The sequence below is a fragment of the Thiomonas sp. FB-6 genome, from assembly GCF_000377645.1.
Lineage (GTDB): Bacteria > Pseudomonadota > Gammaproteobacteria > Burkholderiales > Burkholderiaceae_C > Thiomonas_A.
Genome location: NZ_KB898471.1, coordinates 221,003 through 276,032 on the forward strand (window position 1 = coordinate 221,003; position 55,030 = coordinate 276,032).

Genomic DNA, 55,030 nt, shown 5'->3' on the forward strand with positions numbered 1-55,030 from the left:
CTGCTGGTGCATGCGCTGCACGCCGCGCAGGCGCAGTGCCTGCGGAACCACCAGCCCGACGAAACCGATGGCCCCGGCCTGCGAGACGGCCGCCGCCGTGGCCAGCGCCGCCGCCAGCACCAGGCCCAGGCGCAGGCGCTGCAGCGGCTCGCCCAGCAGCCAGGCCTGCTCGCCGCCCAGCGCCACGCGGTCCAGGCGCCGCGCGCCCGCGCGCAGCAGTAGCGCCAGCAGGGCGGCCAGCATGCACAGGTAAGCTCCACGCGTGGCCCCCGACAGGTCGCCCACCAGCCAGAACACGGCGCCGCGCAGACTGTGCTCGGGCACCAGCGCGAGGGTCAGCGTCGAGCAGGCGCCGAACACCGCCGACAGCATGGCACCGATCAGGATCAGTTGCGCCGGCGCCTGCTCGTCGGTGGCGGCCAGCGCGCGCCGGCCGAGCAGCAGCAACAGCCCCAGCGCGGCCAGCGCGCCGAGCAGGCTGCCCAGGCCCAGCAGGCCGCCAAAGCTCACCAGCATGAGCAGCGCGCCCAGTCCGGCGCCGCCGGAGGCGCCCAGCACGTAGGGGTCGGCCAGCGGATTGCGCAGCAGCAGTTGCATCACCAGGCCGGCCTGCGCCAGCAGCGCGCCCACCCCCGCCGCGGCCAGGGCGCGCGGCAGGCGCAGCTCGCGCACCAGCGGCCACGACCAGCCGGCAGCCCCCACCCCGAGCTCCAGCGCCAGCATGGCCAGCAGCAGCAGGCCCAGCAGCAGCGCCAGCGCCGCGCTGCGCGCGGGGCGCGGTGCGACCTCGTGCGGACCGGGAAAGGCGGCGGGCAGCTTCATGGGGTGGTGGCGCAGGGTTCGGCGGGGAGTTCAACGGAATCGGGCAGGCGGCGGACCCGCATCCGGGGAACGCTTTGCGCCGCGCCCCACACTATAGAATCGGCGCCATGAACCCTGCCGCCGATTGGAGCGCACAGCTCGACGACATCCAGGCCAAGGTCGAACGCCTGGCGCTGCGCCATGCCGAAGCCGGGCGCACGCACGCGCTGCTGCAGCAGCGCGTGCAGCAACTGGAGACCGAGCGCGACAGCCTGCGCCAGCGCCTGAGCGAGGCCCGCGTGCGGGTGGACCAGTTGCTGGCGCGCCTGCAGGGCCCGCAGGACGGCCAGGCCGCGGAGGGCCGCTGATGGGCGCGCCGACCACCACCACGCTGGAAGTCAGCATCATGGGCCAGAGCTACGTGCTGGCCTGCCACGACGGCGAGCAGGAGGCCTTGCGCCAGGCCGTGGCCGAGGTGGACCGCGAGATGTGCAGCATCCGCGACCTCGGGCGCATCCGCGCGCGCGAACGCATCGCCGTGCTGGCGGCGCTGAACCTCGCGCACGCCAAGCTCACGGGGGGCACGGCGCAGCCGGGTGCCGCGCCCGCGCCGGCCGAGCTCGGCGCCCGCCTGCAGCGCCTGCAGCAGCGCCTGGACGCCGCGCTGGACGAGGACGGCCAGCTGTTGTGAGCGAAGCACGGGGGCCGCACCCGCGAAGCCCCGGGCCGCTACAATAGCCACTGTCTGCCTGGCTGCGCCGATCAGGCATTTCTTGAACCGATGCGCTGTGCCTCGGGCCTGGAAGATTCCACGTGGGCGCGAAGTGTCTCGCGCAGACGCTCCCGAAGCGTGGTGACCTAGCCCACCTGTCCCGGAAGGGTTCAGGGATCCACGGTCGGCGCGGTTCGGGCAGACGCCCCCTTCCCGCGAGCGCCCTTGCGGCGGCGCCGCCTCACCGCGGCGTCATCGCCGTTTGTCCGCACCTGGTCCGCCGGTTCGCAGCACGGACCGGCACCGCCCTGCCCCACCCTACGCCATGCCCGTCGCCTTCCTGCTCGAACTCATGCTGCTGGGTTCCTTCACCGGTTGTTTCGCGGGCATGCTCGGGCTGGGCGGCGGCATGCTGCTGGTGCCGTTCCTCACCTTCATGTTCACCTACCAGCGCTTCCCGCCCGAGCTGGTCGTGCACATGGCCATCGCGACCTCGCTGACCACCATCGTGTTCACCGCCTCGTCCAGCGTGCGCATGCACCACAAGCGCGGCGCGGTGCAATGGCGCACCGTGCGCTGGCTGGGCCTGGGCGCGCTGCTGGGCACCTTCATTGGCGCGCATGTGGCCAGCCGGCTGCACGCCAGCTGGCTGGCGCTGTTCTTCGGCGGCTTCGTCGGGCTGTCGGCTGTGCGCATGTTCCGCGGCGCCAGGCCGGACGCCGCGCAGGCGCCCGAACAGCGCCTGCCCTCGGCCTCGCTGGTGCTGGCGGCCGGCGGCGGCATCGGTGCCATCTCCTCGGTGCTGGGCGCCGGCGGCGGCTTCCTGACCGTGCCCTTCCTGCGCTGGAGGGGCGTGCCCATGCGCACCGCCGTGGGCACCAGCGCCGCCACCGGGCTGCTGATCGCCATCGGCGGGCTTCTGGGCTACGTTTCGGCCGGACTGGGCGCGCAGGGCCTGCCGCCCTACTCCATGGGCTACGTGTACGTGCCGGCGCTGCTGGCCTGTTCGGCCACCAGCGTGATCTCGGCCCCGCTGGGGGCCAGCCTCACCCACCGCCTGCCGGTGCACGTGCTGCAACGCGTGTTCTCGCTGCTGCTGCTGGGCCTGGCCAGCTACATGTTCTACAAGGGACTGCAGCAGATGGGCTGGGTGCCGGTGCGGGCCTGAGCGCCATGACCCCGGCCTGCACGCAGGCGCCGGGCGGCACCCTGCACTGGGTGCTGGACACCAACGTGGTGCTCGACTGGCTGGTGTTCGCCGACGCCCACATGGAGGCGGCCGCCGCCTGGCTGCACGAGGGGCGCGCGCGCTGGCTGCACACCCCGGCCATGCTCGAGGAACTGTTCGACGTGGTGTCGCGCGAGCAGGTGCTGCGCCGCGCCGGCGCCGATGCCGCCGCGCTGGGCCGCCGCGTGCGCCAGGCCGCGCAGGACCACGGCCTGCTGCTGCCCGAGGCGCCGGCCTGCGCGTGGCGCTGCGCCGACCCCGACGACCAGATGTTCATCGACCTCGCCGCGCATGCGCGGGCGCAATGCCTGCTCACGCGCGACAAGGCCCTGCTGGCGCTGGCCCCGCGCTGCTCGGCGCCGGGCCTGCGCATCCTGCGCCCGGCCGAGCTCGGCCCGTTGCAGGCATGACGGGCCGCGCGCTCGCTGCGCGCGTCCTCGCCCGCCGCAAGCCTCAGGCGCCGGCCGGCATGGGCTGGCGCAGAGACCACACGATCAGCCCGATGCCGAGCAGGATCAGCGGAATCGACAACAACTGGCCCATGGTGGCGCCGAACCACAGGTAGCCGAGAAAGGCGTCGGGCTGGCGGAAGAATTCGGCGGTGAACCGCGCCAGGCCGTAGCCCAGCGCGAACCAGCCGGCGATGAAACCGCGCGGACGCGGCCTGGAACGCAGCCACCACAGCAGCGCGAACAGCACCACGCCTTCCAGGGCCAGCTCGTAGAGCTCGGAGGGGTAGCGCGGCACCAGCGAGCCCGACTCCGGATAGATCATCGCACCGGGCCACCAGGCAGGCGCCGCGCGCCCCCACAGCTCGCCGTTGATGAAATTGCCCATGCGCCCGAAGGCGATGCCGGGCGGGATCATCGGCGCGATGAAATCCACCAGTTCCAGCCAGCCCACGCGGCGCTTGCGCGCGAACCACCAGGCGGCCACCAGCACGCCCAGCAAGCCGCCGTGGAAGGACATGCCGCCGTCCCAGACCGCGGCGATCTGCGAGGGATGGGAAAAATAGTAGGCGGGCTGGTAGAACAGCACGTAGCCCAGGCGTCCGCCGAGGATCACCCCCAGCACGCCGGCGAACAGCATGTCCTCGATGTCGCGGGTGGTCCAGCCGTAGGCGGCGTAGGGCGGGTCCTTCAGGCGCAGCCGGGCCAGCAGCCAGAAGCTGATGAAGCCCAGCAGGTACATGATGCCGTACCAGTGCACCTGCAGGGGACCGACACGAAAGGCGATGGGATTGAAATCGGGATGGACGAGCATGGCAGGGAGTGTACGGCCGAGCCGCCGCCGCCCCCCGCGCCTGACGGCGTGAAGCCAGGCTATTCGAATCGCTCGGGCAGCAACTGCCCGTCGCGGCCGAGCCGGTAGGCCCGGATGGTGTTCGAAAGGTAGTCCAGGCTGTAGAACAGGTCGGTGCCGGGCATCGCCTTGATCTGGATGGGCCCGGGCCCGGTGGCCACGCTCGGCGGCGACAGCGGGCTGAGCACCCCGCAGGCATCGACGCGGTACATCGAGACGTCGTTGCTCTGGTAGTTCGCCTCGAAGGCGTGGGCCTTGTCCTCGCTCAGCGCCAGGAAGGTGTTGGGCATCACGCCGGTGGGCACCGGCGCGGCGCACTGCTCGAGCCGGGCATGGCCGGCGTCGACCCGCAGCCTGAGCTGAAAAATGGCGTTCACGCCCCCGGCAAGGGCGTAGAAAAGCTCCCTGCCGGGAAAGGGCTGCGCGAAGAAGGGCTCGATCAGCCCGGGGGCCTCGAAATTCTGCACCAGGCTCAGTTCGCCGCTGCCCTGCTGCGCCTCGAACAGTTGCAGGCGATTCGCGGCCTGGTTGTTGACCACCGCGTAGTGCCCCTCGGAGTCGAAAAACAGACCCACCGGCATCGGCCCGGTCTCGACCATGGAGCGAAAATCCAGCCGGCCGGTTTCGGCCTCGATCTCGAACACCAGGACCCGGCTCGAACGGTACATCGTGACATAGGCGCGGATATTCTCCGGGCCGAGGGTAATGACATAGGGATACAGACCGGCGCCGGGAATGCCGGACAAATCGACGGTATCCACCCAGCGCAACCCGCCGGTGGCGGGCTCGAAGGCGAATTGCGCGATGGAGTTGCTCGCGGCATTCGGCAGGTACAGCATGCGTCCGGACGCGTCGAAGGACGCTCCGAAGGTCGGCTGCCTGCCCTCGCTGGACACGGAGCCGAAGCTGAGCATGCGGCCGTCGCGGGGATCGGTACGGTACAGGATGATGTCGTTGGCATGCCGCGCCGGCACGTAGGCGTAGGGGGCCTGGGGGTGGAACACCAGGGCCGCCGGGGCTGCCGGGGTGGTGATCACGTTGGTGCCGGGGATCGGGCCGTACTGCGGTGCATGGGCCGGGCCCGCCGGCGTCTGCGCGGCCGACCCCGCCGCGCCCGGCCAGGCGGCCATGCCGAGCATGCCGCAGGCCCCTCGAAGCCAGGCACGGCGCCGCGCATCGGGGCGATTCGGATCGGAGCGGACAGAAAATGCTCCACGGGCTGATGTTCGAGGGTCCGGAAACATGGCGGATTCTCGGTCTTGAAAGCCGCCAATATAAGCATTCGTCTGGACCATGAACCCGTCATGGTCGGCACATGGATTCACCGAAACGAAGCCGCACGAAAAATCCGAGAAAAATCACAGTCGAGGCGGTTTTCAGCTTGTTCCGATAATGCTTGCCCGGACCGACGGCCGACCCACGAGCTTCGAGCGTGCGCTCCGGGCCCCTTCCTGCACTCCGAGACCCATCCCCATGCGCCGCCCATCCGACTCCCCATCCGTCATCACCACGAAGCCTGCCCGATGCTCCGCGTCAGCGCCGCCGCATCGGCGCCGCGCGCCCCGGCTGCCGCGGCTGCTGGGCACCGGGTTGCTGCTGGGCTGCATCGCGGCCCCCGCCGAGGCCACGGTACGCGACAACGACCTGTACTTCGGCGACACGGACGGAAGCAGCGACATCCAGCGCTCCGGCGACACGCTGTTCACCGTGGGCTCCCACCGGGTGAGCCGCGACGACGTCTACGAGGGCACCAGCAACCAGGGAGACCACGGCATCCGCGTGCGGGCCGGACGCACCTCCTCGCCGGAATCGGCGACCTGGCTGGTCCAGCAGGGACGAGCGCCCTACCACGACACCGGGGGCGTGGTGCCGGAGCCCTTCGACGGCAGCTTCTTCGCCCTGATCGGCGACCTGCGGTTCAGCTACAAGCCCAACGCCCGCAGCTACCTGTGCTCCGGGGTGGGCCTGATCCAGGCCGGAGGCACCGGCGCCCACCGCTGGGCCGTGGTGTCGAACATCGAGCCCGGCCTCGCGGTCATGGACCGTTACGCGCAGGACCCGGTGCGCCTGTCCTGCGTCGACCAGGCGAGCCGGCGCAAGCAGAAATTCAAGGTCTCGGCGCTGGGCCACTCCAACTTCCGCATCGACATCGAGCCGAGTTCCAAGGACCCGACGGCCGGCATGAGCCTGGAGGATCTCGGCGATGCGCTGAGCGAGTCCTTCAACGCCATCGAGGGCACCCCGGTGCGCGACCAGCTGTTTTCCTGGGGCATCTACCAGGTCGGGGGCGCCTGGAAATTCGTCCTCGACAACCCGCGGGACTTCCAGTTCGACCGCGTCGAGTCCAGCGCACGCCAGAACCGGCTGCGCCCGACCTCGGAAAAGCTGCTGTGGAACGACACCAGCGAACTGCCCAACTGGACCCCGCTGAACCAGACCATCTCGTCGACCACCCACTCGCTGACCGTGACGGATTCGGTCACGACCAGCACCAATGTGACCTTGAGCGGAGGCTTGGGCGGGAGCGGCTCGTTCAAGATCAAGGCCGTCCAGATCAGCGTGGACCTCGAGGCGAAATATTCCCACGACTCCGGCGAGGCCTGCACCACCCAGCGCTCGGAACAGTACACCACGCCGCAGGAGAACATCCTGGTGCCGCCCTGGTGCTCGGCCATCGTCGAGCAGGAGCTCTCGCAGGCCAGCTTCGAGGGCAGCTACGAGTTCGACATGGTGCTGCGCGGCCAGGCCGGCGCCGACGGCACGGCCTTCCTGTACCAGACCGAGCACCCGGTCTGGGCCCCCATGCGCTATACCGAGGGCACCCACCGACCCGGCCGGGTCGAACTCTACGAGGTGTTCAGCCGCGGCCCCGACCCGTCGACCCTCGACCCCCGGCTGCGCCTGGACCCGGAGCGCAGGGCCGTGATCTTCACCGGCTCCGGCGTGTTCAGCGGCTCCGCCGGAGCGCACTACCGCATGAGCGTGCGCTTCGAGCCGCTAATGCCGAATGTGCAATGCGGCGGCCCGCGCAGCGTCGAGCGCGCCCTCAGGGCGCCACTTCCGCCTCGCGCCGGCGCGGCGGCTTGGACTCCGGCTCCGAGATCTCCAGGCTGATCTCGCCAGCGTCGTCCACGTCCACGGTCACCCGTCCGCCATCGACCAGGCGGCCGAACAGCAGTTCGTCGGCCAGGGCGCGGCGGATGGTGTCCTGGATCAGGCGCTGCATCGGACGCGCGCCCATCAGGGGATCGAAGCCCCTGGAGGCCAGGTACTTGCGCAAGGCGTCGGTGAAGGCCGCCTCGACGCGCTTCTCGGCCAGCTGGGACTCGAGCTGCAGCAGGAACTTGTCGACCACGCGCAGGATGATGGTCTCGTCCAGCGCGCGGAAGTTGATGATCGCGTCCAGGCGGTTGCGGAACTCGGGCGAGAACATGCGCTTGATGTCGACCATCTCGTCGCCACGCTCGCGCCTCGAGGTGAAGCCGATCGCCCCCTTCTGCATGGCTTCCGCGCCGGCGTTGGTGGTCATGATCAGGATCACGTTGCGGAAATCCGCCTTGCGCCCGTTGTTGTCGGTCAGCGTGCCGTTGTCCATCACCTGCAGCAGCACGTTGAACACGTCCGGGTGGGCCTTCTCGATTTCGTCGAGCAGCAGCACCGCGTGGGGCTTCTTGGCGATGGCCTCGGTCAGCAGGCCGCCCTGGTCGAAACCCACGTAGCCCGGAGGCGCGCCGATCAGCCGCGAGACGGTGTGGCGCTCCATGTACTCCGACATGTCGAAGCGCACCAGCTCGATGCCCAGCACGTAGGCCAGCTGGCGGGCCACTTCGGTCTTGCCCACGCCGGTGGGGCCGCTGAACAGGAAGGAGCCGATGGGCTTGTCGGGCTTGCCCAGGCCCGAGCGGGTCATCTTGATGGCGGCCGCGAGCGCGCCGATCGCCTCCTCCTGGCCGAACACCACGTTCTTCAGGTCGCGTTCCAGGTTGCGCAGCTTGGAGCGGTCGTCGGTGGTCACGCTGTGCACCGGCACGCGCGCGATCTTGGACACGATGTCCTCGATCTCGGTCTTGCCGATGGTCTTCTTCTGCTTGCTCTTGGGAAGCACGCGCTGCGCGGCCCCGGCCTCGTCGATCACGTCGATGGCCTTGTCCGGCAGGTGACGGTCGTTGATGTACTTGGCCGAAAGCTCGGCCGCCGCGGTCAGCGCCCCGGCACCGTACTTGACGCCGTGGTGCTCCTCGAAGCGCGACTTCAGGCCCTTGAGGATCTCCACCGTCTGCTCGACGCTGGGCTCGACCACGTCGATCTTCTGGAAGCGGCGCGACAGCGCCGCGTCCTTCTCGAAAATGCCCCGGTATTCGGTGAAGGTCGTGGCGCCGATGCAGCGCAGCTGGCCCGAGGTGAGCGCGGGCTTGAGCAGGTTGGACGCGTCCAGCGTGCCGCCCGACGCGGCGCCGGCGCCGATCAGGGTGTGGATCTCGTCGATGAACAGGATGGCGTGCGGCATCTCGCGGATCTGCTTGATCACCGCCTTGATGCGCTGCTCGAAGTCGCCGCGGTACTTGGTGCCCGCCAGCAGCGCGCCCATGTCCAGCGAATAGACCACGCCGCCGTCCAGCACCGCCGGCACCTGGCCCTGCACGATGCGCCAGGCCAGGCCCTCGGCGATCGCCGTCTTGCCCACGCCGGCCTCGCCGACCAGCAGCGGGTTGTTCTTGCGCCGCCGGCACAGCACCTGGATCACGCGCTCCACCTCGGACTCGCGCCCGATCAGCGGGTCGATGCGGCCTTCGCGCGCCAGCTGGTTCAGGTTCTGCGTGAACTGGTCCAGCGGGGTTTCCTTGCCCTCGCGCTCCTCCTCGTCGCCGCCGGCGCCCGAGGCGGCCGGCTTGGCCGGCTCCAGCGGATCGGTCTTGCGGATGCCGTGCGACAGGTAGTTCACCACGTCCAGGCGCGTCACCCCCTGCTGGTGCAGGTAGTACACGGCGTGCGAATCCTTCTCGCTGAAGATCGCCACCAGCACGTTGGCTCCGGTGACTTCCTTCTTGCCGTTGCTGGACGACTGCACGTGCATGATCGCGCGCTGGATCACGCGCTGGAAACCCAGCGTGGGCTGGGTGTCCACCTCGTCGGTGCCGGGCACCACGGGGGTGTTGTCCTTGACGAAGGTGCTCAGGCTCTTGCGCAGGTCGTCCAGGTTGGCCGAACAGGCGCGCAGTACCTCCGCGGCGGAGGGATTGTCCAGCAGCGCCAGCAGCAGGTGCTCGACGGTGATGAACTCGTGCCGCTGCTGCCGGGCCTCGACGAAGGCCATGTGCAGGCTGACTTCCAGTTCCTGGGCGATCATGATGCTCTCCTAGACGGCCTCCATCACGCATTGCAGCGGATGGCCGGCCTGACGGGCCGCCGCCATGACCTGTTCCACCTTGGTCGCCGCGACGTCCTTCGCATACACCCCGCAGACTCCCCTGCCGTGCTGATGCACCTTGAGCATGATCTGAGTCGCGGTTTCGAAATCTTTCGAGAAATACTGCTGGATCACGAGCACGACGAATTCCATCGGGGTGAAATCGTCGTTCAACATCACCACCTGGTAGAGCGGCGGAGGCTTGAGCCTTTGTTCCTGGCGCTCCACCACCGCCGCCGAGCCGGGGCTCGCGCCGGGGACCTTGCGGGGCTTCGACATGGGTTGATTCTAGGGTCGCCTTGGAAGCGGCGCCGAGGTGGCGCCTTCGGGACCATTGTCGGACAAAGTGCGCGATCCGTGTGGAGCGTGCATGCGCGCCCGACGCATTGTTGCCCCTGCGCAAACACCGGGCGCACGCCGCCCGGCCGGGGCCGAGGGCCCGCCGGGCGGCGGGCCCGCCGCGCGCGCCCGCTCGGGCGCCGCGCGGCCGCGCAGTCCCGGCGCCGCGGGACCGGTTCCGGTCCGCGGCGCCAGGGCTGCGCAAGGGCTTACATATGCTCGATCATGACCTGGCCGAAGCCCGAGCAGGACACCTGGGTGGCGCCGCTCATCAGGCGGGCGAAGTCGTAGGTCACGCGCTTGGAATCGATCGCCCGCTCCATCGAGCGGATCACGCAGTCGGCCGCCTCGACCCAGCCCATGTGGCGCAGCATCATCTCGGCCGACAGGATTTCCGAGCCGGGGTTGACGTAGTCCTTGCCGGCGTACTTCGGAGCGGTGCCGTGCGTGGCCTCGAACATGGCCACGTCGTCCGACAGGTTGGCGCCGGGGGCGATGCCGATGCCGCCCACCTGCGCGGCCAGCGCGTCCGAAATGTAGTCGCCGTTCAGGTTGAGGGTGGCGATGACGTCGTATTCAGCCGGGCGCAGGATGATCTGCTGCAGGAAGGCGTCCGCGATCACGTCCTTGACCACGATGTCCTGGCCGGTCCTGGGATTGCGGAAACTGCACCACGGGCCGCCGTCCACCGGCTGGGCGCCGAACTCGCGCTGCGCCAGCGCGTAGCCCCAGTCGCGGAAGCCACCTTCGGTGAACTTCATGATGTTGCCCTTGTGCACCAGGGTCACCGACTTGCGGTCGTTGTCGATCGCGTACTGGATGGCCTTGCGCACCAGGCGCTCGGTGCCCTCGCGCGACACCGGCTTGATGCCGATGGCCGAGGTCTCGGGGAAGCGGATCTTGGTCACGCCCATGTCGCGGATCAGGTAGTCGATGACCTTCTTCGCCCCGGCGCTCTCGGCCGCCCACTCGATGCCGGCGTAGATGTCCTCCGAGTTCTCGCGGAAGATCACCATGTCCACCTTCTCGGGCGCCTTCACCGGGGAGGGCACGCCGGTGAAGTAGCGCACCGGGCGCAGGCACACGTAGAGGTCGAGTTCCTGGCGCAGCGCGACGTTCAGCGAGCGGATGCCCCCGCCCACCGGGGTGGTCAGCGGCCCCTTGATCGACACCACGAATTCCTTCACCACCTGGAGGGTTTCCTCGGGCAGCCAGACGTCCGGCCCGTAGATGCGGGTGGCCTTCTCGCCGGCGTAGACCTCCATCCAGGAGATCTTGCGCTTGGAACCGTAGGCCTTGGCAACGGCCGCGTCGACCACCTTGATCATCACCGGCGTGATGTCGGCACCGGTGCCGTCGCCTTCGATGTAGGGAATGATGGGCTGGTCGGGCACGCTCAGGGCATGGTCGGCGCCCACGGTGATGCGTTGGCCCTCGGCGGGTACGCGGATGTGCTGGTACATGGAGTCCTCCGGTGCAAGAAGTCGTCCATTCTAGCCCTGCGCGCGCGCCAAACGCGAAGTCTTTTATAAGACACAAGACCCCCCGGAGCGCCGGACGGCCGCGTGCGCCGCGCGCCCGGCTGTCAACCGGATTTCCAGCGCGCGCGTTACGGCTGTGACCCCTCGGGGTCGAATCCAATATCTCTAGAGGCTAACCCGTCATGAAAAAGATCGTTGCCGCCGTTTTCGCCCTGTTCTTCGCCACCGCCGCCCTGGCGCAAGCTGCCACCCCGGCCAAGGCCGAAGGTGCCAAGCCCGCCGCTCACAAGGTCGTGAAGCACAAGAAGGTTGCCAAGAAGGCCGCCGTCAAGAAGATGGAAAAGAAGGAAGCCGCCAAGAAGTAAGCTCTTCCCGAGCCGACTTGCTTGACGGCGGCGGGCCTTGCGCCCGCCGCGATGAGAGAGGCGCCCGCAGGCGCCTCTTTTTTTGCCGGTCGCGCTGCACAATGGGGGCATTCCTCCTGCCACGAGGTTCCGATCATGCCGCGCCCGCACCGAAGTTCCTCCCCTGCCTCGCCCCGTCCCGCCCTGGCCTGGGCCGCGCTGGGCCTGCTCGTGCTGCCCCTGGCCGCGCTGGCCGCGCCGGCCGCGCCGCCCGAAACGCCCGAGACCCTCCCGAGCGCGACCCTGCACATCGCCGGACACCCCCTGGCCGCGGAAGTCGCCGCCACGCCCGGGCGCCGCGAGACCGGCCTGATGAACCGCCGCAAGCTGGCGCCCGACCACGGCATGCTGTTCGTGTTCCGCCACGACCAGGACGTGTGCATGTGGATGAAGAACACCTACCTGGCGCTGAGCGTGGCCTTCATCGACGCCGAGGGACGCATCCGCAACCTGGCGGACATGCAGCCGCTCACCCTGGACACGCATTGCGCGAAGGGTGCGGTGCGTTACGCGCTGGAAATGCCCCTGGGCTGGTTCGCCGCGCACCAGGTGGAGCCGGGTGCGCGGGTGCAGGGCTTGCCCCGCTCCTCCCGCTGAGAAGACGCCAGCGGGGGACGGGGCGCCGGAACGGCTCAGGCCAGCTGGCTCTGGGCGAACTTCCAGTTCGCCAGCTTGTCCAGGAAGGTGGTGACGAAGTCCGGGCGGCGGTTGCGGTAGTCCACGTAGTACGCGTGTTCCCACACATCGACCGTCAGCAGCGGCTTGTCGCCGCTGGTCAGCGGGGTGGCCGCGTTGCTGGTGTTGACGATGTCCACGCTGCCGTCGGCCTTGAGCACCAGCCAGGTCCAGCCGGAGCCGAAGTTGCCCACGGCCGACTTGTGGAAGGCTTCCTTGAAGGCGGCGAAGCTGCCCCACTTGGCGTCGATCTTGGTGCGCAGCGCGCCCGAGGGCTCGCCGCCGCCCTCGGGGCTCAGGCAGTTCCAGAAGAAGCTGTGGTTCCAGACCTGAGCGGCGTTGTTGAACACGCCGCCGGCCGGGGCCTTGCGAATGATGTCCTCCAGACCCAGGGATTCGAATTCGGTGCCCTTGATCAGGTTGTTCAGGTTGGTCACGTAGGCCTGGTGGTGCTTGCCATGGTGAAACTCCAGGGTTTCACGCGACATGTGGGGCGCCAGCGCGTCGAGGGCGAAGGGCAAGGCGGGAAGTTGATGTTGCATGGGGCGGCCTTTCGTTTCGAGGTTGAAGGTTGAACAAGCACGCGCCGGTACCCGGAACAGGCCGGGGCGGCGGCGAGACAGCGCGTATCGGACGATTCTAGGAACAATCGGGCGGCTCGGTGGCGCCCCCCGCCAGCAGGGGGTGCGCCACCGGGCGCACCTCGCCCAGGCCCAGGCTTGCCGCGTGGGCCGCCGTGGCCAGCACGATGGACTGCCCGGCGCGCAGCGTGGAAGCATCCTGCAGCAAGGATCCGTCGTCGCGCCAGGCCAGGCAGTAACCCCGGCGCAGGGTCGCCGACGGGTCCAGCGCACGCAGCCGGGCCTGCAGCCCCTGCAGGCGCTGCTGCTGGCTCGCCGGCACACGGGCCAGGCCCAGGCGCAGGCGCCGCTCCAGCCCGTCCAGCACGGCGGCGCGGCGCTGCAGGTCCTGCCGGGGCAGCGCCCGCAGGCGCGCCTGGCCGAGTTGCAGGCGCTGCGCGCCACGCTGCAGCGTGGCGGCCAGCGCCTGGCGCCGGCGCGCCTGCAGGTCGCGCAGCTGCAGCCCGGCGTCGCGCAGCACGCGCGCCGGCGGGGGCAGGCGCAGCTGCAGCCGGTCCATGCGCTGCTGCTCGCGGCCCAGGCGCACCTGCATCGCGTGCGCCAGCGCGCGCGCCGCGCGGCGCAGGCCCTGCAGCAGTTCCTCGCGCGGCGCGGCGCACATCTCGGCGGCCGCGGTGGGCGTGGGCGCCCGCATGTCGGCGGCGAAATCGGCGATGGTGAAGTCGGTTTCATGTCCGACGCCGCTGATCACCGGGATGCTCGTCTGGGCCAGCGCGCGCGCCAGGGTCTCGTCGTTGAAGGCCCACAGGTCCTCCAGCGAGCCTCCGCCGCGCACCAGCAGCAGCACGTCGGCCTCGGCGCGCTGCTGGGCCGCGCGCAGCGCGCGCACCAGCTCGGTCGGTGCCGCGGCTCCCTGCACGCTGGCCGGGTACACGATCACCCGCACCTGCGGACTGCGGCGGCGCAGCGTGACCAGCACGTCGTGCAGCGCCGCCGCCTGCGGCGAGGTGACGATGCCCACGGTGCGCACCACCTCGGGCAGTTCGCGCTTGCGCTGCGCCTCGAACAGGCCCTCGGCGCGCAGCCGGGCCTTCAGGCGCAGGAACTGCTCCATCAACGCGCCCTGCCCGAAGCGCCGCACCGATTCCACCTGCAACTGCAGGTCGCCGCGGGGTTCGTAAAGCCCGATCTGGGCACGCAGCTCCACTTGCACCCCGTCGCGCAGATCGAAATCCACCAGCGCGGCCCGCTGACGGAACATCACGCAGCGCAGCTGCGCACTTTCGTCGCGCAACGCGAAATAGCAATGCCCGCTGGAGGCGCGGGTGAAGCCGCTGATCTCTCCCTGCACGCTGACCACGCCGAAACGGGCCCACAAGGCATCGGCCAGGGCCCGCGCCAGCGCGGCGACGCTCCAGGCCTCGGCGCGGGCCTCGCCGCGGCCCTCGCGCGGCGGCATCACCATGGCCGGCGCGCGGTCATGCCGCGGCGCGAAGCCAGCAAGGGCGCGGGCTCGCGGGCAAGCTGTCCACACGCGCCAGCAAACATGCGGCTTGCCGGGCCAGGCGCGCGCAACGCCTTCGCGCTCCATGCAACTCTTTGTTTTTTCACCGTTTTTTCATGTTCAAAAATTGGTCACAAGAAATCCGCGCCTTGATTTTGCGTGACTTGCCGGCCCTCGCCACGCCTTACCCACATTGTTATCCACAGATTTTCGGGATAACCCAGGCCGCTTGACGCGGGGACGCCCTCGGCGCGCATTACCATCCGCAATCGACGCCAGGCCGCTCCCGCGCGGGCGCGGCTCGCCGGGCGTCCATCGGGCACATTGTCGATCTCCACGGGGTTCCATCTTGCTGAGCATTGTCGAAGCCGCGGGCTGGCCGATCTGGCCCTTGATCCTTTGTTCCATCACCGCGCTGGGCGTGGTGCTCGAGCGCCTGAACACCCTGCGGGCTCCGCGGGTGATCCCGCCGCGCCTGCTGGAGGAGGCCCTGGCGGTGTCGGCGGCCGCGCTGCCGCCGGCCGACACGGTGGACAAGCTGGAGCGTAATTCCCCGCTGGGCGCGGTGCTGGCCGCCGGCTTCCGGGCCGCCCGCCGTCCCCACGCCAGCCCGGAGAGCCTGCGCGAGGACATGGAAAACGCCGGCCGCGCGGTGATGCACGGCCTGCAGCGCTATCTCAACGCACTGGGAACGGTGGCCTCGGCGGCTCCGCTGCTGGGCCTGCTGGGCACGGTGGTCGGCCTGATCGAGATCTTCGGCTCGCAGACCGGAAGCGGCGGCAACCCGCTGCTGCTGGCGCACGGCATCTCGGTGGCGCTGTACAACACGGCCTTCGGGCTGATCATCGCGGTTCCGTCCCTGATGTTCTACCGCTATTTCCGGGGGCGCGTGGACGATTTCGGCATCGAGCTCGAACAGGCGGCACGCCGCCTGGCCACGCACCTGCAGCCCCTGATCGAGTCCGGACGCGCCACGCGCGGCTGAGCGGGAGTCCTCGGCGATGAATTTCCAGCGTCCGCGCCCGGAGGAACCGGAGATCAACCTGATCCCGTTGATCGACGTGCTGCTGGTGGTGCTGATCTTCCTGATGATCACCACCACCTATTCCAAGTACACCGAACTGAAGATCCAGCTGCCGGTGGCCGACGCCAGCGCGGCGAAGAACCAGCCGGACAGCGTGGTCGTCGGAGTCACCGCCAACGGCAGCTACGCCGTGGCGGGGCGGCCGCTGCAAGGGCGCGACGTGCCCGCGCTGGTGCAGGCGCTGCGCGCCGCCGCGCACGGCCGCAGCGACCTCACGCTGGTGATCAGCGCCGACGCCCAGAGCACCCAGCAATCGGTGGTCAACGTGATGGAGGCCGCCCGGCTGCTGGGCATCAGCCGCCTGAGCTTCGCCACCCAGCGCAGCGCATCGTGAGCGAGGCCGCGCCGGGCTGGCCGCGCTGGTGGCTGCGCCGCGGCGCAGCCGCCATCTGCCTGCTGCCGGCGGCCGCACTGTTCGCCGCCGCTGCCGCGCTGCGCCGCGCGGCCTGGCGCCGTGGCTGGCGGCGGGCCTGGCGCGCGCCGGTGCCCGTGGTGGTGGTGGGCAACCTGAGCGCCGGCGGCAGCGGCAAGACGCCGGTGGTGCAACTGCTCGCGCGGGCCTTGCGCGAGGCCGGGCACCGCCCGGGCATCGTCTCGCGCGGCTACGGCCGCCGGCGCGGCGCGCCCGAGCCCATGGCCGTGCATCCCGACACCCCCGCGGCGGACAGTGGCGACGAGCCCCTACTGCTGCGCCGCCTGTGCGGCTGTCCGGTCTGGGTGGGCAGGGACCGGCCCGCCGCCGCGCGTGCGCTGCTGCGCGCACACCCCGAGGTCGACGTGCTGCTCAGCGACGACGGACTGCAGCATTACGCGCTGGCACGAGACCTGGAACTGGTCGTGCTCGACGCCCGCGGCGCAGGCAACGGCTGGCCGCTGCCCGCCGGCCCGCTGCGCGAGAGCTGGGGGCGCCGGCGCGACGCCACGCTGGGCCCGCCCTTGCCGGCGGACAGCGGCGCGGCCGCCGGCGCGCCCTATTTCGCGCTGCGCCGCCATCCCGGTGAACTACGCAACCTGGCGGACGGCCGGCGCCTGAGCCTGCAGGAGTTCCAGCTCGCGCAGGCCGGCGCCCCGGTGTGCGCGGCGGCCGCCATCGGCAACCCGGACCAGTTCTTCGACATGCTTCGCGATGCCGGGCTCCCGCTCGCGCGCACCGCCAGCGCGCGGGACCACCGGGCGCTGCCCGAGGCCCTGCTGCGGGAACTGCCGGGCGCCGTCGTCCTGACCGAGAAGGACGCCCTAAAATGCCGCCTTGGACAACCCGGCCTGGAACGCCTGTGGGCCGTGGGGCTGCGCGTGGAGCCCGATCCCGCTTTCCTCCCCTGGTTGCTGGCGCGCCTGGCGCGCGGCGCATGGAGCCCCCCCGATGGATTCACGTCTGCTTGACCTGCTGGTGTGCCCGGTTTGCAAGGGCCCGCTGCAACACGAGCGCGAAGCGCAGGAACTGATCTGCCCGCGCGACCGCCTGGCCTTTCCCGTGCGCGACGGCATCGCCGTCATGCTGGTCGAGCAGGCCCGCGACACCCAGGCGAGCGCCGGCGCGCAGCCCGCGCCGGACGCGGACGCCCGGACATGAGCGCCGTGCACGGCCGCTCCGAAGCGGCGCTCCACTCCCTCGGGGAGTCGAGCGTAGCGAGGAGGGTCGTCCCATGAGCGCCGTGCACGGCCGCTCCGAAGCGGCGCTCCACTCCCTCGGGGAGTCGAGCGTAGCGAGGAGGGTCGTCCCATGAGCGCCGTGCACGGCCGCTCCGAAGCGGCGCTCCACTCCCTCGGGGAGTCGAGCGTAGCGAGGAGGGTAGTCCAGTGAGCCGCGACGAATGGCTGCGCGCCTGCGGCGTGGAGCGCGCGGACGCGCTGGTGCTGTTGCGCGAACTCGCCGGCGTGTCGCGCGCGGCGCTGCTGGCGCACCCCGAGGCCGCGCTGGAGCCTCGATGCCTGGCGCAACTGGAGCGTGCGGGGGCTCGCCTGCGCGCCGGCGAGCCGCTGGCCTACGTGCTGGGCTGGCGCGAGTTCTACGGGCTGCGCCTGGAAGTCGGGCCGCAGGTGCTGATTCCGCGTGCCGACACCGAAGTGCTGGTGGAGTTCGCGCTCGCGCACCTGGAGCCATGCGGCCCCGCCGAGGTGCTGGACCTGGGCACCGGCAGCGGCGCCATCGCCATCGCCATCGCGCACGAGCGCCCGGCCGCGCGCGTGCAGGGGGTCGACACCAGCGCCGAGGCCCTGGAGCTGGCGCGGCGCAATGCGCGGCGCCTGCTGCCGGCGGCGCGGCCCGGCGGCGTGCCGCTCTGGCATCTGGGCGACTGGATGCAGGCGCTGCCCCCCGACGCGGGCGACTTCGACCTCATCGTCTCCAACCCGCCCTACGTGGCCGAGGACGACCCGCACCTGCAGGCGCTGCGCCACGAGCCTGCCCTGGCCCTGGTGGGCGGGCGTGCCAGCGCCGACGGCCTGGCGGACATCCGCCTGCTGGTGGCGCAGGCGGCGCCGCGCCTGCGCGCCAGGGGCTGGCTGGCGCTGGAACACGGCTACGACCAGGCAGCCGCGGTTCGCCAACTGCTGCTTCGGGTCGGACTGCGCGAGGTACACAGCCTGCGCGACCTGGCCGGCATCGAGCGTGTCAGCGCGGGACGCGCACCGGGGCCATGACCCCGCGAGGCGCGAAACGGCGGTCTTTCCTACAATTCGAAAAGTTTCCTGACTTTCCACCCGCTTCGCGAGGCCTCCGATGTCCGACGCACTGCAACGCATCGACCAACTGGTCAAATCCAACGAGGTGGTGCTGTTCATGAAAGGCACCCCGCAATTCCCGCAATGCGGCTTTTCCGGCCGCGCGGTCCAGATCCTGAAGGCCTGCGGCGTGGCGCAGTTCGCCACCGTGAACGTGCTGGAGGACACCGAGGCGCGCCAGGCCGTGAAGGATTACGCCAACTGGCCCACCATTCCCCAGTTGTACGTGCGCGGCGAATTCGTCGGCGGCTCGGACATCATGACCGAGATGTACCAGAGCGGCGAACTCAAGGAACTGCTGGGCGGCGGCGCCTGAGCCGCGCCCCCCGCGGCGCGGCCTTGGGCCCAGACTTCCGAACGTGTCCTCCCCGCCCTCCGTGCAAAGCCCGCCGCCGCGCCTGATCGTCGGCATCACCGGCGCCACCGGCGCCGTGTACGGCGTGCGCCTGCTGCAGCACCTGCGCCGCCTGGGAGGCGTGCGCAGCCATCTGGTGGTCAGCCCCGCGGGCTGGATGAGCCTGCGCGCCGAGACGGATCTGGAGCGCCGCGACGTGGAGGCCCTGGCCGACGAGGTGCACCCGATCGGCGACGTGGCCGCCAGCATCGCCAGCGGCTCCTTCGCCACGCTGGGCATGGTGGTCGCCCCCTGCTCCATGAAGACCCTGGCGGCCGTGGCCCACGGGCTGTCGGACAACCTGTTGTCGCGCGCCGCCGACGTCTGCCTGAAGGAGCGCCGCCGCCTGGTGCTGCTGGCGCGCGAGACGCCGCTGAACCTGGCCCATCTGCGCAACATGACCCTGGTCACCGAAATGGGCGGGGTGGTGATGCCGCCGCTGCCCGCGCTGTACCTGCGGCCGCGCAGTCTGGAGGAGATGGTGGACCATACCCTCGGGCGCGTGCTCGAGCAGTTCGGGCTGGCCCATGACCTCGCGCCGGCCTGGACCGGATGGCCGGCGCCGGAGGGCGCGGGACGCGCCTGAGGCGGCCGGGCACCTTGGCGAGGGCGCAAAAAGGGGCGCCAACAAGGGCGCCAGCGAGCGTGCGGGCGCCTCAGGAGCGCCAGCCGAACAGCATGTGCCGTTGCAGCGCGCGGCGCAAGGGCCAGGCCGCCGACAAGGCCGCCAGCGCCCCGGCGCGCAGCGCGGCGGCGCCCGGCAGGTTCCAGGTGAAGCCGCGCGCCAGCAGGTCGGTCAGCCCGAGCAGCACCGCGCGGTCGGGCAGGCGCGCCAGGTCGTAGCGCCGCAAGGCGGCGCCCACGCCCGCGGCGTCGACCTCGGCCAGCAGGCGCGCCAGCGCCGCGCTGTCGCGCAAGCCCAGGTTCAGGCCCTGTCCGGCCACCGGGTGCAGGGTCTGCGCGGCGTTGCCCAGCTGCACGGTGCGCGCGCGGCGGGTGCGCAGGCGCGCGTTCAAACCCAGCGGATAGCTGCCGAACAGGCGCAGCTCCAGGGCGTGCCCGCACGCCGCGGGCAGCAGTTGCTGCAATGCGCGCAAGGCCTGCGCCGGCTCCTGGCGCAGCAGTTCCTGCGCGCGCTCGGGCGGCACGCACCAGACCAGCGCGTAGTCGGCGCCGCGGGGCAGCAGCGCCACCGGGCCGTGGGGCGTGAAGCGCTCCACCGCCAGGCCCTCGTGGGGGCGGTCGCAGCGCAACTGGCCGATCAACGCGGTCTGGCCGTAGTCACGGTGCAGCTCGCGCTGAGCCTGGTCGTGGAAGGCTCCGCCTTCGGCGAGCACGGCCAGATCGAATTCCTGCCCGGGCTCCGCCGCCTGCGCGGCACGCTGGTCGGCATCGGTGCCGCCGGCGCGGGCGGGATCGCCGGCCGGTTCCACGAGCACCGACTGCGCCAGCTCGCGCACGCGCACCGGGCTGGCGTAGCGCACCTCGATGCCGGCCTCGCGCGCCGCGGCCTGCAGCGCGCCCAGCAATTCACCGTAGCGCACCGTGTAGCCCAGGGCGGGCAGCGCCGCCTCCTCGGCCCGCAGCATCACCCGCGGCAGCGAGCTCAGCCCCGGCGCATGCTGGGACACGTGGATCTGCCGGATCGCCGTGGCCGCGTCGGCGGGCCAGGCGCGCAGCGCCTGCAGCATCTGGCGGCTGCCCTCGGACAGGGCCAGCACGCGGGGATCCTGCAGCGCGGCCTGCGCATCGGGCTGGGCGTCGAAGACCTGCAGCTCGGCCGTGCTGCCCAGTTGACGCATCTGCAGCGCCAGGCTCAGCCCCACCGGGCCGGCGCCGACCACGGCCACGCGCGGCGCCAGCGCCCCGCCCGCGGCCGCGCCGTCGCGGCGCTCCGCCGCACTGGCGGGGGCCGTGCAACAGGACTCGCGCATCAGCCCTCCATCACCCGTTCGATGTCGGCCACGGTCTTGGGGGCCTGCAGGGTCAGCACCTCGCAATCGCCCTGCGCACGCACCAGCACGTCGTCCTCGATGCGGATGCCGATGTCGTGGTAAGCCTCGGGCAGGTCGGCGGCGGCGCGCACGTACAGGCCCGGCTCGATGGTCAGGACCATGCCCGGGCGCAGCACGCGCGCGGCCGGCACGCGGGCTCCGTCGGGCAGCATGCGCGGCGCCTCGCCGGGCTCGGAATACTCGCCGCAATCGTGCACGTCCATGCCCAGCCAGTGGCTGGTGCGGTGCATGTAGAAGCGGCGGTAGGCCCCGGTGTGCAGCACCGCGTCCACGTCGGGAGCGGCCGACCGCGCGATCAGCCCGGTGTCGAGCAGGCCCTGCGCGAGCACGCGCAGCGCGGCCTCGTGGGGGTCGGTGAAGCGCGCGCCGGCGCGGGTGGCCTCGATGGCGGCGCGCTGGGAATCCAGCACGATTTCGTAGAGCTCGCGCTGCGGGCCCGAGAATCGCCCGCCCACCGGGAAGGTGCGGGTGATGTCGCTGGCGTAGCCGTCGAGTTCGCAACCGGCGTCGATCAGGCACAGGCTGCCGCGGCGCAGCAGCGCGTTGCCGGCGCGATAGTGCAGGATGCAGGCGTTCGCGCCGGCGGCGACGATGCTGCCGTAGGCCGGGGCCTGCGCACCGCCGCGGCGGAAGGCGTGCAGCAGCTCGGCCTCCAGGTGGTATTCGCGCAATTCCTGCGGCGCCGCGGCGCCGGCCGCCCGCATGGCACGCCGGTGGGCTTCGCTGGAGATCTCGGCGGCGCGGCGCATCACCTGCAGCTCGTAGTCGTCCTTGAACAGGCGCATCTCGTCCAGCGCCGCGCACAGGTCCTGCTGCGCGGTGGGCGCATGATGGCCGGCGCGCGCCTGCGCGCGCACCGCCTGCAGCCAGCCCTGCAGGCGCGTCTCCAGCCCCTCGTGCACGCCGAAGGGCCACCACACGGCGCCGCGGTCCAGCAGCATGCGCGGCAGCAGCGCGTCGATCTCCTCGATGGAGCCGGCGGCGTCGAAGCCGAAGGCCTCGCGTGCGGCTTCGGGGCCGAAACGCACGCCGTCCCAGATCTCGCGCTCGGCATCCTTGGGGCGGCACAGCAACGTGCTGCGCGAGCTGCCGTCGCGCTCCACCTCGAGCACCAGCAGGCTGTGCGGCTCGGTGAAAGCGCTGAGATAGTAGAAATAACTATCGTGCCGGTATGGGTAATCGGCGTCGCGGTTGCGCATGCGCTCGGGCGCGGTCGGCACCAGCGCGACGCCGCCGCCGGCATCGGCGATACGCCGGGCGAGCTGGGCGCGGCGCAAGGCGCACTGGCGCAGCAGCTGCGCGTCGGGGGCTTCGGGAGCAGTGGCGCTGGACAGGATGGGGACTGCGGACATCGTGGGGCGGGATGGGAGGGCGCGGAACGCGCCGCAACCTCGAGCTTAACCCCGAGCGGCCCCGCCACGCTGGGGTTCGGGCCATGCCCCGGCGCGCAGCCGGGCATCCAGCTCGGCGAGCTGCGCGGGTGTGCCCAGGTTGTGCCAGGCGCCGCGCCAGTGCTCGCCGCTGACCCGCCCGGCCTCCACCTCCGCGTACAGCCAGGGAAACAGCTTCCAGGCCTGGCGCGCGGGGCGCCCGGCGAACAAGCCGGCATGGAACACCGCGATGTTGCCGTAGTTGAGCCGCTCGCCCTCGCGGCGCACGCGCCCGCCGGCATCCAGCGCCATGTCGCCGCCGAGGTGGTGGGCGGGGTTGTCGGCCAACACGAAATGCGCGCTGGTGGAGCGCGGGTCGGCCGCGATGCGTGCCGCCGCGTCGTGCAGGCGCGCGTAGTCGAATTCCGTGTAGATGTCGGCACTGAGCACGGCGAAGGGCGCCGCCTCGGGCCCGCCCAGCAGGGGCAGCGCCGTGGCCACCGCGCCGCCGGTCTCCCAGGCCTGCTCGGGCTCGCGCGAATAGTCGATGCGCAGGTCCCAGCGCGAACCGTCGCCCAGCGCCTCGGCCAGGCGCTCGCCCAGCCAGCCCAGGTTGACCACCAGTTCGCGGATCCCCGCCCGGCGCAGGCGCTCGATCTGCCACACGATCAGCGGCTTGCCCGCCAGCTCCAGCAGGGGCTTGGGCAGGTGGTCGGTCAAGGGGCGCATGCGCTCGCCGCGCCCGGCGGCCAGGATCAGGGCCTTCATGACGGCGTCCTAGAAGGTGTAGGCGTCGCGGCGCGCCACGCCGTGCAGGCGGTCGAGCAGGCGCAGCAAGGGCGCGAATTCGGCGTAGCGCCCCGCGACCGCGCGCACGTAGGACAGCACCAGCGGCAGGTCGCCGAGATACTGCGCCTTGCCGTCGCGGTGGTACAGGCGCGAGAAGATGCCCAGCACCTTGAGCTGGCGCTGCAGGCCCATCCATTCGAAGTCGCGGTAGAAGGCGCCGAAATCCGGATTCACCGGCAGCCCGGCGGCCCGCGCCCCATCCCAGTAGCGGATCGCCCAGTCGATCTGCTGCTGCTCCGGCCAGGCGATGTAGGCGTCGCGCAGCAGCGAGACCAGGTCGTAGGTGATGGGGCCCAACACCGCGTCCTGGAAATCCAGCACGCCGGGGTTGCCGCGTTCGCACTGCGCGTCCAGCACCATCAGGTTGCGGCTGTGATAGTCGCGATGCACCAGCACCACGGGCTGGGCCAGCACGTTGTCCAGCAGGGCGTCCATGACCCGGCGCAGACCCTGGCGTTCTTCGTCGCGCAACTCGGCCTGCATCTGCAGGCGCAGGTACCAGGCCTCGAACAGATCCATTTCGGCCTGCAGGCGCTGGCGGTCGTAGGCGGGCAGCTCGGCCCGCACGCCCTGCAGGCGCACCAGCGCGCCCAGCGCGTCGCGCATCAGCGCATCGCAGCGTGCCGCGTCGCCCGCGGCGCGCGCCTGGTTCAGGGCGTCCAGGTAGGTGGTGCCGCCCAGGTCGGACAGCAGCACGAAGCCCTGGGCGTCGTCGCGCGCGAGCACCCGGGGCGCCGACAGTCCTCCCTCTCGCAGCAGCCCGGCGATGCGGCAGAAGGCCCCGACGTCCTCCTGGGCCGGCGGCGCGTCCATGACGATGAGCGAGGCGTCGCCGCCCGCCGCCGCGTCCACGCGGAAGTAGCGCCGGAAACTGGCGTCGGCCGAGGCCGGGCGCAGGCTGGCGGGGTGCAGGGCGATGCCGCCCGGGGAGGACTGCAGCCAGGCGCGCAGGGCGGCGAGCCGCGGATCGGCCTCGGACGAGGATGGGGATGGGGATTCAGGGTGGGTGGACGTCATCGGCAGGGGGCGGCGCGGCCACGAAATCGCAAGCGCCGGGGGGATTCCTATAATCGGCGCCGATTCTAGGAGGCCGCGGCCCGTGGCCGCCGGCCCCGTGCGCGGTTTCATCCGCGCCTGGGCCCGTAACCCACCCGTCCAGTGCTCCTTTTGCCGCAGATTCCGCCTCGTGCCCCGCGCCACGCCCGTATGCGCGTGCTGGTGGCCGCCATCGGCCTGATGCTCAGCCGCGGCTACGCCGCAGCGGCCGGCGCGCCCGCGCCGGGCGCGAGCCAGCCCGGGCCGGTCCTGCGCCCGAGCACGACCTTGCTGGAGCGCCTGCCGCCGCAGGTGCGCCCGGTCGAGCCGGTGTTCGTCGACGCCGGGCAGCTCAGCATGCAGCCCGACATCCGGCTCGACGCCAGCGGCGCGGTGCAGTTGCGCCGGCATTCCATCGTGTTCAAGGCCGACGCGCTGCACGACGACCTGGTGACCGACGAGATCGATGCCCAGGGCAACGTGCGCATCGTGCGCGACGGCAACGTGTTCAGCGGCCCCAGCCTGCGCTTCAACCTGGACAGCAGCACCGGGACCATGCCCGATGCGCACTATTTCTTCAACCGCACGCAAGGCGGAGGCCAGGCGGCGGTGGTGCACTTCCTCGGCAGCCAGCACCTGCAGGCCGAGCAGGCCACCTACACCACCTGCACCGAGTCGCCGGTCGACTGGGTGCTGCAGGCTACCCACCTGGACCTGAATTTCGGCTCCGACACCGGCGTGGTCGACGACGGCCGCGTGAAATTCAAGGGCGTGACCATCCTGCCGCTGCCCTACGCCAGCTTCCCGCTGACCACCGCGCGCAAGTCCGGGCTGCTGCCGCCCACCATCGGGCTGGACAGCCGCAACGGCCTGGACTGGGCCCAGCCCTACTACTGGAACATCGCGCCGAACTACGACGCTACGATCACGCCGCGCCTGCTGCTGCGCCGCGGCTTGATGGGCAGCGCGGCGGTGCGCTGGCTGCAGCCCTCCTACAGCGGCAACGCCATCGTGGACTACCTGCCCGAGGACCACGGCGACGACGGCCGGTCGCGCTGGGCCACGGTGCTGCAGCAGTGGGGCACGCTGGCCAGCAACGTCAGCTACGGCCTGAACCTGCAGCGCGTGTCCGACAACAACTGGTGGCAGGACTTCGGCAGCGTCGACCCGGTGATCGGCGCCAACCGCACGCTGCCGCAACAGGGACAGGTGACCTGGTCGCAGCCCAACGGCATGGTGCAGGCCAGTTTCAATACCTGGCAGACCCTGCAGAGCACGGTCTCGCCGGTGGCGGTGCCCTACGACGTACAGCACCAGTTGCTGGGCAGCTGGCAAAGCAGCAACGTCACCGGGCTGCAGTGGCAGCTCGACGCGGCCACGGCGCGCTTCACCAACAGCACGCCCACGCTGCTGTCGGGGGACCGCAGCTACGTGGACCCCACGCTCAGCCTGCCCTTCGTGGCGCCGCAGGGCTTCGTCACGCCGGCCCTGCACCTGTACGCGGCCAACTACACCACCGACACGCCGATGGCCGACGGCCGCAGCTCGGCCTCCCGCTCGGTGCCCAGCTTCAGCCTGGACTCGGGCCTGGTGTTCGAGCGCCCCACCCACGCCTTCGGCCGCCAGCTCACGCAGACCCTGGAGCCGCGCCTTTACTACGTCTACACGCCCTACCGCGCGCAGCAGAACCTGCCGAATTTCGACAGCGCGGCGCTGGACCTGAACCTGGCGACCATCTACACCGACAACCTGTTCTCGGGCAACGACCGCATCGCCGACGCCAACAACATCACCGCGGGGGCCACGACCCGCTGGCTCGACGCGAGCAGCGGAGCCGAATACGCCAGCCTGACGGTGGCGCAGCGGGTGCTGCTGAGCCCGCAGCGCGTGACCCTGACCGGCGCGCCCGTGCCCAAGGGCCTGAGCGACGCCTTCCTGCTGGGCTCCCTGTCGATGACGCCGGCCTGGAGCGTCAATGCCGGAATCGACTACAACATGGGCTTGAAGCAACTGGCACAGGCCAACTTCGGCGCCCAGTGGCATGTCGGGGACTTCAAGAACCTGAGCCTGTCCTATCTGACCCAGAGTGCCACGGCCACGCAGATTCCGCTGCGCTACGTGAACGGCGCGTGGCAGTGGCGCCTGTCGTCGCGCTGGTATGCGGTGGGGCAGGCGGACTACAGCCTGCAGGACCGCAGCCTGAACAACGGCCTGTTCGGCTTCGAGTACGACGGGGGTTGCTGGGTGGGTCGCATCGTGCTGCAACGCCAGTCGCTGACCTCCCAGAGCGGGACCACGCGCATCCTGTTCCAGCTGGAGCTCTCGGGCTTTTCCCGTCTGGGCAACAATCCGCTGGGGGCGCTGCAGCAAAATATCCCCGGTTATCAACTGGTGCATCAACCGACGGCCCCTCCGAGCCGCTACGTGAACTATGAATAAATATTTGCCGCGCCTTGCGTTGCTCGCCATCCTCGGCGCCGGCCTGTCGGGCGTCGCGGCCCACGCGCAACTCAGCCTGCCGGGCGCCTCCGGGGCCTCGCAGGGCCTGGTGCCGCAGGACTCCGGCGGCAACACGGCTGCGCCCGGCAGCGACGGCATCGCCGCGGTGGTCGGGGACCAGGTGATCACCCAGTACGACCTGCAGTTGCGCGTGAAGGACGCGCTGCACCGGCTCGCGCAACAGCGCCCCGGGGCCAGTCCGCCGGTGGACCAGGTCCGCGCCCAGGTGCTGCAGCAGATGATCAACGAATACGCGCTGGCCGAATACGCCGAGCAGAGCGGGCTGCAGGTCGGCGACGACACGCTGCAGCGCGCGGTGGCGCAGGTGGCCGCGTCCAACCACCTGGACGTGAGCGAGCTGCGTGCCAAGGTGCGCGAGCAGGGCATCGGCTGGAAGGACTTCGAGGCTCAGCTCGGACGCGAGATCCTGATCGACCGGCTGCGCCAGCGTGACGTGGCGGCCAAGGTCAGCGTTTCCGACCAGGAGGTCGACGACTACCTCGCGCACATGCGTTCGCTGCAGGGACAGGTGGCGCCGTCCGAGCAACTGCACCTGGCGCAGATCTTCGTGCCCCTTTCCGAGCACGCCGACCCGCAACAGGTGGCGCAGGCCCGCAAGCTCATCGATGCCGCCGCGTCGGCGCTGCAGCAGGGCCGGCGCTTCGAGGTGGTCGCGCAGCAATTCTCCGAGGGCCCGGAAGGGGCGCACGGGGGCGACCTGGGCACGCGGCCGGCCGGCGAATGGCCCGATCTCTTCGTCAACGCCGTGCGCGAACTGCAGCCCGGACAGGTCAGCGCGGTGATCCGCAGCCCGGCCGGCTTCCATATCCTGGAGCTGGTCGCACGCCAGCATGCGGCGGGAAGCGCGCAGACGGCCATGCAGGCCGAGGTGCGGGAAATCGTGCTCAACGCCGATGGCGACAGCGCGCGCAAGGGCGCGGTGCACGAACTGGAGGCGGTGCGCCGTGCCGTGCTCGCCGGCGAGGTGAGCTTCGCCGCCAAGGCCAAGGAGATCTCGCAGGACCTGGGCTCGGCATCCAAGGGCGGCTCGCTGGGCTGGCTGCTGCCCGGACAGCTGCCGGCCGCGCTGGACAGCGCGCTCAGCAGCCTGAACCCGGGGCAGATCTCCGAGCCCCTGGTGCTGCCGGGGCGCGTGGTGCTGTTGCAGCTGGTGGACCGGCGCGAGCACGCACTGGCCCCGGGGCAGGAACGCGCGGTCGTGCGCAGCGAACTGCTGCAACGCAAGGCCGACAAGAATTTCGCCGACCTGGTGCGCGACGTGCGCGAGCGGACCTACGTGCGCCTGCCCGGCGACGATTCCTGATGGCCTCGCGCGGGCACGGCGGCCGTGGCGAGGGCCGCGCGCCAAGCCGGCTCGACGGGCACACGGCGCGCAAGCGCTTCGGCCAGCACTTTCTCACCGACGCCTCGGTGATCGACGACATCGTCGGCGCCATCGATCCGCGGCCCGGTCAGAACCTGGTGGAAATCGGCCCTGGACTGGGCGCGCTGACTCTTCCGGTGCTGGCGCGCGCGAAGGCGCTGACCGTGGTCGAGCTCGACCGCGACCTCGCCGAACGCTGGCGCAGCCGCGGTGAGCCGGGGCTGCGGGTGATCGAGAGCGATGCGCTCGCACTGGACTTCGGCTCGCTGGGCGAAGGCTTGCGGATTTTCGGTAACCTGCCCTACAACATCTCCAGCCCCCTGCTGTTCCACCTGTTCGATTGCGGATCGAAAGTCGTGGACCAGCATTTCATGCTGCAAAAGGAAGTGGTCGACCGCATGGTCGCGTCGCCCCGCAGCGCCGCCTACGGGCGCCTGTCGGTGATGCTGCAGTGGCGCTACCGCATGTGGCCGGTGCTGGAAGTCCCGCCGCAGGCCTTCACCCCCCCGCCGCGCGTGGATTCGGCGGTGGTGCGCATGCAACCCCGGGAGCAGGCGGAACTGCGCGGGCTGCACGCCGGCACGCTGCAGCGCCTGAGCGCCGCCGCCTTCTCGCAGCGCCGCAAGCTGCTGCGCCACGGACTGGGTCCGTGGCTGGAGCAGCAAGGCTACGAGGGGAGCTTCGACCTGCAGCGCCGCGCCGAGGAAGTCGGCGTGGACGAATACGTGGAACTCGCGCTGCAGTTGCGCGAAGCCTGAGGCGCGCCGGCCGGCGCGTCAGGAGCCCTGGCGGGCAGGCGCGCCCTCAGGCCGCCTGCGCCAGCCAGGTGCCGTACCAGGGCGCGCTGCTGGGGCGCACCGAGCGGCTGGCTCGAAAACCCGGTTCCACTTCACCCCGCAACGCCTCCCGGGAAGGCGCGCGGGTCACAGAAAAGAGTAGAAGACCCGGAACTCCACCCCCTGCTCGTACCAGAAGTCCGCGGCATCGCGGAACACGTCCAGCAGGGTCTCGCGCGCTTCCTTGTCGAAGCGCTGGGTCATCGGCAGCTGCTCGAGCACGATGACGAAGCCGGGCTGCGGCCCCGCTCCGGCGATCATGTCGGTCAGGCAGTCGCGCAGCGCGTCGAAGTTCTTGCCGAAATGCTTCGGAAACAGGAAGGAGCGCGACAGCGTCTCCAGCACTTCCTGCTTGGTGGTCGCCTGCGCCAGGTTGGCGTAGAGGAAATGCTGCCCCGCCTCCTGCGCGGCGACCATCAATTCGTTCACCCGGAAGGCGCGGATCGACTGCACGATGTTCGGACGCAAAGCCTTGAGGTTGACGCCCTCGTCGACCTCAACCGGCAATGGATTGGAAACTTGCGTAGTGATCATGGGTGTAATAGCAGACATCGGGGCTGCGCGGGGCACCACCGCAAACGATTCGCCTGGCTCCCCGGGTGCGGCGGTCCGGAGTGGGTACGGTGTATTCACGGTAATATCCACGTGGTTTGCGGGGCAACAGGTGCTCGTAATTGCCGAACACGATTCCGTCCTTGGCATAAGGAAACGGACCTCCGCCGCGAATTCGCTGCAAGGTCAGCAAGGCTTCGCGGTCCAGGCGCGCCGCCTGCACGACGCGTCCGTGCGGATGCTCCGGCCCCACTTGACGGGCCTGGGCCTGGAGTCCGCAGCCGATCCACGCAGCGAAGGCCAGCAGCGACGCAAACGCCAGCCCGCGCAGCCTCCACCAGGGGTCGATGCGGGTGACGCCGGAGGGTGGATGCTCCGCGGCGCCCCCCAGGGCTCGCGGCGCGATCACGCCAGATGGGCCCCGTTTCAACTGGTTGTCGTGACGGGCGTCGAGCCAGAACACGGTAGTGGAGTTATTGGCGGTCCGGCCGAGGACCCGCACGATTCACGCCGGGCCGACGACCAAAAGCTCATGCTAGGGGAAAGCCCCGGCAAAAGCAAGATTTGCGCCTATTTTTTGTGCAGCGCAAGATCCCGGAGTGATTGCTCACTTCGGAATCCGAGGCTCGCAAGGCCCCCGGGCGCGCCGCGGGCGCCGCGCCGCCGCGTGCCGCGCGGCGGCGAATCTCCGGCGGCCGCTCAGGCCCCGGCGTCGGGGCCGTTGGCTTCCATTACCGTCAACGCGGTCATGTTGACGATGCGCCGCACCGTGCTGGAAGCCGTCAGGATGTTCGCCGGACGCGCCGCGCCGAGCAGGATCGGCCCGATCGCCACGTTGTTGCTGGCGGCCGTCTTCAGCAGGTTATAGGCGATATTGGCAGCGTCCAGGTTGGGAAACACCAGCAGGTTCGCCTCGCCGGACAGCGTGGTCTGCGGCAGCAGGCTGGTGCGCAGGTTGGGGTCGAGCGCGCAATCGCCGTGCATCTCCCCGTCCACCTCCAGCCCGGGGTCGCGCTGGCGCAGCAGTTCCAGGGTCTCCCGCATCTTCACCGCGCTGGGCGCGTTGCTGGAGCCGAAGTTGGAATGCGACAGCAGCGCCACCTTGGGCACGATGCCGAAGCGGCGCAGCTTCTCGGCGGCCATCAGCGTGATCTCGGCAAGCTGCTCGGCGCTGGGGTCGACGTTCACGTGGGTGTCGACCAGCATGATCTGGCGCCCCGGCAGGATGAGCCCGTTCATCGCCGCATAGGTGTTCACGCCGGCGCGGCGCCCGATCACCTGGTCGATGTAGTGCAGGTGCAGCTGGGTGTTGCCCCAGGTGCCGCAGATCAGCCCGTCGGCCTGGCCCTTGTAGACCATCATGCTGGAGATCAGCGTCAGGCGCCGGCGCATCTCGATCTTGGCGAAGGAGGGGGTCAGGCCCTTGCGCCCGGCCAGCTGCTGGTAGGTCTGCCAGAAGTCGCGGTAGCGCTCGTCGTGGTCGGTGTTGACCACCTCGTAGTGCTCGCCTTCGCGCAGGCGCAGGCCGAAGCGCTCGATGCGCTGCGCGATCACCGCCGGACGCCCGACCAGGATGGGGCGCGCCAGCTGTTCGTCGACCACCACGCGCACCGCGCGCAGCACGCGCTCGTCCTCGCCCTCGGCGTAGACGATGCGCTTTTTCGCGGCATGGCGGGCGATGGAGAAGATCGGGCGCATCATCGCGCCGGACTGGTAGACGAACTGCTGCAGCTGCTCGCGGTAGGCCTCCAGGTCGGCGACCGGGCGCGTGGCCACGCCGCTTTGCGCCGCCGCGCGCGCCACCGCGGGCGCGATGTGCAGGATCAGGCGCGGATCGAAGGGCTTCGGAATCAGGTAGTCCTGCCCGAAGCAGGGCGAGTTGCCGCCGTAGGCGGCCGCCACCACGTCGCTCTGCTCCATCTGCGCCAGCGCCGCGATCGCCTCCACCGCGGCGATCTCCATCTCGGTGGTGATGGTGGTGGCCCCGCAGTCCAGCGCGCCGCGGAAGATGTAGGGGAAGCACAGCACGTTGTTGACCTGGTTCGGGTAGTCCGAACGCCCGGTGGCGATGACCGCATCGTCGCGCACGGCCTTGACCTCCTCCGGCAGGATCTCCGGCACCGGGTTGGCCAGCGCCAGGATCAGCGGGCGCGGCGCCATGCCGCGCACCATGTCCTGCTTGAGCACCCCGCCGGCCGACAGGCCGAGGAAGATGTCGGCCCCGCTGATCACGTCGCCCAGCTTGCGCGCCTCGGTGGCCTGGGCATAGCGCTGCTTGTCCGGGTCCATCAGCTCGCTGCGGCCTTCCCAGACCACGCCCACGATGTCGCTGACCCAGATGTTCTCGCGCGGCATGCCCATGTGCTCGAGCAGGCGCAGGCAGGCCAGCGCGGCCGCGCCGGCGCCGGAGCACACCAGCTTGACGTCCTCGATGCGCTTGCCCACCACCTTCAGGCCGTTGAGCACCGCCGCGGCCACGATGATGGCGGTGCCGTGCTGGTCGTCGTGGAACACCGGAATGCGCATGCGCTCGCGCAGCTCGCGTTCCACGCGGAAGCATTCGGGGGCCTTGATGTCCTCGAGGTTGATGCCGCCGAAGGTGGGCTCCAGCGCCGCGATGATCTGGATCAGGCGCTCGGGGTCCTTCTCGTTGACCTCGATGTCGAACACGTCGATGTTGGCGAACTTCTTGAACAGGACCGCCTTGCCCTCCATCACCGGCTTGGCCGCCAGCGGGCCGATGTCGCCCAGGCCCAGCACGGCGGTGCCGTTGGTGATCACCGCCACCAGGTTGCCGCGCGCGGTGTAGCGCGCGGCCGTGGCCGGATCGGCGGCGATTTCCTCGCAGGCCGCCGCCACGCCCGGGGAATAGGCCAGGGCCAGGTCGCGCTGGTTGGAAAGCTGCTTGGTCGGGGCGACGCTGATCTTCCCGGGAAGCGGATGTTCGTGGTATTCCAGGGCCGCACGGCGCAGCTCGGCCTTGGCGTCAGGGTTCGACATGAAGGAGGTCTCCGAAACCGTCGCCTGTTGTGCATCCGGGAGCGTGCGCGCACGGAAACCGCCGAGCAGTCCCGCCGCACGCGCCGGCCGCGCACCCCATGGGCGCGACACCAGGCTTGCGGGGAATTCTAGGCCTCGCGTCGCCCGGGGCCTTGGCCGAGCGGCGACAATACCCCCATGGCCCACGCTCCCGACGCCTCCGCCGCCGCGCCCGCCGATGCCCTCGGCGAGTTCGAGCTGATCGCGCGCCATTTCCAGCGCCCGGCGGCGCGCGCCGTGCTCGGCGTGGGCGACGACTGCGCGCTGCTGCAGCCGGTGGCGGGCCAGCAATGGGCCGTGTCCACCGACATGCTGGTGGAGGGCCGCCATTTCCTCGCCGGCACCGACCCCCGGCGCCTCGGCCACAAGGCGCTGGCCGTGAACCTGTCGGACCTGGCGGCGATGGGCGCGCAGCCGCATGCCTTCCTGCTCGCGCTGGCGCTGCCCGCCGCCGATCCGGCGTGGCTGCGCGAGTTCGCCGCCGGGCTGTTCGCGCTGGCCGACGAGCACGGCATCGAGCTGGTGGGCGGCGACACCACGCGCGGCCCGCTGAACCTGTGCCTGACCGTGCTCGGCCTGGTGCCCGCCGGCGCCGCGCTGCGCCGCGACGCGGCGCGCGCCGGCGACGAGCTCTGGGTCTCCGGCGTGCCCGGAGAGGCGCGGCTCGCGCTGGGCCACCTGCGCGGCGAATGGGCCCTCGAGCCGGCGGCGCTGGAACCGGTGCTGGCGCGCCTGGAACGGCCCACGCCGCGCGTGGCCCTGGGCCTGGCGCTGCGCGGCATCGCGCACGCCGCGATCGACGTGTCCGACGGGCTGCTGGGCGACCTCGGCCACGTGCTGCGCGCCAGCGGCGTGGGCGCCGAGGTGCTGGCCGACGCGCTGCCGCGCGGGCGCGTGCTCGCGGAGCAGCCCGAGGCGCGCCGCCGCGCCTGCCAGCTCGCCGGCGGCGACGACTACGAACTGCTGTTCACCGCCCCGGCCGCACGGCGCGCCCAGGTGCTGGACGCCGCGGCCGGCTGCGGCGTGCAGGTCAGCCGCATCGGCAGCATGGGCGGCGAACCCGGGCTGCGCCTGCTCGACGCCGCGGGTCGTAGCATCGACACCGGTTTCCCCTCCTTCGACCACTTCGCCACCCCATGAACCAGCCCCCGCGCGCGGACTGGCGCTTCCTGCTCGCCAGCCCCTGGAACTTCCTCGCCATGGGCTGCGGCTCCGGCTTGTCGCCGGTGGCACCGGGCACCGCCGGCAGCCTGTTCGGCTGGGCCACCTGGCTGCTGCTGCAAGGTGTGCTGCCGGGCTGGGCCTGGCCGCCGCTGCTGCTCGCCGGCTTCGCCGGCGGCGTGTGGATCTGCGAGCGCGCGGCACGCGCGCTGGGCCTGCACGATCCGGCACCGCTGGTGTGGGACGAGGTGGTGGCCATGTGGCTGGTGCTGTGGGCCGCGCAATGGGGCCTGAACGCACTGACGGGCGGACACGGCCTGCTGCCCTGGCCGCTGCAACTGGCCGGCTTCGCGCTGTTCCGCCTGTTCGACGCCGTCAAGCCCGGCCCGGTGGGCTGGGCCGACCGCAAGCTCAGCGGAGGCCTGGGCATCATGCTCGACGACATCGTCGCCGCGGTGCTCAGCCTGCTGGGCCTGGCCGTGGGCCTGCTGGCCTGGACCTTCATCGATATGTGGCTGCATGGAATTCGCGTACCCACCTGACATCGGCCCCGCCGACGCGGCCTGGCAGGCGCTGCTGGGCGCCGCCGACGAACTGGGCCGCGCGCTGGCCGGGCGCGGCTGGATGCTCGGCTGCGCCGAGTCCTGCACCGGCGGCATGGTCGCCGCCGCGCTGAGTTCCCTGCCCGGCAGCAGCGCGTGGTTCGAGCGTGGGCTGGTCACCTACAGCAACGCCGCCAAGACCGAGCTGCTCGGCGTGCCCCCCGCCACGCTGCAGGAGCACGGAGCCGTCAGCGAGGCCACCGCGCTGGCCATGGCGCGCGGCGTGCTCGCCCATGCTCCTGTACAGGCGGCGCTGTCGGTGACCGGCATCGCCGGCCCCGGCGGAGGCAGCCCCGACAAACCCGTGGGCCTGGTGTGGTTCGGCTGGGCCTGGAACACCCCGCAGGGCGTGGCCGCGCAGGCCGAGTCCTGCGTCTGGCCGGGCGGGCGCCACGCGGTGCGCATGGCTTCGGCCCAGCACGCGCTTCGCGGCATGCTGCTGCGCCTGGCCCGCGGCGCCGCGCCGGCGCACGGAGCCTGAGCGCCAAGCGGCGGCGCCGGCGGCGCCCCTTCCTACAATGACGGGAATGAACATGCCCTCCCAGACCTCCGTGCCGGCCGGCTCCAGCCCGCTGAGCGCTCTCTCCCCGCTCGATGGCCGCTACAGCGCCAAGGTCGACGCCCTTCGCACGCATCTGTCGGAAAGCGCGCTGATGCGCTGCCGCGTGCAGGTCGAGATCGAATGGCTGATCGCGCTATCCGAGGCCGGGCTGGCCGAGCTCGCGCCGATCCCGGCCGCGCTGCAGACCGAACTGCGCACGCTGGCCGCCAATTTCACCGAGGCGGACGCGCAGGCCATCAAGTCCATCGAGCGCGTGACCAACCACGACGTGAAGGCGGTGGAGTACTGGATCAAGGAACGCCTGGGCGCGTGGCCGGAGCTGTCCGGCAGCAGCGAGTTCGTGCACTTCGCCTGCACCTCGGAAGACATCAACAACACCGCGCACGGCCTGATGCTCAACGGCGCGCGCGAGCAGGTGCTGGTACCCGTGCTGCAGGGCGTGCTGGCGCGCCTGCGCCGCCTGGCGCTAGACCTGGCCGATGCGCCGATGCTCTCGCGCACCCACGGCCAGACCGCCAGCCCCACGACCCTGGGCAAGGAAATGGGCAACTTCGCGGCGCGCCTGCAGCGCGCGATCGCGAGGCTGCGCGAGGTCGAGCTGACCGCCAAGATGAACGGCGCCGTGGGCAACTACAACGCCCACCTGGCCGCCTACCCCGAACTCGACTGGGAGGCGCTGGCGCGCGGCGTGGTGGAACAGCGCCTGGGCCTGCGCTTCAACCCCTACACCATCCAGATCGAGCCCCACGACTGCATGGCCGAGCTGTTCGACGCCGTGGCACGCCTGAACACGGTGCTGCTGGACCTGAACCGCGACCTCTGGGGCTACATCTCGCTGGGCTACTTCCGCCAGCGCACGAAGGCCGGCGAGATCGGTTCGTCGACCATGCCCCACAAGGTCAACCCGATCGATTTCGAGAACTCGGAAGGCAACCTGGGCATCGCCAACGCGCTGCTGCGCCACCTCAGCGACAAGCTGCCGGTGTCGCGCTTCCAGCGCGACCTCACCGACTCCACCGTCTTGCGCAACATGGGCGTGGCCCTGGGCCACGGCCTGCTGGCCTACGACAGCCTGCAGCGCGGGCTGGACAAGCTCGAGCCCGACGTGCGCCGGCTCGCCGAGGACCTGGACGCCGCCTGGGAAGTGCTGGCCGAGCCGGTGCAGACGGTCATGCGCCGGCACGGCCTGCCCAACCCCTACGAGCAGTTGAAGGAACTCACCCGCGGCAAGGCCATCACGCGTGAACTGCTGCGCCAGTTCATCGCCGGGCTGCCGCTGCCGCAGGCCGAACGCGAACGCCTGCTGGAACTCAGCCCCGGCTCCTACACCGGCAAGGCCGCCGAACTGGCGCGGCGCATCGGCGCCGCGCAGGACTGAGGCCATGCCCCGCGCAACGGCCTGGAGATCCGCATGACCAAACTTCTGGTGAAGTGGCTGCTCTCGGCGACCGCCCTGATGGCGGTGGCCTACCTGTACAGCGGCGTGCGCCTGTCGGGATTCGCGGCCGCGCTGTGGGCCTCGCTGATCATCGGCCTGCTCAACAGCCTGGTGCGTCCGGTGCTGCTGCTGCTGACCCTGCCGATCACCGTGCTCACCCTGGGGCTGTTCTTTTTCATCATCAACGCCCTGATGTTCTACGCCGCGTCGGGCCTGAGCTCGGGCTTCGAGGTGCGCGGCTTCGGGGCGGCGCTGATCGGCTCGCTGCTGTACAGCGTGGCCGGGCTGCTGATCGACTCAGCGCTCGAAGGGCTGTTCCAGAACAGCCGGCGCTGAGCCTGCGCCCGCCACGCCGGCGAGTTCGCGCAGCGCGCGCACGCGCTCGGCGCGCGGCGGATGGGTGCGGAACAGCCGCAGCAGGCCGCGGCGGCGCAAGGGGTCGTCGAACATCAACTGGGCTCCCGCCGGGTAGCGCGCCGCCAGCCCGAAAGCGCCGGGGCCGTCCGCGCCGGGACGCAACTGGTGAAGCGCGCTGGCCATGGCCTCGGGGTCGCCGCAAAGTTGCGCGCCCAGGCGATCGGCGGCGAATTCCTTGCCTGCCGACCCTCCCACGCGCACCAGCAAGGCCACCAGCGGCGCCAGCAACAGCCACAGCGGCGCCGCCCAGGCCCCGGCCCTCGCGTCGTCGGCGCTGGCGTAGCCTGCCTGCGCGGCGGCCGCGAGCAAGCCCCCGGCCGCCGCGGCCAGGCTGGCCGGCAGCATGTCCCCGCGCAACACATGGGCGAACTCATGCGCAAGCACGGCGCGCAGTTCGGATTCGTCCAGCAGGTGCAACAGACCGCTGGTCAGCACCAGCGAAGCGCGCCGGGCACGGCTGCCGGTGACGAAGGCATTCGGCGAGGCCTCGTCGAGCACGAACACGCGGGGGGTCGCCAGCCCGGCGAGGCGCGCGAGTTCGCGCACCATGGCCAGCAGGTGCGGCGCGCTGCGCGCGTCGACCTCACGCGCGCGGTACAGGCGCAACACCACGGGCGCGCAGTACAGGTAGGCCATGGCGGCCGTCAGCAGGGCCAGCGTGGCGCCGGGGATCCAGCCGCCCAGCCACAGGCCGAGCCAGGCTGCCGGCAATGCCACGACTCCCAGCAAGGCCACAGTGCGCAGCAGATTCGACATGCGCGGAATCCAGGCTCCGGAAATTACCTTTTGAAACACAGGTAACGCATGCTAGCGTATCCAGGCGCCACGCACCACCCGGCCGGCGCGGGAAACGGCCAGGCCCGCGCGGCCGGGCCGTCAGGTCGTCGAGGCAGGCGGCGCCAAGGCGTCCGCCGGTGCGCCGCAGGCGAAGCGCTCGCCGACGCGGATCGGCAGGCCGCGCAACAAGGCGGCCGCATCCACCGCGGTCCCTCCGGCGCGCTGCAGCCGAGTCAGCACCAGGGTGCCTTCGCCGCAGGCGATTTCGATGCCCGCGGCGTCGGCGCGCAGCACCTGGCCCGGCTCGGCGCCCGCCACGGGGGGCCCCAGGCGCGCCGCGTGGACCTTGAGCTGCGCGTCGCCCACGCGGGTGCGCGTGCCGGGATGGGGCTCGAAGGCGCGGATGCGGCGCTCCAGTTCCAGCGCGGGCTGCCGGTAATCCAGCCAGGCTTCGGCCTTGTCGATCTTGGCCGCGTAGGTGGCGCCGTCGTTGGGCTGCGCGGTAGGTTCGGCCACCCCCTGGCGCAGGTCGGACAGCACCTCCAGCAGCAACTGCGCCCCAAGCCCGGCGAGGCGGTCGTGCAGCGTGGCCGCGGTATCGTCCGCGCGAATGGGGGATTCCTCCATGCGATACACGGGCCCCGTGTCCAGCCCGGCGTCCATGTGCATGATGCTGACCCCGGACAGCGCGTCGCCCGCCTCGATCGCCCGCTGGATCGGCGCGGCACCGCGCCAGCGCGGCAACAGCGAGGCGTGGATGTTCAGGCAGCCCAGGCGCGGCAGGTCGAGCACCCACTGCGGCAGCAGCAGGCCGTAGGCCACCACCACCAGCACGTCCGGCGCGGCGTGACGCAGGGCCTCGCGGGCCTGCCTGGCGTCCTCGGGGTAGCGCCCGTCCAGGCGCAGGCCGCGCGGCTGCTCCAGCGGCAGCGCGTGCTCCAGCGCCACGCGCTTGACCGCGCTGGGCTGAGGGTGCATGCCGCGCCCGGCAGGACGGTCGGGCTGGGTGAGCACCAGGCCGATCTCGTAGCCGGCCCGCAACAGCGCACGCAGCGCCAACGCCGCGAACTCGGGCGTGCCGGCACAGGCCACGCGCAACCCGCCCGCCCCGGCGGCGCCGGGCTCCTGCGCTACGGTCTCGGCGCGAGACACGGGCTCAAACCGCCTCGGTCTCGCGCTGGCGCTTGCGCATGCGCGCCTTGATGCGGTTGCGCTTGAGCGAGGACAGGTAGTCGACGAACACCTTGCCTTCGAGATGGTCCATTTCGTGCTGCACGCACACGGCCAGCAGGCCGTCGGCGTCGATCTCGAAGCTCTCGCCGCGGGCGTCCAGCGCCCGCACGCGGATGCGGTCCGGACGCACCACCTTGTCATACACGCCGGGCAGGGACAGGCAGCCCTCCTCCCATTCCTTGCAATCGGCGCTGCGCTCGACGATCTGCGGGTTGATCAGCACCATCGGCTGGTCGCGCTGCTCGGAGGTGTCGACGACGATGATGCGTTCGTGGATGTCCACCTGCGTGGCCGCCAGGCCCACCCCCTTCGCGGCGTACATGGTCTCGAACAGGTCGGCCACGATGGCGCGCACGCGATCGTCGACCTGGGCCACCGGCTTGGCCACGTTGTGCAGCCGGGGATCGGGATACTGGAGGATATTCAACAAGGCCATGGCGGGCTCCGGAGCATCGAATGCCATGCACCGCCCCCTGTTCGGAGCGCGGCATTCATGCAACTTCGCGTGGGGTCAATCTGGGGTTTTGATTGCGACGGGCGCGGATTTATGGAGACAATGTAACAAGCATTCGAGGTTTTGCCTGCCGCGAAGCACCCGTCCGTCCGCGATGCGGGTGCTCCGCGGCGACGCCGCCTGCATCCAGGAACATGGGGGTGTCCGGCCGAAGTGCAAGTACGAGCGCCGAGCGCCGGGAGCCTGGACTCCGTATCCGCCGCAGCGCCGAACGGAAGATCCTTTCCACATGCGTATTGTCTTTCTTGGGGGCCCCTTCATGCAACGCAAGCTCTATGGCCGCGCCGGCACGCTCGGAATGCTGTTCTGGCTGGGCCTGGGCTCGGCGCTGGCCGCCGGCTCCGAGGCGCCACCGCTGCACGGGCTTCCCGACTTCCCGGTGCCGGCCCAGCAGCGCCAGCGGGCCGAGGCCGCGGCGAACGCCGGCGTGCCGGTCAGCGAACTGGCCGCGGGCGCGCCGTCGCGCTATGAAGTGCGCAAGGGTGACACGCTGTGGCGCATCGCCGGCCTGTACCTGAAGAAACCCTGGAACTGGCCCGACCTGTGGGGCATGAACCTGGAGCGCATCCGCAATCCGCACTGGATCTTCCCCGGCCAGGTGCTGGTGCTGACCATCGTCAACGGGCGCGCCACGCTGAGCCTCGAAGGCCAGGGCTCGATTCCCACGGTGCGCGTGGAGCCGGGCGTGCGCTACGAGGCGCTGCCGGCCACCGGCATCCCCACCATCGACCCCGAACTGATCGGCCCCTTCCTGACCCGCCCGCTGCTGGTCGAGCCGAGCACCCTGGCGATGTCGCCGCGCATCGTCGCGCTCAGCCCGGGCCACGTGATGCTGGCGCCGCACGAGGTCGCCTACGTGCGCGGGAACGTCGCCACGACCACGCGCTTCGACGTCTACCGCCCGGCGCGCGAACTGCGCAACCCGCACACCCACAAGGTCATCGCCTACGAATCCGACTACGTCGGCACCGTGCAGGTGGTGCACGGCCCGCAGGGCAAGGACGGCGTGTCCACCGTGCGCGCGACCACCATGGCGCGGGAGATGGTGGTCGGCGACCTGCTGATCGCGCAGCCCCCGCGCCAGTACCTGGACTTCAGCCCCCACGCGCCCAAGGCGCCGGTGCGCGCGGACATCATCTCCATCTACGGCGACATGCAGATGGCGGGCAAGAACAGCGTCGTGGCCATCGACGCCGGCGCGGCCGAAGGCCTGGACCGCGGCACCGTGCTGGCCATCGAGAAGGCGCCTCGCGAAGTGGAGGACACCACGGCGAAGGGCGACCCGAAGATCGAGATCCCGGCACGCCGCGTGGGCCTGCTGATGGTGTTCCGCACCTTCGAGCACGTCAGCTTCGGGCTGGTGCTCAATGCGGACACCGAGATCGAAGTGCCCGACCACGTGCTCCAGCCCTGAGAAGGTGTGAGCGGCTCGGCAGGCGCGGCTGCAGGCGGAGACGCCGAGCTGCACTGCTGGCTGCGCCTGGTGTACAGCCCGGGCATCGGCCCGCTGGGGGTGCAGCGCCTGCTGCGCGCCTTCGGCACGCCGCAGCAGGTGCTGGGCTGCGAGCTGCGCCAGCTGCGTAGCGTGGTTCCCGAAACCGCGGCCGCCGCCCTGCTGGGCGAGGCACCGGAACCCTTGCGTGAACTGCTGGCGCGCGCGCCGGACTGGCTGGCCGAGCCGGGGCGGACCCTGCTGAGCCTGGCCGACCCGCGCTACCCGCGCGCGCTGTTGCACATCCCCGACCCTCCGCCGCTGTTGTGGCTGCGCGGCGATCCCTCCCACCTCTGCGCCGAGCGCGTGCTGGCTGTTGTTGGAACACGCAATCCCAGTGCGCAGGGGGCTCGTGATGCGCATGATTTCGCCCAGGCCCTGGCGCAGGCGGGAGTGTGCGTGGTCTCGGGGCTGGCGCGCGGCATCGACGCGCAGGCCCACCGCGGCGCGCTGCGCGCGGGGGCGAGCGGCGGCTCCACCCTGGCCGTGCTGGGCCACGGCTGCGACCGCCTCTACCCGGCAGCGCACCGCGAGCTGGCGCGGCAGGTGGCATCCTGCGGACTGCTGGTCTCGGAATTCGCGCTGGGCGAAGCTCCCCTGCCGCAGCATTTCCCCAGGCGCAACCGGATCATCAGCGGCCTGTCCCGCGGGGTGCTGGTGGTCGAAGCAGCGCTTCGCTCGGGCTCGCTGATCACCGCGCGCCTGGCCGCCGAGCAGGGGCGGGAGGTTTTCGCGCTGCCGGGCTCGATCCACAACCCCATGGCGCGCGGCTGCCACCGCCTGCTGCGCGAGGGGGCGCAACTGGCCGAGCAGCCGGGGGACATCCTGGAAGAACTGGGCTGGGCCGCGGTCGGTACCGCCGACCCGGCGACCGCGACCGCGGCCGGCCCGCCGCGGGGGACGCGAGCCGAGCTGCTGGAATGCATGGGCTTCGACCCGCTGGGCCTGGACGAACTGCTCAGGCGCAGCGCGCTGCCCGCCGCGCAGTTGCAGGAGCAGCTGCTGGAACTCGAACTGCAGGGGCGCCTGGCCCGCCTGCCCGGAGGGCGTCTGCAGCGCATCGACCCGGGCTGATCGGGGTTTTCCACACGGGGGCCGGCCTGCCGCGCTTATGCATAGAATGCCCCCATGTTCGACATCCTGATGTACGTCTACGAAACCTATTGGCACCCGGAGGCTTGCCCCGAGCCGGGCCAGTTGTCGCGCAAGCTCAGCGCGGCGGGTTTCGAGACCGAGGAAATCAGCGACGCGCTCGACTGGCTGCACGGCCTGGACCTCGCGGTGGCCGACCAACGCGTGCTCGGCGCCCCCAGCGACGCCAGCGTGCGCCTGTACGAACCCGTGGAGCTCGAATGCCTGGGGGTGGACGCGGTCGGCTACCTGAATTTCCTCGAATCCGCCGGAACCATCAAGCCGCACCTGCGCGAACTGGTGATCGAGCGGGCCGTGGCCACCGGCATCAAGCAGCTGCCGGTGGAGCAGCTCAAGACCATCGTGCTGATGGTGTTCTGGCGTCTCGACGAGGAGCCGGATGCGCTGATTCTCGACGAACTGTTCGTCGAGGCGACCGACCGCGTCGTGCACTGAACGAATCCTTCCGGAAACTCTTCCCATGCTCAGCCTTTCCCGTCGCGGCCTGCTGGCCGCCGCGTCCAGCCTGTGCCTCGCGCTCGCCGCCTGCGGCGGCGGCACCAGCGGCCAGTACTCCGGCTCGACCCTGGACGGCCAGTTGCTGATGGACGCCGCGGCGCCGGTGACCGGCCCGGGCAACGTGTGCATCTACGGCATCGCCAACGGCCAGGGCAACCCGCTGAACACCAACGTCTCGCCGCCGACCAACACCGGCACGCTGCTGACCTCGGGCTGTCTGAACAGCGACGCGCAGGGCCAGTTCTCCGCGGCGCTGACCAATTTCTACGGGCCGGTGCTGATCCAGATCGTCGGCGGCACCTACACCAGCCACGCCACCGGCGGCGCGGCGGGGCTGACCAGCCTGAGCACGACCAACTCCAGCCTGCAGGCCATGGCATTCATCGGCGGCGGCGGCACGGTCAAGGTGCTGGTCACGCCGCTGACCACGATCGCGGTGGCCATGGCCGGCGCCATGCCCGGCGGCCTGACCATGAGCAACTACCAGACCGCGGCGGCCAAGGTGGCCACCGAATTCCAGCTCGGCGGCGTGAACATCACCGGCGCGCCGGCCAGCGGCGACGCGCAGGACCTGGTACTGCGCGGGGTGGAACAGTACCTGTCCTTCTCGCCCGGCGCGAGCGACGACCCCAACGCGGCCAACCTGCTGAGCTGGAACACCGGCGCGCTGGGCACGATGTCCACGGACTTCACGAGCGCCTACAACACGATCAACGGGACGAGCGCGAGCTTCTCCTTCTATTGATCGTCACCCGGGCGGCCGCTGCAGGACGCCCGGCCCCTGCGCCCCCCTGAATCCGGGGTGCTGGATTGCGCCGCCGGCGCCCGCGCACTGCCACAATGTCGAAATATGTCCGGCGGGCGCATCGGACCGGCCGTGCCGCGGCCGTTGCGCCGGCCGTGTCTCGTTCGCAGCCGCGATGCCCAATCCGCCCGCCCTGACGCGCTCCCACAGGCTTTCCAGACCGCCGCGATCCCTGCGCGGCGTTGCGGCGTTGGCGGCCCTGCTGCTGTGCGGGGCCTTCTGCGCCAGCGTGGCCTGGGAATCCTGGCGTGCCACGCGCGAACACGCGCTGAGCACACTGCAGGCCAGCGCCGATGTCTACGCCCAGGATCTGCGCGAGCATCTGGACACGCGCATTTCGCACCTGCGCCAGATCGCCGCGACCCTGCCGGCCAAGGGCGACGCCTCGGCCTCCCTGCGCCAGGCGCTGCAATTGTGGCCGGACAACAGCAACCTGCTGCTGCTCGGCGCCGACGGCCGCGTGCTGGCTTCCGCGCGCCAGCCCGCGGGCTACCCTGGACTGGATCCGCGCCTGGCCCCGGCCACGCGCGATGCCTGGCTGGCCTGCGCGGCCGGCGCCGAGCGCTGCGCGCTGCCGCCGGTGCCGGATGCGGCGCGCCCGGGCAGGTGGCTGAGCGCCGAGATGCTTCGCATCGCCCAGGATCGCTGGCTGGTGGTGGTGCACCCGCATCTGCTGTCTCCCGCGCTGCAGGCGCTGCTGGCGGCCTACCCGCAGGCGGGCCTGACGGTGGTGCGCGACGTCGACGGCCTGCCGCAGGTGGGCTACCCGGTCAGCCTGACCCCCTACGGCCAGGCGCAGCGCCTGGACCTGCCGCTGCGCTCTCTGCTGGGCTCGGGTAGCGGCTCCTACCAGGGCGCTTTGGGCGACCGCGACCAGCGCTCGCTGGGCGCCTGGGTGCGCGTGGACGGACTGCCCTACGTGGTGATCGCCGCGGTGCCGCGCAGCGCCCTCGTGGCCCGCTGGGCACGCGGCCTGCTGCCCTATGCGGCGCTGCTGCTGGGGCTGGCCCTGATCGCGGGCTGGATGTTCCTGCTGGAGATGAGGCGCCTGCTGATGTTGCAGAAACGCAACGCACAGGCGATGTTCACCCTGGAGCGCCTGTCCACGCTGCAGAGCTTTCGCGCCCGCACCCACGAACTGATCGCGGGCGCCGGTGCCGAGCCCGAATTGCTGCGCGACATCTGCGCGGCCGCGGTGGAACTGTGCGGCCTGCGGCTGGCCTGGATCGGGCGCATCGACGCGCAGGGCCAGCTGCAGGTGGTCGCGGCCGCCGGCGCCACCTCCTACCTGGAAGGCCTGCCGGTGGCCCTGCGCGCGCACGAGGAGCCGGCCGAGCCCTTCGCCGACGCCTGGCGCGGCGGGCTGGCCCAGTTGCACGACGATCTTGCCGGCCCCGGCAGCACCTGGAGCGGACGCGCGGCCGCGCATGCCGTACATGCCGCGGCGGCGCTGCCCATCCGGCGCCACGGCCGGCTCGACGCGGTGCTGTCGCTGTACTGGAGCGAGGCGCTGGACTTCGACCCCGAATACGCCAACGTGCTGCGCGACATGGGCGAGGACATCGGGCGCGGCCTGGAGCGCCTGGACCTGATCGCGGCGCAGCAGGAAGCGCTGAGCGCGCACGAGCGCCAGGGCGAGCTGATGCGCACGGTGTTTTCGCAGATCGACGTGCTGATCGCCTCGCGCAGCGAAGGCGAACTGCTGGAGACCGCCTGCACGCGCCTGCTCGAAGGCGGCCTGTTCGCGGCCGCCTGGATCGGCCAGCCCGACGAGGCGGGACGCGTGCACGTGGTGGCCGCGGCCGGCCACGCGCGCGAGACCCTCGACGGCCTGGAGCTGCGGGTGGAGCACGACGGCGCGGACGCCTTGTCGCGCACCTGGTTCGAGGGGCGGCGCGCGGTGGAAACCGAACCCGATTCGCCGCTGATCCAGCCCTGGCAGGCCTATGCGCTGGCGGATTGCACGCAGGAGGCGGTCACCCTGCCGCTGCGCCGCTCGGGGCGCCTGTGGGCCATGCTGGTGCTGGTGGCCATCGACAGTACCGACCTCGACGCCATCGTGCAGGACACGCTGCTGCGCACCGCCGAGCTGATCAGCCAGGCGCTGACCGAGATCGACCTGAAGCAGCTGCTGCAGGCGCGCGAGTCGGAACAGGCGCATCTGGCGCGCCACGATGCGCTGACCGGCCTGGCCAACCGCCTGGCGCTGGAGCAGCACCTGCCGCACGCGATGGCGCGCGCGCGCCGCGGCGGGCACCAGCTGGCCATCGGCGTGCTCGACCTGGACGACTTCAAACCGGTCAACGACACCTACGGCCACGCGGCGGGCGACCGGCTGCTGCAGCAACTGGCCGCGCGCCTGCAGGCGCAGCTGCGCGAGTCCGACCTGCTGGCGCGCCTGGGCGGCGACGAGTTCGTGCTGGTGCTCGACGAACTCGATGCCGCGCATCCGCGCCAGGTTCTGACCACCGTGCTGGGGCGTCTGCACCGCGCCGTCGAACAGCCCTTCGAGCTCTCCCCGGGGGTGCAGGCGGAGGTGGGCATGAGCATGGGCCTGGCCCTGTACCCGGAGCACGGCGACGAACCGGATTCGCTGCTGCGCCAGGCCGACGGCGCGCTGTACGCCGCCAAGGGCGCCAAGGCGCGGCGCCAGCGCTGGTGGCTGCTCAGCGGCGAACAGGTGGACGATGCCCAGCAGACCGAGCTCGAGCCCTACGGCGAGGAAGCCGCCGAACTGCTGGAGAAGGTGCAGTCGGAACTGGCCCAGGTGGACGAGGAATTCCTGGAGGCCTACTGGCTCCAGATGGCACCCGACAGCGCCAATGCGCGCATCGTCGCCATCCTGACGGACGAGGAGCTGCTGGGACTGAAGGCCCACCAGACGCGCCATCTGCGCGGCCTGCTGGCCCCGCGGCTGCAGCGCCAGGAGCAGGAAAGCGCGGCGCTGCGCCTGGGGCGCGTGCACGCGATGATCGGCGTGGACAGCGCTGCGGCGATGGACACGCTGAGCCAGTACGGCGCCGCGCTGCAGCGCGCCACGCAGCGCCTGCCCCTGCGCCTGGACGCCCGCGTGCGCCTGCAGACCCTGCTGCAGCAGCGCCTGAGCCTGGACCTGCACGCCATGCAGCGCGGCGCGCTGGAGGTGCAGCACCAGCGCCAGGCCCATCTGGCGGCCATGGAATCGCGCCTCGACGCCTGGGAGCAATCGGGGCAGTTGCCGCGCCACGTGGTGGCCCACCTCGGAGATCTGCCAGGGGTCTGCGGCGTGGCCTGCGGACGCCCCGACGCCGACAACCGCTACGTGCTGGAGTTCGGGCATGGCGAGGCGCAGGGCTACCTGCAGGCGCTGCGCGACGCCGGGATGGACCTGGATTTCCGGCGCGGGGCGCTGGAACGCCCGGGCGCCACCCAGCGCGCGTGGACCAGCGGAGCCATCTCCACCGATGCCAACGAACTCGCGGTGCCGCAATTCGCCCCCATCGCGAGCCAGTTCGGAGTGCGCAGCGTGGCGGCGATCCCGCTGCTCGACCGCCACGGGCACGTGCACCAGGTGATCACGCTGCTGGGGCGCCACCCGGGCCAGTTCGAGGCGCCGGCCATGCGCATGTGGCTGGAGTCGGCGCAGCACCACCTGGGGCCGGCCTTCCAGCGCGCGCTGGGCGGCCCGACCCAGCAACCCATCGCGGCCACGCGGCGCAGCCGCCTGCACGACCTGCTGTACGGCGGCGGGCTGCGCCTGCACGTGCAGCCGCTGGTCAACCTGGTCACCGGGCAGCCCGACGAAGTGGAGGTGCTGGCGCGCCTGCAGGACGGCGACAACGTGCTCATGCCCGGCGCCTTCCTCGAAGCCTTCGGCAACCACGAACTGCGCATCCTGTTCCGCAAGGGCCTGGAGCTGACGCTGCACTGGCTGCGCACCTGGGAGGCGCAGGGCCTGCACCTGGGCGCCAGCCTCAACCTGCCGCCCAGCGTGCTGATGGATCCCGAGTGCCCGCAATGGATCGCGCAGGCGCTCGAGCACAGCCGCGTGGACGCGGCGCGCCTGCACCTGGAACTGCTGGAGAGCCACGAGGACCAGTTCGACAGCGAGCGCCGCGACGAGGCCATCGCCAGCCTGTCGCGCCTGGGCGTGCGCCTGATCATGGACGACCTGGGCTCGGGCTACAGCAGCCTGCGGCGCATGCGCAGCCTGCCCTTCCACACCGTGAAGATCGACCAGCACATCGTGCAGCAGGCCCAGGACGAGCCGGTGAAGACCATCGCCTTCGTCGGCGCGCTGGTGCGCATGGCGCAGGGCCTGAACATGCAGGTGACCATGGAAGGGCTGGAAAGCCCCGACCTGGTGGAGATGGCGCTGGCGCTGGGGGTGGAGCGCGGCCAGGGCTACGCGCTGGCGCGTCCGATGCCGGCCGAACATTTCGCCGCCTGGGCACACCAGTGGCACTGGGAGCTCGACGCCGGAAGCCCCGACACCGCGCTGGGGCGCCAGGCGCTGCTGTACAGCCGCGACATCGCGCCGCTGGACTGGCAGCGCATCATCGTGTCCCACCAGCAGTACCGCGACGCGCTGATGCGCAGCCTCGACGGGCAGGGCACGCCGCTGCAGTGGCGCGTGGTGTGCCGCGACGACGCCTGCCTGCTCGGGCGCTGGATGCGGCGCCACGCCGACACCATCTGGCCGTCCACGCGGCCGGTGTTCCTGCGCGCGCAGCAGTTGCATACCGAATTCCACCGCCAGGCCGGCGAATTGCTGCGCGAGGCCGAGGAGTCACACCGCCCCGACCGCGCGATGGCCGAGCTCGCCGCCGGCACGCTGGACCGCGCTTCCGACCGCCTGGTGCGCGCGCTGCACCAGCTCAGCTGGACGATCGGCGCGGCGGGCGAGCACGACGAGGCCGCGGAACCCGCCGAGCAGGCCGCGAAGGCGCGTCTTCAGGCCTGAGCTGCGTGCCGGACACCGGCGCCGCGGCCGTGCCGCCGAGGTTGTCGTTCAGGCGCTCCAGCACCCGCAGGAATTCCTCGCTCTCGGCGGGCTCGATGCCGGCGAACACCTGCTCGCGCGCGCGCCGGGAGATCTCGCGAATCTGGCGCAGCACCGGGCGCGCGGGCTCGCACAGCACCAGGCGGTGCGCACGCCGGTCCTCGGGGTCGGCCAGGCGCTGCACCATGCCCTCGTCCTGCAGGCGGTCGAGCAGGCGCACCAGGGCCATCGGCTCGATCGCGGCCAGCTCGGCCAGGCGCGACTGGCTGATGCCCTCGTGGCGCTCCAGGTAGGCCAGGGCCCTGCAGGTGGTCAGCTTCAGTCCCGTGCCCTGCGCCAGTTGCTCGAACAACTGCACGTAGCGCCGGCTGAGCTCGGCGAGCAGGAATCCGAAATGACGCAGGCGGTCCATGGTGGCAGCGGCGAGGACGGGCGGGGCAGCGGGCGGGGCGGCGCGCGGCGCCCCGGCATGAAATCATCCGAGAAGATATCATCTGATAGGAAGCCCGCGAAATCCCGATGAACCCCGACGCCCCCGCAGATGTCGCCGCGCCAGCGCCCCGTCCGGCGCCCGCGACACCGGCGCACCTGCGGCCGCTGACGGGCGGCATGCTGGTGGCAGGCACCATCGCGCTCAGCCTGGCGACCTTCATGAACGTGCTGGACACCTCGATCGCCAACGTGTCCATCCCGGCGATCGCCGGCGACATGGGCGTGAGCTCCTCGCAGGGCACCTGGGTCATCACCTCCTTCGGCGTGGCCAACGCCATCGCGGTGCCGCTGACCGGCTTTCTCACCCAGCGCTTCGGCGCCGTGCGCACCTTCCTGGCCAGCATCGCGCTGTTCACGCTGTTCTCCTTCCTGTGCGGGCAGGCGCCGAACCTGCCGGTGCTGATCCTGTTCCGCGTGCTGCAAGGCGCCTCCGCCGGGCCGATGATCCCGCTGTCGCAGACCCTGCTGCTGTCGAGCTACCGGCGCGAGCGCGCCGGCATGGCGCTGGCGATGTGGTCGATGACCACGCTGGTGGCGCCCATCGCGGGTCCGCTGCTCGGGGGCTGGATCACCGACAACATCTCCTGGCCCTGGATCTTCTACATCAACGTGCCGGTGGGCCTGGTGTGCGCGCTGATCACGCTGACCATCTACGGCTCGCGCGAGACGCCCACCCACAAGGTGCCCATCGATTGGGGCGGGCTGGTGCTGCTGGTGATCTGGGTCGGCTCGCTGCAGGTGATGCTGGACAAGGGCGAGGAGCTGGACTGGTTCGGCTCCACCGCCATCGTCGCGCTGGCCGTGGCGGCCGTGGTGGGCTTCGTGCTGTTCCTGATCTGGGAACTCACCGACCGGCACCCGGTGGTCGACCTCAAGCTGTTCGCGCTGCCCAATTTCACGCTGGGCACGATCATGCTCTCGCTGGCCTACGGCATGTACTTCGGCTCCCTGGTGCTGCTGCCGCTGTGGTTGCAGGAGTACATCGGCTACACCGCCACCGCGGCCGGCGGGGTGCTGGCCTGGGTGGGCCTGTTCGCGCTGCTGTTCATGCCCTTCGTGGGGCGCTACGCCGGCCGCGTGGATATGCGCTGGCTGACCTCCTTCTCCTTCCTGGTGTTCGCGGTGGTGTTCTGGATGCGCTCGCGCTTCACCACCGGCGACACCTACTGGGACTACTCCCTGCCCACGGTGATCCAGGGCGTGGCCACGGCGACCTTCTTCATCCCGCTGCTGGGCATCATCCTGGGCGGCCTGCCGCAGCAGCGCGTGGCCTCGGCCGCGGGGCTGTCGAATTTCGCGCGCATCACCGCAGGCTCCTTCGGCGCCTCGATCTACACCACGCTGTGGGACAACCGCTCCAGCCTGCACCACGCGCAACTCGCGCAGCACATCTACGAGGGCAGCCCACGCTCCTCGGCGGTGCTGCGCATGCTGGAGGCGGGCGGGTTGAGCCACCAGCAGGCCCTCGGGGTGCTCAACCGCCTGATCGACGTGCAGGCCTCGACCATCTCGGTGGACGAGATGTTCCGGCTCAGCGCCTGGCTGTTCGTGGCGATGATCGTGATGGTCTGGCTGGTGCGGCCCAGCGCGCCGGGCGCCGCCGGCACCGAGGCGGCCGGCGCGCACTGAAGCAGCGCAGCGACGCGCGCCGCCCGGCGGCGCTCAGGCGTGCCCGGGCGCGTGGCCGTGGTCTCCGTCCAGGCTCACGCGGTTGCGTCCGGCGTCCTTCGAGCGGTACATCGCGCGGTCGGTGCGCCGCAGCAGGGTGTCGCGCGTGTCGCCGGGCTTGCGGCTGGCCACCCCCAGCGATACGGTGAAGGGCTCCAGCACGAGATTGTCGCTGCGCCGGCGCAGGCGCAGCGATGCCACGCGCGTGCGGATGTTCTCCGCCACCTGCGCGGCCTCCAGCAGCGAGGTGCGCGGCAGCAGCACGAGGAACTCCTCGCCGCCGTAGCGCACCGCGTGGTCCTCGCTGCGCAGGCACTTGCGGATCGCCTCGGCGACGTGGCGCAGCACCGCGTCGCCCAGCGCATGGCCGTGGGTGTCGTTGATGCGCTTGAAGTGGTCGATGTCCAGCATCAGCAGGCTCAGCGGCGCGTCCGGCTCGATCGCCATGAGCTCGTCGAGCTCGTTGTCCATGGCGCGCCGGTTCCACAGGCCGGTGAGCGGGTCGATCAGCGCCTCGCGGCGGTGGCGCTCCAGCTCCAGCTTGAGCTTCTCGCTCTCGGCCAGCGTGACCTGCAGGCGCTGCTGCAGGTGCTCGTTGCGCTGGCGCGCGCGCTGCGTGGCCGACACCAGCCCTGTGGCGATGATGCGCAGGCTTTGCGCGTCGGCGTCGTGCCCCAGGTGCCCGAGGGTCGTCTCCAGCGCCTGGCCGAACTCCTCCGCGCCGCGCCCGGCTTCCTCGATGTTCTGGGTCAACTCCCCCAGCAGTTGCTGCAGGTCGTTGCCCACGCTGCGCAGCGGGGTCGAGCGGTCCACCGCCAGGTGGCGCTCATGCAGGTCGCGCAGCACGAAGGCGTCGATCCTGCGTCCGCTGTGCAGGTACTCGTCCAGGGTGCGGCACAGCTCCGGGCTGCCGCCGCTGAGGTACTCGTAGGCCACGCCGTAGCTCAAGGGGATCGGCGCGACCTCGTGTTCGAGCAGGAAATCCACGGCGCGGAAGGCCAGGGCCTTGGCTTGCTCGACGGTGTGCTGGGTGCTCAAGGCGGTAGCGGGCATGGCGGGGCGGAGTCGAGAAGCCTGAAGCGGGTGGCCACCGGCCCGGGGAGTGCTTGCCCCTACCGCAGCCCACGAAGGAAATATTCTATGAAACCAAGATGTTGTGTGATAAATCTTAACGGGTTTCTCAGAAATTTCACCCCGCGAACGGGGGCTTCGCCACACCCCGCCGGAGCCTGCCGCCTCAAGCGAAACGCTCGCCCTGCCGCAGGCCCACCACGGTGCCACGCGGCAGGGCCTGCCAGTCGCCTTGCCCCAGCGGAACGCTGGCGAGCATGGCCATCGGGTGCGCCTGGGCATGGCTGGCGTGAACCTGCAGCCCGCCCACCTCGTGCCGGTGCGACGCCGCCGAACGACGCAGCCACAGGTGCAGGCCCGGCTCGCGCACGCTGCCGTCGGCCTGATGCCGGCGGTCGGCATGGGCGAACAGGCTGTCGCCGTCGGTGTACAGAAAATTCGCCGGCCCCAGCGTGCGCATGTGCTCGGCGAAGGCGCGCACCGTGTCCAGGCGGGCCTGCGCATCGGGCACGCCGGCGGCGCTCAGCCACAAGGGCTCGAGCATGCGCAGTAGATGACAGAAGGCATGTTCGGAATCGGTCTGGCCGACCGGCTGCGGGGGCATCCGGCCGTTCGCCCGCGGCAGGGGCCAGCGCGTCCACACCTCCGGCAGGTTGCCATTGTGGGCGAACACGTGCACGCGCCCGCCGAGCTCGCGCACGAAAGGCTGGGTGTTGGCCAGCGCCACCGGGCCCTGCGAGGCCCGGCGCACGTGGGACAGCACCAGCGGGCTGTGGAAATCGTGGTCCTCCAGCACCCGCGCGAAGGCACTGCGCACCGCCGGCACGGGCTCGCGCAGCACATGCGCGTCCACCCCGTCGAAATACGCCGCACCCCAGCCGTCCGGATTGCCGGGAACGCCACCGGGCTCGAGCGGCGCGCCGTGGGTGGCGAATTCGGCAAAGCGCAGGCGCAGGCGCACGCGCGCGGCGCGCGCGCTGCTGACGGCGAACAGTTCGCACATGATCGTCTCCTGGGTGGATGAGGGGCGCCCCCCCGGGGGCCTCGGACCAGCGTAGCAGCCGCCTCGCGCGCCCAGGGCTACGGGACGTGACAGATCTCGACCATGAGAGCAATAGGCCCATAGCCGGGTGTGGGCGAATCCCGCCGCCCCTGCGCGCGCGGCGCGAAGGGGCCACCATGGGCTGCAGAAACGCCCGGCGGTTTCCGGGCAGCGGGCCTGCCACCGCTGCGGTCGCCAGCGCCCGCCTTTGCCCCTCCCTTCCCCACGATGAGGTCAGCCATGCATTTTCCCCATTCCGACCCCTCCCGCCCCTTGCGCGAAGACGACGCCGCCGGCAGTTGCAAGCGTCCATCGCGCCCGGCCCACAATCCGCAGGCACGCGAAGAGCACCTCCAATACGAACGCGAGCTGCTGCGCCGCAACCGCGATGTCGAGGCCCAGCTCGACCACGCGCTGGTGGAATCCTTCCCGGCCAGCGATCCGCTGGCAGTCACGCCCGAGGGCGTGTTCCCCGCGTCCGACCCGAGGCTGGCCGACGACGACACGCCGGAGAATGTCGGCCCCAGCAGTCCGCCCCGCGACGGCAGACAGGGCAGCTAGGGCAGCTAGGCGCGCGGCACGCGCTCCTGCACCAGTTGCGCGCGCAGCCAGTCCACCAGCGCGCCCACCTCGGGGCGCTCGCGCGCCTGCTCGCGCAGGACCATGTAATAGAACACTCCCGCGGGTTGCGGCTCGCCCAGCGGCAGGACCAGGCTGCCGTCGGCCAGCAGCGGGCGGATCAGGCCCAGCTGGCCCATCGCCACCCCCATGCCGGCCTGCGCGGCCTGCACCGTCTGGTGGGTGAAGTTCAGGTGCAGCCAGCTCAGCGGCACCACCTCGCGATGCCCCACGCGGCGAAACCACGCTTCCCAGGACAGATCGTCCAGGTAGGCCAGGCTGGCGGCGGAACTTCCGCCGGGGCCGACCTCGCCGATCAGCGTGGTGCGCGCCAGGTCCGCCGGCGTGCGCAGCGCGGTGCCGCGGCGCTGCATGTCGGCCAGCAGGCGCGGACTGCACACCGGGGCGATGCGCTCTTCGAACAGGGCCTGCGCCAGCTCCGTGCGCACGGCGACGTGCCCGGGCCGCGCCAGGCGCAGCGCCACGTCCTGCCCGGTGGCCTCGAGGTCCATGATCTGGTCCGAAGCCTCGACGGCGATGTCCACCTCCGGGTACTCGGCCTGGAACAGCGGCAGGCGCGGCATCAGCCACAGGCTCGCGAAGGAGGCGAAGGTGGTGATGCGCACCCTCGGGCGCTGCGAGGACTGGCGCAATTGCTCGACGGTGGCATCCACCGAGGCCAGCGCGGGCCGCAGGGCCGCGGCGAGGCGCTCGCCCGCGGTCGTCAGGCGCACGCGCGGACCGTCGCGCTCGAACAACGCCACCCCGACCTCGCGCTCGATGGACTGGATCTGCCGGCTCAGCGCCGACTGGGTCAGCGACAGGTCCCGCGCGGCCGCGGTGAAGCCGCCCAGGCGCGCCGCCGCCTCGAAGGCCCGCAGGAAGCCGGTGTCGATGCGACGGGCCGGACGCGGGCGCTGCCGGCCCGGAGCGGGCTTCGGCGAGGGAGATTCATCATGCATGGAATGCATGGTAGCAATACGAAATTACCGTTTTCCATCCATCCGGGTTGTTCCTAATATCTAGTCACGCCGCCCCCGGAAATCCGCGAAATATTCGCCCCGAGTCGAGACGGCACCTCGTGACGCTCAAGGAGTACAGCATGATCCTGAGGAATGAACAAACCCTGCGCGTGGAGCGCAACCGGATCAACCTCTTGGACGGCGACAGCCTGCACCTGTGCAAGCACGTCGGGGCCGAACTGCGCGCCTACACCCCGCCCGCCCACGATGCCGCCGAGCGTCCGGGCCTGTTGTGGATCACCGAGGAAGGCGAGGCGGAGGACGTGTTCCTGCGCCCCGGCGATTCCTACCGCCTGCGTGGCGAGGGCCGCGTAGTGGCGACCGCCTGGGGCGCGCTGCTGCTGCGCGTGCTGTCGCCGCGCGAAGTCGCCGCGGAGGCCCGCGAGGCGCGTCGGCGCGAACGCAAGCTGCAGCCGGTGCGCAACGGCGCCGGCCCGGCTTCGGGCCTGGGTTCCTGCGCCGCCTGAGCGAGCCTGGGACCGGCCCGGCGACAGCTTCAGCGCCCGCCGCCGGGCGCGGCGCCCGCGCCGTGCTCGCACAGCCACGTGGCGATGGCCGGCCAGGCTTCGCGCAGGGTGCGCGCTCCCATGAACAGCCCCACGTGCCCGCCGGGAACCACGCGCTTGTGCACCTCGGCCGGACGCATCAGGTGCTCGGCGGCGAAGACCTGCTCCTTGGGCGTGATGTCGTCCGACTCGCCGGCCAGCAGGTACACGGGGCAACGCACCTGCTCCAGCAACAGGCGGCGCCCCAGGCCCACGAAGCGCCCATGGGCGAACTCGTTGCGCTTGAACAGATGCTCGATGACCTGCAGGTACCAGCGGCCCGGCAGATCCAGCGGGTTCTCGTACCAGCGGTCGAAATCCTCGGCCTTGCGCAGCCAGGCCGGGTCGTCGATGTGCTCGTACAGGTCGATGTGCTCCTGCACGTAATGCTGCTCCGGATGCATGTTCTTCCATCCGGCCAGCATGTAGCGCCCGGGCATCAGCCCGCCTCCGCTGGCCACCAGCTCCTGGTAGAAACTCATCGGGCTTTCGCGCACCATGCGCAGCAGCCGCCCATGCCCCGCATGCGTGTCGATGGGCGAGCCGGCGAGCACCAGCGCGCGCACCTTGGCGGGGTAGCGCGCCGCCAGCATCGCCGACAGCCAGCCGCCCTGGCACAAGCCGACCAGGCAGACCTCGCCACCCAGGTCGTCGACACAGGCCAGCAGCTCGGCGAGGTACTGGTCGACGTCGAAGTCCTTCATGTCCGGCGTGGCGCTGTGCCA

Annotated in this window: 53 protein-coding genes (2 of these 53 cut by a window edge); 30 read left to right on the top strand and 23 right to left on the bottom strand. The window is 71.1% G+C overall.

What is annotated here, in order from left to right:
• Positions 1–822: the 5' portion of an iron chelate uptake ABC transporter family permease subunit gene (locus D466_RS0101060; protein WP_018911835.1), read on the bottom strand. Its footprint begins 156 nt before the window's first position; the window shows 822 of its 978 coding nt (coding positions 1–822); the start codon lies at positions 820–822; its stop codon lies off the left edge, out of view.
• Positions 823–929: 107 nt separating this feature from the next.
• Here D466_RS0101060 and D466_RS0101065 point away from each other — a divergent pair, with 107 nt between their 5' ends.
• The 4 genes from D466_RS0101065 to D466_RS0101080 all read left to right on the top strand — a co-directional run bounded on the left by D466_RS0101065 (position 930) and on the right by D466_RS0101080 (position 3,151).
• The gene (locus D466_RS0101065; RefSeq protein ID WP_018911836.1) at positions 930–1,169 is read left to right on the top strand and encodes a hypothetical protein; all 240 of its coding nucleotides are present in this window, start codon (positions 930–932) and stop codon (positions 1,167–1,169) included.
• Complete coding sequence (locus tag D466_RS0101070; protein ID WP_018911837.1) at positions 1,169–1,492, top strand: cell division protein ZapA; 324 nt, start codon at positions 1,169–1,171, stop codon at positions 1,490–1,492. The genes D466_RS0101065 and D466_RS0101070 overlap by 1 nt, the downstream gene beginning before the upstream one ends.
• Positions 1,493–1,838: 346 nt before the next feature.
• The gene (locus tag D466_RS0101075; RefSeq protein WP_018911838.1) at positions 1,839–2,681 is read left to right on the top strand and encodes a sulfite exporter TauE/SafE family protein; all 843 of its coding nucleotides are present in this window, start codon (positions 1,839–1,841) and stop codon (positions 2,679–2,681) included.
• A gap of 5 nt (positions 2,682–2,686) precedes the next feature.
• The gene (locus D466_RS0101080) at positions 2,687–3,151 is read left to right on the top strand and encodes a putative toxin-antitoxin system toxin component, PIN family (protein ID WP_018911839.1); all 465 of its coding nucleotides are present in this window, start codon (positions 2,687–2,689) and stop codon (positions 3,149–3,151) included.
• Between the two features lie 43 nt (positions 3,152–3,194).
• Here D466_RS0101080 and lgt read toward each other — a convergent pair whose 3' ends face one another.
• Together lgt and D466_RS0101090 are read right to left on the bottom strand one after the other, a co-directional pair.
• The gene (gene lgt / locus D466_RS0101085) at positions 3,195–4,004 is read right to left on the bottom strand and encodes a prolipoprotein diacylglyceryl transferase (RefSeq protein ID WP_018911840.1); all 810 of its coding nucleotides are present in this window, start codon (positions 4,002–4,004) and stop codon (positions 3,195–3,197) included.
• A 59-nt stretch (positions 4,005–4,063) separates the two neighbouring features.
• A complete protein-coding gene (locus D466_RS0101090; RefSeq protein ID WP_018911841.1) occupies positions 4,064–5,182 on the bottom strand; it encodes a beta-propeller fold lactonase family protein in 1,119 nt (372 codons plus the stop codon).
• 334 nt (positions 5,183–5,516) lie between these two features.
• Between D466_RS0101090 and D466_RS0101095 the strand changes: the two genes are divergently transcribed.
• Positions 5,517–7,157, top strand: a complete 1,641-nt coding sequence (locus tag D466_RS0101095; RefSeq protein WP_196803394.1) for an ETX/MTX2 family pore-forming toxin — start codon at positions 5,517–5,519, stop codon at positions 7,155–7,157.
• Here the strand turns inward: D466_RS0101095 and clpA are convergent.
• The 3 genes from clpA to icd all read right to left on the bottom strand — a co-directional run bounded on the left by clpA (position 7,090) and on the right by icd (position 11,252).
• Positions 7,090–9,390 carry an ATP-dependent Clp protease ATP-binding subunit ClpA gene (clpA, locus tag D466_RS0101100; protein ID WP_018911843.1) on the bottom strand — a complete coding sequence of 767 codons (2,301 nt, stop codon included), beginning with the start codon at positions 9,388–9,390 and terminating at the stop codon, positions 7,090–7,092. The genes D466_RS0101095 and clpA overlap by 68 nt on opposite strands.
• Before the next feature lie 9 nt (positions 9,391–9,399).
• A complete protein-coding gene (gene clpS / locus D466_RS0101105; protein ID WP_018911844.1) occupies positions 9,400–9,729 on the bottom strand; it encodes an ATP-dependent Clp protease adapter ClpS in 330 nt (109 codons plus the stop codon).
• Between the two features lie 269 nt (positions 9,730–9,998).
• Positions 9,999–11,252, bottom strand: coding sequence for an NADP-dependent isocitrate dehydrogenase (gene icd, locus D466_RS0101110; RefSeq protein ID WP_018911845.1), 1,254 nt, complete (start codon positions 11,250–11,252; stop codon positions 9,999–10,001).
• Between the two features lie 200 nt (positions 11,253–11,452).
• Here icd and D466_RS0101115 point away from each other — a divergent pair, with 200 nt between their 5' ends.
• Positions 11,453–11,635 carry a hypothetical protein gene (locus tag D466_RS0101115; protein ID WP_018911846.1) on the top strand — a complete coding sequence of 61 codons (183 nt, stop codon included), beginning with the start codon at positions 11,453–11,455 and terminating at the stop codon, positions 11,633–11,635.
• 135 nt (positions 11,636–11,770) lie between these two features.
• Positions 11,771–12,271, top strand: coding sequence for a DUF192 domain-containing protein (locus tag D466_RS0101120; RefSeq protein ID WP_018911847.1), 501 nt, complete (start codon positions 11,771–11,773; stop codon positions 12,269–12,271).
• A 35-nt stretch (positions 12,272–12,306) separates the two neighbouring features.
• Here D466_RS0101120 and D466_RS0101125 read toward each other — a convergent pair whose 3' ends face one another.
• Both D466_RS0101125 and xseA read right to left on the bottom strand, forming a co-directional pair.
• Positions 12,307–12,891 carry a superoxide dismutase gene (locus D466_RS0101125; protein WP_018911848.1) on the bottom strand — a complete coding sequence of 195 codons (585 nt, stop codon included), beginning with the start codon at positions 12,889–12,891 and terminating at the stop codon, positions 12,307–12,309.
• Between the two features lie 97 nt (positions 12,892–12,988).
• Positions 12,989–14,395, bottom strand: coding sequence for an exodeoxyribonuclease VII large subunit (gene xseA, locus D466_RS20125; RefSeq protein WP_018911849.1), 1,407 nt, complete (start codon positions 14,393–14,395; stop codon positions 12,989–12,991).
• A 388-nt stretch (positions 14,396–14,783) separates the two neighbouring features.
• Here xseA and D466_RS0101135 point away from each other — a divergent pair, with 388 nt between their 5' ends.
• From D466_RS0101135 to D466_RS0101165, 7 genes are all read left to right on the top strand, one after another.
• Positions 14,784–15,419 carry a MotA/TolQ/ExbB proton channel family protein gene (locus D466_RS0101135; protein ID WP_018911850.1) on the top strand — a complete coding sequence of 212 codons (636 nt, stop codon included), beginning with the start codon at positions 14,784–14,786 and terminating at the stop codon, positions 15,417–15,419.
• A 16-nt stretch (positions 15,420–15,435) separates the two neighbouring features.
• A complete protein-coding gene (locus tag D466_RS0101140) occupies positions 15,436–15,852 on the top strand; it encodes a biopolymer transporter ExbD (RefSeq protein WP_018911851.1) in 417 nt (138 codons plus the stop codon).
• Entirely contained in the window at positions 15,849–16,901 is a 1,053-nt protein-coding gene (gene lpxK, locus D466_RS20130) for a tetraacyldisaccharide 4'-kinase (protein WP_018911852.1), read from the top strand. The genes D466_RS0101140 and lpxK overlap by 4 nt, the downstream gene beginning before the upstream one ends.
• Positions 16,882–17,091, top strand: a complete 210-nt coding sequence (locus D466_RS0101150) for a Trm112 family protein (RefSeq protein WP_018911853.1) — start codon at positions 16,882–16,884, stop codon at positions 17,089–17,091. Before lpxK ends, D466_RS0101150 begins: the two co-directional genes overlap by 20 nt.
• Before the next feature lie 227 nt (positions 17,092–17,318).
• Positions 17,319–18,161: a peptide chain release factor N(5)-glutamine methyltransferase gene (gene prmC, locus D466_RS0101155; RefSeq protein ID WP_018911854.1), complete on the top strand. Its 843-nt coding sequence runs from the start codon at positions 17,319–17,321 to the stop codon at positions 18,159–18,161.
• A 79-nt stretch (positions 18,162–18,240) separates the two neighbouring features.
• Positions 18,241–18,558, top strand: coding sequence for a Grx4 family monothiol glutaredoxin (gene grxD, locus D466_RS0101160; protein WP_018911855.1), 318 nt, complete (start codon positions 18,241–18,243; stop codon positions 18,556–18,558).
• 43 nt (positions 18,559–18,601) lie between these two features.
• Entirely contained in the window at positions 18,602–19,222 is a 621-nt protein-coding gene (locus tag D466_RS0101165) for a UbiX family flavin prenyltransferase (RefSeq protein WP_156003891.1), read from the top strand.
• A 70-nt stretch (positions 19,223–19,292) separates the two neighbouring features.
• Here the strand turns inward: D466_RS0101165 and D466_RS0101170 are convergent, their stop codons facing one another.
• Genes D466_RS0101170 through D466_RS0101185 form a run of 4 tightly spaced genes read right to left on the bottom strand, consistent with a single transcriptional unit; the run spans position 19,293 to position 23,887 of the window.
• Complete coding sequence (locus tag D466_RS0101170) at positions 19,293–20,570, bottom strand: FAD-dependent monooxygenase (protein WP_018911857.1); 1,278 nt, start codon at positions 20,568–20,570, stop codon at positions 19,293–19,295.
• On the bottom strand, positions 20,570–22,003 hold the full coding sequence (locus D466_RS0101175) for an aminopeptidase P N-terminal domain-containing protein (RefSeq protein WP_018911858.1): 1,434 nt from the start codon (positions 22,001–22,003) through the stop codon (positions 20,570–20,572). The genes D466_RS0101170 and D466_RS0101175 overlap by 1 nt, the downstream gene beginning before the upstream one ends.
• A 45-nt stretch (positions 22,004–22,048) precedes the next feature.
• Positions 22,049–22,789, bottom strand: coding sequence for an N-acetylmuramate alpha-1-phosphate uridylyltransferase MurU (gene murU, locus D466_RS0101180; protein WP_018911859.1), 741 nt, complete (start codon positions 22,787–22,789; stop codon positions 22,049–22,051).
• Between the two features lie 9 nt (positions 22,790–22,798).
• A complete protein-coding gene (locus tag D466_RS0101185; RefSeq protein ID WP_018911860.1) occupies positions 22,799–23,887 on the bottom strand; it encodes an aminoglycoside phosphotransferase family protein in 1,089 nt (362 codons plus the stop codon).
• A 189-nt stretch (positions 23,888–24,076) separates the two neighbouring features.
• Between D466_RS0101185 and D466_RS0101190 the strand changes: the two genes are divergently transcribed.
• The 3 genes from D466_RS0101190 to rsmA are packed head-to-tail and all read left to right on the top strand — an operon-like array spanning position 24,077 to position 28,546.
• The gene (locus tag D466_RS0101190) at positions 24,077–26,344 is read left to right on the top strand and encodes an LPS-assembly protein LptD (protein WP_018911861.1); all 2,268 of its coding nucleotides are present in this window, start codon (positions 24,077–24,079) and stop codon (positions 26,342–26,344) included.
• Between the two features lie 19 nt (positions 26,345–26,363).
• Positions 26,364–27,728, top strand: coding sequence for a peptidylprolyl isomerase (locus D466_RS0101195; RefSeq protein WP_018911862.1), 1,365 nt, complete (start codon positions 26,364–26,366; stop codon positions 27,726–27,728).
• Positions 27,728–28,546 (top strand): 16S rRNA (adenine(1518)-N(6)/adenine(1519)-N(6))-dimethyltransferase RsmA, encoded by an 819-nt coding sequence (gene rsmA / locus D466_RS0101200; protein WP_018911863.1) that lies wholly within the window; start codon positions 27,728–27,730, stop codon positions 28,544–28,546. The genes D466_RS0101195 and rsmA overlap by 1 nt, the downstream gene beginning before the upstream one ends.
• A gap of 165 nt (positions 28,547–28,711) precedes the next feature.
• Here rsmA and D466_RS0101210 read toward each other — a convergent pair whose 3' ends face one another.
• The 3 genes from D466_RS0101210 to D466_RS0101215 form a co-directional block, all read right to left on the bottom strand.
• Positions 28,712–29,158 (bottom strand): barstar family protein, encoded by a 447-nt coding sequence (locus D466_RS0101210; protein ID WP_026284756.1) that lies wholly within the window; start codon positions 29,156–29,158, stop codon positions 28,712–28,714.
• Positions 29,121–29,429 carry a ribonuclease domain-containing protein gene (locus D466_RS25065; protein ID WP_369759388.1) on the bottom strand — a complete coding sequence of 103 codons (309 nt, stop codon included), beginning with the start codon at positions 29,427–29,429 and terminating at the stop codon, positions 29,121–29,123. The genes D466_RS0101210 and D466_RS25065 overlap by 38 nt, the downstream gene beginning before the upstream one ends.
• 446 nt (positions 29,430–29,875) lie before the next feature.
• Complete coding sequence (locus tag D466_RS0101215) at positions 29,876–32,176, bottom strand: NADP-dependent malic enzyme (RefSeq protein WP_018911865.1); 2,301 nt, start codon at positions 32,174–32,176, stop codon at positions 29,876–29,878.
• Between the two features lie 177 nt (positions 32,177–32,353).
• On the opposite strand from D466_RS0101215, the gene thiL reads away from it, so the two are divergent.
• Genes thiL through D466_RS0101240 form a run of 5 tightly spaced genes read left to right on the top strand, consistent with a single transcriptional unit; the run spans position 32,354 to position 36,314 of the window.
• On the top strand, positions 32,354–33,355 hold the full coding sequence (gene thiL / locus D466_RS0101220) for a thiamine-phosphate kinase (protein WP_018911866.1): 1,002 nt from the start codon (positions 32,354–32,356) through the stop codon (positions 33,353–33,355).
• Positions 33,352–33,918, top strand: a complete 567-nt coding sequence (locus D466_RS20135; RefSeq protein WP_018911867.1) for a phosphatidylglycerophosphatase A — start codon at positions 33,352–33,354, stop codon at positions 33,916–33,918. Before thiL ends, D466_RS20135 begins: the two co-directional genes overlap by 4 nt.
• On the top strand, positions 33,896–34,459 hold the full coding sequence (locus tag D466_RS0101230) for a CinA family protein (RefSeq protein ID WP_018911868.1): 564 nt from the start codon (positions 33,896–33,898) through the stop codon (positions 34,457–34,459). Before D466_RS20135 ends, D466_RS0101230 begins: the two co-directional genes overlap by 23 nt.
• A gap of 46 nt (positions 34,460–34,505) precedes the next feature.
• Entirely contained in the window at positions 34,506–35,918 is a 1,413-nt protein-coding gene (purB, locus tag D466_RS0101235; protein WP_018911869.1) for an adenylosuccinate lyase, read from the top strand.
• Between the two features lie 33 nt (positions 35,919–35,951).
• Positions 35,952–36,314 (top strand): phage holin family protein, encoded by a 363-nt coding sequence (locus tag D466_RS0101240; RefSeq protein ID WP_018911870.1) that lies wholly within the window; start codon positions 35,952–35,954, stop codon positions 36,312–36,314.
• Here the strand turns inward: D466_RS0101240 and D466_RS20140 are convergent.
• From D466_RS20140 to def, 3 genes are all read right to left on the bottom strand, one after another.
• The gene (locus D466_RS20140; protein ID WP_018911871.1) at positions 36,276–37,151 is read right to left on the bottom strand and encodes a M48 family metalloprotease; all 876 of its coding nucleotides are present in this window, start codon (positions 37,149–37,151) and stop codon (positions 36,276–36,278) included. The genes D466_RS0101240 and D466_RS20140 overlap by 39 nt on opposite strands.
• A gap of 120 nt (positions 37,152–37,271) precedes the next feature.
• A complete protein-coding gene (gene fmt, locus D466_RS0101250) occupies positions 37,272–38,270 on the bottom strand; it encodes a methionyl-tRNA formyltransferase (RefSeq protein WP_018911872.1) in 999 nt (332 codons plus the stop codon).
• A 58-nt stretch (positions 38,271–38,328) separates the two neighbouring features.
• Positions 38,329–38,841 carry a peptide deformylase gene (gene def, locus D466_RS0101255; protein WP_026284758.1) on the bottom strand — a complete coding sequence of 171 codons (513 nt, stop codon included), beginning with the start codon at positions 38,839–38,841 and terminating at the stop codon, positions 38,329–38,331.
• A gap of 337 nt (positions 38,842–39,178) precedes the next feature.
• Here def and D466_RS0101260 point away from each other — a divergent pair, with 337 nt between their 5' ends.
• The 5 genes from D466_RS0101260 to D466_RS20145 all read left to right on the top strand — a co-directional run bounded on the left by D466_RS0101260 (position 39,179) and on the right by D466_RS20145 (position 47,808).
• The gene (locus D466_RS0101260) at positions 39,179–40,333 is read left to right on the top strand and encodes a LysM peptidoglycan-binding domain-containing protein (protein WP_018911874.1); all 1,155 of its coding nucleotides are present in this window, start codon (positions 39,179–39,181) and stop codon (positions 40,331–40,333) included.
• Between the two features lie 6 nt (positions 40,334–40,339).
• Entirely contained in the window at positions 40,340–41,485 is a 1,146-nt protein-coding gene (gene dprA, locus D466_RS0101265; protein ID WP_018911875.1) for a DNA-processing protein DprA, read from the top strand.
• 54 nt (positions 41,486–41,539) lie between these two features.
• A complete protein-coding gene (locus tag D466_RS0101270) occupies positions 41,540–41,998 on the top strand; it encodes a DUF494 domain-containing protein (protein WP_018911876.1) in 459 nt (152 codons plus the stop codon).
• 25 nt (positions 41,999–42,023) lie between these two features.
• Entirely contained in the window at positions 42,024–42,806 is a 783-nt protein-coding gene (locus D466_RS0101275; RefSeq protein ID WP_018911877.1) for a hypothetical protein, read from the top strand.
• 250 nt (positions 42,807–43,056) lie between these two features.
• Positions 43,057–47,808 (top strand): EAL domain-containing protein, encoded by a 4,752-nt coding sequence (locus D466_RS20145; protein ID WP_018911878.1) that lies wholly within the window; start codon positions 43,057–43,059, stop codon positions 47,806–47,808.
• On the opposite strand, the gene D466_RS25005 is transcribed toward D466_RS20145, so the two are convergent.
• Positions 47,723–48,259, bottom strand: a complete 537-nt coding sequence (locus tag D466_RS25005) for a MarR family winged helix-turn-helix transcriptional regulator (RefSeq protein WP_018911879.1) — start codon at positions 48,257–48,259, stop codon at positions 47,723–47,725. The two genes, D466_RS20145 and D466_RS25005, sit on opposite strands and share 86 nt — an antisense overlap.
• A 107-nt stretch (positions 48,260–48,366) precedes the next feature.
• On the opposite strand from D466_RS25005, the gene D466_RS0101290 reads away from it, so the two are divergent.
• Positions 48,367–49,968, top strand: a complete 1,602-nt coding sequence (locus D466_RS0101290) for a DHA2 family efflux MFS transporter permease subunit (protein WP_026284761.1) — start codon at positions 48,367–48,369, stop codon at positions 49,966–49,968.
• A 33-nt stretch (positions 49,969–50,001) separates the two neighbouring features.
• Here the strand turns inward: D466_RS0101290 and D466_RS0101295 are convergent, their stop codons facing one another.
• Both D466_RS0101295 and D466_RS0101300 read right to left on the bottom strand, forming a co-directional pair.
• Positions 50,002–51,060: a GGDEF domain-containing protein gene (locus D466_RS0101295; protein WP_196803395.1), complete on the bottom strand. Its 1,059-nt coding sequence runs from the start codon at positions 51,058–51,060 to the stop codon at positions 50,002–50,004.
• Between the two features lie 184 nt (positions 51,061–51,244).
• Complete coding sequence (locus tag D466_RS0101300; protein WP_018911882.1) at positions 51,245–52,081, bottom strand: class II glutamine amidotransferase; 837 nt, start codon at positions 52,079–52,081, stop codon at positions 51,245–51,247.
• Positions 52,082–52,360: 279 nt separating this feature from the next.
• Here D466_RS0101300 and D466_RS20155 point away from each other — a divergent pair, with 279 nt between their 5' ends.
• Positions 52,361–52,681, top strand: coding sequence for a hypothetical protein (locus D466_RS20155; protein ID WP_018911883.1), 321 nt, complete (start codon positions 52,361–52,363; stop codon positions 52,679–52,681).
• Between the two features lie 5 nt (positions 52,682–52,686).
• On the opposite strand, the gene D466_RS20160 is transcribed toward D466_RS20155, so the two are convergent.
• Positions 52,687–53,700 (bottom strand): LysR substrate-binding domain-containing protein, encoded by a 1,014-nt coding sequence (locus tag D466_RS20160; protein ID WP_231385643.1) that lies wholly within the window; start codon positions 53,698–53,700, stop codon positions 52,687–52,689.
• Positions 53,701–53,840: 140 nt separating this feature from the next.
• Here D466_RS20160 and D466_RS20165 point away from each other — a divergent pair, with 140 nt between their 5' ends.
• A complete protein-coding gene (locus tag D466_RS20165; protein WP_156003895.1) occupies positions 53,841–54,227 on the top strand; it encodes a DUF2917 domain-containing protein in 387 nt (128 codons plus the stop codon).
• A 29-nt stretch (positions 54,228–54,256) separates the two neighbouring features.
• Here D466_RS20165 and D466_RS0101325 read toward each other — a convergent pair whose 3' ends face one another.
• Positions 54,257–55,030 carry the 3' portion of an alpha/beta fold hydrolase gene (locus tag D466_RS0101325; protein WP_018911886.1) on the bottom strand. Its footprint extends 363 nt past the window's final position, so the window shows 774 of its 1,137 coding nt (coding positions 364–1,137); the start codon falls outside the window, past its right edge — the gene reads right to left on this strand; it ends in the stop codon at positions 54,257–54,259.

What these genes read in the sequence shown, in the direction of transcription:
- D466_RS0101275 (WP_018911877.1), top strand. Translation starts at nt 42,024, where the DNA reads ATGCTCAGCCTTTCCCGTCGCGGCCTGCTGGCCGCCGCGTCCAGCCTG.
- D466_RS0101140 (WP_018911851.1), top strand. Translation starts at nt 15,436, where the DNA reads ATGAATTTCCAGCGTCCGCGCCCGGAGGAACCGGAGATCAACCTGATC.
- D466_RS0101290 (WP_026284761.1), top strand. Translation starts at nt 48,367, where the DNA reads ATGAACCCCGACGCCCCCGCAGATGTCGCCGCGCCAGCGCCCCGTCCG.
- xseA (WP_018911849.1), bottom strand. Translation starts at nt 14,395, where the DNA reads ATGGTGATGCCGCCGCGCGAGGGCCGCGGCGAGGCCCGCGCCGAGGCC.
- rsmA (WP_018911863.1), top strand. Translation starts at nt 27,728, where the DNA reads ATGGCCTCGCGCGGGCACGGCGGCCGTGGCGAGGGCCGCGCGCCAAGC.
- grxD (WP_018911855.1), top strand. Translation starts at nt 18,241, where the DNA reads ATGTCCGACGCACTGCAACGCATCGACCAACTGGTCAAATCCAACGAG.
- D466_RS0101190 (WP_018911861.1), top strand. Translation starts at nt 24,077, where the DNA reads ATGCGCGTGCTGGTGGCCGCCATCGGCCTGATGCTCAGCCGCGGCTAC.
- murU (WP_018911859.1), bottom strand. Translation starts at nt 22,789, where the DNA reads ATGAAGGCCCTGATCCTGGCCGCCGGGCGCGGCGAGCGCATGCGCCCC.
- D466_RS0101065 (WP_018911836.1), top strand. Translation starts at nt 930, where the DNA reads ATGAACCCTGCCGCCGATTGGAGCGCACAGCTCGACGACATCCAGGCC.
- lgt (WP_018911840.1), bottom strand. Translation starts at nt 4,004, where the DNA reads ATGCTCGTCCATCCCGATTTCAATCCCATCGCCTTTCGTGTCGGTCCC.
- D466_RS0101170 (WP_018911857.1), bottom strand. Translation starts at nt 20,570, where the DNA reads ATGCGCGAGTCCTGTTGCACGGCCCCCGCCAGTGCGGCGGAGCGCCGC.
- D466_RS0101260 (WP_018911874.1), top strand. Translation starts at nt 39,179, where the DNA reads ATGCAACGCAAGCTCTATGGCCGCGCCGGCACGCTCGGAATGCTGTTC.
- D466_RS0101185 (WP_018911860.1), bottom strand. Translation starts at nt 23,887, where the DNA reads ATGACGTCCACCCACCCTGAATCCCCATCCCCATCCTCGTCCGAGGCC.
- D466_RS0101230 (WP_018911868.1), top strand. Translation starts at nt 33,896, where the DNA reads ATGGAATTCGCGTACCCACCTGACATCGGCCCCGCCGACGCGGCCTGG.
- D466_RS0101080 (WP_018911839.1), top strand. Translation starts at nt 2,687, where the DNA reads ATGACCCCGGCCTGCACGCAGGCGCCGGGCGGCACCCTGCACTGGGTG.
- clpA (WP_018911843.1), bottom strand. Translation starts at nt 9,390, where the DNA reads ATGATCGCCCAGGAACTGGAAGTCAGCCTGCACATGGCCTTCGTCGAG.
- D466_RS0101150 (WP_018911853.1), top strand. Translation starts at nt 16,882, where the DNA reads ATGGATTCACGTCTGCTTGACCTGCTGGTGTGCCCGGTTTGCAAGGGC.
- clpS (WP_018911844.1), bottom strand. Translation starts at nt 9,729, where the DNA reads ATGTCGAAGCCCCGCAAGGTCCCCGGCGCGAGCCCCGGCTCGGCGGCG.
- D466_RS0101215 (WP_018911865.1), bottom strand. Translation starts at nt 32,176, where the DNA reads ATGTCGAACCCTGACGCCAAGGCCGAGCTGCGCCGTGCGGCCCTGGAA.
- D466_RS0101240 (WP_018911870.1), top strand. Translation starts at nt 35,952, where the DNA reads ATGACCAAACTTCTGGTGAAGTGGCTGCTCTCGGCGACCGCCCTGATG.
- D466_RS0101070 (WP_018911837.1), top strand. Translation starts at nt 1,169, where the DNA reads ATGGGCGCGCCGACCACCACCACGCTGGAAGTCAGCATCATGGGCCAG.
- thiL (WP_018911866.1), top strand. Translation starts at nt 32,354, where the DNA reads ATGGCCCACGCTCCCGACGCCTCCGCCGCCGCGCCCGCCGATGCCCTC.
- D466_RS20155 (WP_018911883.1), top strand. Translation starts at nt 52,361, where the DNA reads ATGCATTTTCCCCATTCCGACCCCTCCCGCCCCTTGCGCGAAGACGAC.
- D466_RS25005 (WP_018911879.1), bottom strand. Translation starts at nt 48,259, where the DNA reads ATGGACCGCCTGCGTCATTTCGGATTCCTGCTCGCCGAGCTCAGCCGG.
- purB (WP_018911869.1), top strand. Translation starts at nt 34,506, where the DNA reads ATGAACATGCCCTCCCAGACCTCCGTGCCGGCCGGCTCCAGCCCGCTG.
- D466_RS0101300 (WP_018911882.1), bottom strand. Translation starts at nt 52,081, where the DNA reads ATGTGCGAACTGTTCGCCGTCAGCAGCGCGCGCGCCGCGCGCGTGCGC.
- D466_RS20160 (WP_231385643.1), bottom strand. Translation starts at nt 53,700, where the DNA reads ATGCATGATGAATCTCCCTCGCCGAAGCCCGCTCCGGGCCGGCAGCGC.
- D466_RS0101175 (WP_018911858.1), bottom strand. Translation starts at nt 22,003, where the DNA reads ATGTCCGCAGTCCCCATCCTGTCCAGCGCCACTGCTCCCGAAGCCCCC.
- D466_RS0101120 (WP_018911847.1), top strand. Translation starts at nt 11,771, where the DNA reads ATGCCGCGCCCGCACCGAAGTTCCTCCCCTGCCTCGCCCCGTCCCGCC.
- D466_RS20135 (WP_018911867.1), top strand. Translation starts at nt 33,352, where the DNA reads ATGAACCAGCCCCCGCGCGCGGACTGGCGCTTCCTGCTCGCCAGCCCC.
- D466_RS0101115 (WP_018911846.1), top strand. Translation starts at nt 11,453, where the DNA reads ATGAAAAAGATCGTTGCCGCCGTTTTCGCCCTGTTCTTCGCCACCGCC.
- D466_RS0101125 (WP_018911848.1), bottom strand. Translation starts at nt 12,891, where the DNA reads ATGCAACATCAACTTCCCGCCTTGCCCTTCGCCCTCGACGCGCTGGCG.
- icd (WP_018911845.1), bottom strand. Translation starts at nt 11,252, where the DNA reads ATGTACCAGCACATCCGCGTACCCGCCGAGGGCCAACGCATCACCGTG.
- D466_RS0101210 (WP_026284756.1), bottom strand. Translation starts at nt 29,158, where the DNA reads ATGATCACTACGCAAGTTTCCAATCCATTGCCGGTTGAGGTCGACGAG.
- D466_RS20140 (WP_018911871.1), bottom strand. Translation starts at nt 37,151, where the DNA reads ATGTCGAATCTGCTGCGCACTGTGGCCTTGCTGGGAGTCGTGGCATTG.
- D466_RS0101075 (WP_018911838.1), top strand. Translation starts at nt 1,839, where the DNA reads ATGCCCGTCGCCTTCCTGCTCGAACTCATGCTGCTGGGTTCCTTCACC.
- D466_RS0101090 (WP_018911841.1), bottom strand. Translation starts at nt 5,182, where the DNA reads ATGCTCGGCATGGCCGCCTGGCCGGGCGCGGCGGGGTCGGCCGCGCAG.
- D466_RS0101095 (WP_196803394.1), top strand. Translation starts at nt 5,517, where the DNA reads ATGCGCCGCCCATCCGACTCCCCATCCGTCATCACCACGAAGCCTGCC.
- D466_RS20165 (WP_156003895.1), top strand. Translation starts at nt 53,841, where the DNA reads ATGATCCTGAGGAATGAACAAACCCTGCGCGTGGAGCGCAACCGGATC.
- def (WP_026284758.1), bottom strand. Translation starts at nt 38,841, where the DNA reads ATGGCCTTGTTGAATATCCTCCAGTATCCCGATCCCCGGCTGCACAAC.
- D466_RS0101270 (WP_018911876.1), top strand. Translation starts at nt 41,540, where the DNA reads ATGTTCGACATCCTGATGTACGTCTACGAAACCTATTGGCACCCGGAG.
- D466_RS0101295 (WP_196803395.1), bottom strand. Translation starts at nt 51,060, where the DNA reads ATGCCCGCTACCGCCTTGAGCACCCAGCACACCGTCGAGCAAGCCAAG.